At 66.5% G+C, this 44787-nt stretch carries 48 protein-coding genes, 2 tRNA genes and 4 pseudogenes (1 of these 54 only partly in view); 18 read left to right on the top strand and 36 right to left on the bottom strand.

Going from position 1 to position 44787, the window contains the following annotated elements; genetic code table 11:
- Window positions 1-833 (bottom strand): DUF222 domain-containing protein (locus JWQ81_RS35625; RefSeq protein WP_297548523.1); only part of this gene is annotated, 833 nt, incomplete at its 3' end.
- A gap of 492 nt (window positions 834-1325) precedes the next feature.
- Between JWQ81_RS35625 and JWQ81_RS35620 the strand changes: the two genes are divergently transcribed.
- Complete coding sequence (locus tag JWQ81_RS35620) at window positions 1326-1772, top strand: nuclear transport factor 2 family protein (protein WP_297548521.1); 447 nt, start codon at window positions 1326-1328, stop codon at window positions 1770-1772.
- A gap of 46 nt (window positions 1773-1818) precedes the next feature.
- Window positions 1819-2784 carry an aldo/keto reductase gene (locus JWQ81_RS35615; RefSeq protein WP_297548519.1) on the top strand — a complete coding sequence of 322 codons (966 nt, stop codon included), beginning with the start codon at window positions 1819-1821 and terminating at the stop codon, window positions 2782-2784.
- On the opposite strand, the gene JWQ81_RS35610 is transcribed toward JWQ81_RS35615, so the two are convergent.
- The 7 genes and pseudogenes from JWQ81_RS35610 to JWQ81_RS35585 form a co-directional block, all read right to left on the bottom strand.
- Entirely contained in the window at window positions 2781-3062 is a 282-nt protein-coding gene (locus JWQ81_RS35610; RefSeq protein WP_297548517.1) for a hypothetical protein, read from the bottom strand. The two genes, JWQ81_RS35615 and JWQ81_RS35610, sit on opposite strands and share 4 nt — an antisense overlap.
- Window positions 3052-3276, bottom strand: coding sequence for a hypothetical protein (locus JWQ81_RS35605; RefSeq protein WP_297548515.1), 225 nt, complete (start codon window positions 3274-3276; stop codon window positions 3052-3054). Before JWQ81_RS35605 ends, JWQ81_RS35610 begins: the two co-directional genes overlap by 11 nt.
- A 198-nt stretch (window positions 3277-3474) precedes the next feature.
- Window positions 3475-3930 carry an alpha/beta fold hydrolase gene (locus tag JWQ81_RS35600; RefSeq protein WP_297548513.1) on the bottom strand — a complete coding sequence of 152 codons (456 nt, stop codon included), beginning with the start codon at window positions 3928-3930 and terminating at the stop codon, window positions 3475-3477.
- Window positions 3931-3976: 46 nt separating this feature from the next.
- Window positions 3977-4216 (bottom strand): annotated as a pseudogene (locus JWQ81_RS45170) (alpha/beta hydrolase); the annotation flags it as partial.
- 85 nt (window positions 4217-4301) lie between these two features.
- The gene (locus JWQ81_RS35595; protein ID WP_297548511.1) at window positions 4302-5186 is read right to left on the bottom strand and encodes an amidohydrolase family protein; all 885 of its coding nucleotides are present in this window, start codon (window positions 5184-5186) and stop codon (window positions 4302-4304) included.
- Window positions 5187-5193: 7 nt separating this feature from the next.
- Window positions 5194-5940, bottom strand: coding sequence for an aldolase/citrate lyase family protein (locus JWQ81_RS35590; protein WP_297548510.1), 747 nt, complete (start codon window positions 5938-5940; stop codon window positions 5194-5196).
- Window positions 5909-6373: a DUF5624 domain-containing protein gene (locus JWQ81_RS35585; RefSeq protein WP_297548508.1), complete on the bottom strand. Its 465-nt coding sequence runs from the start codon at window positions 6371-6373 to the stop codon at window positions 5909-5911. Before JWQ81_RS35585 ends, JWQ81_RS35590 begins: the two co-directional genes overlap by 32 nt.
- Before the next feature lie 254 nt (window positions 6374-6627).
- Between JWQ81_RS35585 and JWQ81_RS35580 the strand changes: the two genes are divergently transcribed.
- Genes JWQ81_RS35580 through JWQ81_RS35570 form a run of 3 tightly spaced genes read left to right on the top strand, consistent with a single transcriptional unit; the run spans window position 6628 to window position 9103 of the window.
- Window positions 6628-7287, top strand: coding sequence for a GntR family transcriptional regulator (locus JWQ81_RS35580; protein WP_297548506.1), 660 nt, complete (start codon window positions 6628-6630; stop codon window positions 7285-7287).
- 25 nt (window positions 7288-7312) lie between these two features.
- Window positions 7313-8401, top strand: coding sequence for a hypothetical protein (locus JWQ81_RS35575; protein ID WP_297548504.1), 1089 nt, complete (start codon window positions 7313-7315; stop codon window positions 8399-8401).
- 60 nt (window positions 8402-8461) lie between these two features.
- On the top strand, window positions 8462-9103 hold the full coding sequence (locus JWQ81_RS35570) for an isochorismatase family protein (RefSeq protein ID WP_297548502.1): 642 nt from the start codon (window positions 8462-8464) through the stop codon (window positions 9101-9103).
- Between the two features lie 21 nt (window positions 9104-9124).
- Here the strand turns inward: JWQ81_RS35570 and JWQ81_RS35565 are convergent, their stop codons facing one another.
- Window positions 9125-10045 (bottom strand): NADP-dependent oxidoreductase, encoded by a 921-nt coding sequence (locus JWQ81_RS35565; RefSeq protein ID WP_297548500.1) that lies wholly within the window; start codon window positions 10043-10045, stop codon window positions 9125-9127.
- A gap of 735 nt (window positions 10046-10780) precedes the next feature.
- Between JWQ81_RS35565 and JWQ81_RS35560 the strand changes: the two genes are divergently transcribed.
- Window positions 10781-11305: a hypothetical protein gene (locus tag JWQ81_RS35560; protein ID WP_297548498.1), complete on the top strand. Its 525-nt coding sequence runs from the start codon at window positions 10781-10783 to the stop codon at window positions 11303-11305.
- Window positions 11306-11785: 480 nt separating this feature from the next.
- On the opposite strand, the gene JWQ81_RS35555 is transcribed toward JWQ81_RS35560, so the two are convergent.
- From JWQ81_RS35555 to JWQ81_RS35545, 3 genes are read right to left on the bottom strand one after another with little or no spacing between them, the layout of a single operon-like run.
- The gene (locus tag JWQ81_RS35555; RefSeq protein ID WP_297548496.1) at window positions 11786-12952 is read right to left on the bottom strand and encodes a Gfo/Idh/MocA family oxidoreductase; all 1167 of its coding nucleotides are present in this window, start codon (window positions 12950-12952) and stop codon (window positions 11786-11788) included.
- Complete coding sequence (locus JWQ81_RS35550; RefSeq protein ID WP_297548494.1) at window positions 12949-13797, bottom strand: sugar phosphate isomerase/epimerase; 849 nt, start codon at window positions 13795-13797, stop codon at window positions 12949-12951. The genes JWQ81_RS35555 and JWQ81_RS35550 overlap by 4 nt, the downstream gene beginning before the upstream one ends.
- Window positions 13798-13818: 21 nt before the next feature.
- Complete coding sequence (locus tag JWQ81_RS35545) at window positions 13819-13947, bottom strand: hypothetical protein (RefSeq protein ID WP_297548492.1); 129 nt, start codon at window positions 13945-13947, stop codon at window positions 13819-13821.
- A 316-nt stretch (window positions 13948-14263) separates the two neighbouring features.
- Here JWQ81_RS35545 and JWQ81_RS35540 point away from each other — a divergent pair, with 316 nt between their 5' ends.
- Together JWQ81_RS35540 and JWQ81_RS35535 are read left to right on the top strand one after the other, a co-directional pair.
- On the top strand, window positions 14264-14515 hold the full coding sequence (locus JWQ81_RS35540; protein WP_297548544.1) for a hypothetical protein: 252 nt from the start codon (window positions 14264-14266) through the stop codon (window positions 14513-14515).
- Between the two features lie 119 nt (window positions 14516-14634).
- Complete coding sequence (locus JWQ81_RS35535; RefSeq protein ID WP_297548542.1) at window positions 14635-14793, top strand: hypothetical protein; 159 nt, start codon at window positions 14635-14637, stop codon at window positions 14791-14793.
- Window positions 14794-14844: 51 nt separating this feature from the next.
- On the opposite strand, the pseudogene JWQ81_RS35530 reads toward JWQ81_RS35535, so the two are convergent.
- Window positions 14845-15279, bottom strand: a pseudogene (locus JWQ81_RS35530) (MsnO8 family LLM class oxidoreductase); the annotation flags it as partial.
- A 14-nt stretch (window positions 15280-15293) separates the two neighbouring features.
- Here JWQ81_RS35530 and JWQ81_RS35525 point away from each other — a divergent pair.
- Window positions 15294-15416 carry a hypothetical protein gene (locus JWQ81_RS35525; protein ID WP_297548490.1) on the top strand — a complete coding sequence of 41 codons (123 nt, stop codon included), beginning with the start codon at window positions 15294-15296 and terminating at the stop codon, window positions 15414-15416.
- Here JWQ81_RS35525 and JWQ81_RS35520 read toward each other — a convergent pair.
- Window positions 15359-15538, bottom strand: a pseudogene (locus tag JWQ81_RS35520) (LLM class flavin-dependent oxidoreductase); the annotation flags it as partial. The gene JWQ81_RS35525 and the pseudogene JWQ81_RS35520 overlap by 58 nt on opposite strands.
- Before the next feature lie 32 nt (window positions 15539-15570).
- Entirely contained in the window at window positions 15571-17025 is a 1455-nt protein-coding gene (locus JWQ81_RS35515) for a DHA2 family efflux MFS transporter permease subunit (RefSeq protein WP_297548488.1), read from the bottom strand.
- A gap of 103 nt (window positions 17026-17128) precedes the next feature.
- On the opposite strand from JWQ81_RS35515, the gene JWQ81_RS35510 reads away from it, so the two are divergent.
- Entirely contained in the window at window positions 17129-17767 is a 639-nt protein-coding gene (locus JWQ81_RS35510; protein WP_297548486.1) for a TetR/AcrR family transcriptional regulator, read from the top strand.
- A 151-nt stretch (window positions 17768-17918) separates the two neighbouring features.
- Here the strand turns inward: JWQ81_RS35510 and JWQ81_RS45165 are convergent.
- Window positions 17919-18770 (bottom strand): annotated as a pseudogene (locus tag JWQ81_RS45165) (acyltransferase domain-containing protein); the annotation flags it as partial.
- 62 nt (window positions 18771-18832) lie between these two features.
- On the opposite strand from JWQ81_RS45165, the gene JWQ81_RS35500 reads away from it, so the two are divergent.
- A complete protein-coding gene (locus JWQ81_RS35500) occupies window positions 18833-19555 on the top strand; it encodes a recombinase family protein (RefSeq protein WP_297548482.1) in 723 nt (240 codons plus the stop codon).
- 396 nt (window positions 19556-19951) lie between these two features.
- On the opposite strand, the gene JWQ81_RS35495 is transcribed toward JWQ81_RS35500, so the two are convergent.
- The 5 genes from JWQ81_RS35495 to gltX form a co-directional block, all read right to left on the bottom strand.
- Window positions 19952-20095, bottom strand: coding sequence for a hypothetical protein (locus JWQ81_RS35495; protein ID WP_297548480.1), 144 nt, complete (start codon window positions 20093-20095; stop codon window positions 19952-19954).
- Between the two features lie 395 nt (window positions 20096-20490).
- Window positions 20491-20563, bottom strand: a tRNA-Glu gene (locus tag JWQ81_RS35490).
- A 59-nt stretch (window positions 20564-20622) separates the two neighbouring features.
- Window positions 20623-20694, bottom strand: a tRNA-Gln gene (locus tag JWQ81_RS35485).
- A 68-nt stretch (window positions 20695-20762) separates the two neighbouring features.
- Window positions 20763-21497: an HAD family hydrolase gene (locus JWQ81_RS35480; RefSeq protein WP_297548540.1), complete on the bottom strand. Its 735-nt coding sequence runs from the start codon at window positions 21495-21497 to the stop codon at window positions 20763-20765.
- Between the two features lie 157 nt (window positions 21498-21654).
- Window positions 21655-23133 carry a glutamate--tRNA ligase gene (gene gltX, locus JWQ81_RS35475; RefSeq protein WP_297548478.1) on the bottom strand — a complete coding sequence of 493 codons (1479 nt, stop codon included), beginning with the start codon at window positions 23131-23133 and terminating at the stop codon, window positions 21655-21657.
- Between the two features lie 151 nt (window positions 23134-23284).
- On the opposite strand from gltX, the gene JWQ81_RS35470 reads away from it, so the two are divergent.
- Entirely contained in the window at window positions 23285-24523 is a 1239-nt protein-coding gene (locus tag JWQ81_RS35470; RefSeq protein ID WP_297548476.1) for an FAD-dependent oxidoreductase, read from the top strand.
- A gap of 50 nt (window positions 24524-24573) precedes the next feature.
- Here JWQ81_RS35470 and trxA read toward each other — a convergent pair whose 3' ends face one another.
- The 4 genes from trxA to JWQ81_RS35450 are packed head-to-tail and all read right to left on the bottom strand — an operon-like array spanning window position 24574 to window position 26386.
- The gene (trxA, locus tag JWQ81_RS35465; RefSeq protein WP_297548474.1) at window positions 24574-24918 is read right to left on the bottom strand and encodes a thioredoxin; all 345 of its coding nucleotides are present in this window, start codon (window positions 24916-24918) and stop codon (window positions 24574-24576) included.
- The gene (locus JWQ81_RS35460) at window positions 24919-25344 is read right to left on the bottom strand and encodes a MerR family transcriptional regulator (protein ID WP_297548472.1); all 426 of its coding nucleotides are present in this window, start codon (window positions 25342-25344) and stop codon (window positions 24919-24921) included.
- 41 nt (window positions 25345-25385) lie between these two features.
- On the bottom strand, window positions 25386-26159 hold the full coding sequence (locus JWQ81_RS35455) for a fumarylacetoacetate hydrolase family protein (protein ID WP_297548470.1): 774 nt from the start codon (window positions 26157-26159) through the stop codon (window positions 25386-25388).
- 26 nt (window positions 26160-26185) lie between these two features.
- Window positions 26186-26386: a hypothetical protein gene (locus JWQ81_RS35450; RefSeq protein WP_297548468.1), complete on the bottom strand. Its 201-nt coding sequence runs from the start codon at window positions 26384-26386 to the stop codon at window positions 26186-26188.
- Between the two features lie 111 nt (window positions 26387-26497).
- Between JWQ81_RS35450 and JWQ81_RS35445 the strand changes: the two genes are divergently transcribed.
- Entirely contained in the window at window positions 26498-27343 is an 846-nt protein-coding gene (locus JWQ81_RS35445; protein ID WP_297548466.1) for a helix-turn-helix transcriptional regulator, read from the top strand.
- Between the two features lie 14 nt (window positions 27344-27357).
- A complete protein-coding gene (locus tag JWQ81_RS35440; RefSeq protein WP_297548464.1) occupies window positions 27358-27540 on the top strand; it encodes a DUF397 domain-containing protein in 183 nt (60 codons plus the stop codon).
- A 119-nt stretch (window positions 27541-27659) separates the two neighbouring features.
- On the opposite strand, the gene JWQ81_RS35435 is transcribed toward JWQ81_RS35440, so the two are convergent.
- From JWQ81_RS35435 to serA, 4 genes are all read right to left on the bottom strand, one after another.
- The gene (locus JWQ81_RS35435) at window positions 27660-28790 is read right to left on the bottom strand and encodes a methyltransferase domain-containing protein (protein ID WP_297548462.1); all 1131 of its coding nucleotides are present in this window, start codon (window positions 28788-28790) and stop codon (window positions 27660-27662) included.
- 94 nt (window positions 28791-28884) lie between these two features.
- Window positions 28885-30516 (bottom strand): citramalate synthase, encoded by a 1632-nt coding sequence (cimA, locus tag JWQ81_RS35430; RefSeq protein WP_297548460.1) that lies wholly within the window; start codon window positions 30514-30516, stop codon window positions 28885-28887.
- Between the two features lie 303 nt (window positions 30517-30819).
- Window positions 30820-31857, bottom strand: coding sequence for a 3-isopropylmalate dehydrogenase (locus JWQ81_RS35425; RefSeq protein ID WP_297548458.1), 1038 nt, complete (start codon window positions 31855-31857; stop codon window positions 30820-30822).
- A gap of 224 nt (window positions 31858-32081) precedes the next feature.
- Window positions 32082-33680 (bottom strand): phosphoglycerate dehydrogenase, encoded by a 1599-nt coding sequence (serA, locus tag JWQ81_RS35420; protein WP_297548456.1) that lies wholly within the window; start codon window positions 33678-33680, stop codon window positions 32082-32084.
- 297 nt (window positions 33681-33977) lie between these two features.
- On the opposite strand from serA, the gene JWQ81_RS35415 reads away from it, so the two are divergent.
- Entirely contained in the window at window positions 33978-35309 is a 1332-nt protein-coding gene (locus JWQ81_RS35415; protein ID WP_297548454.1) for an ankyrin repeat domain-containing protein, read from the top strand.
- A gap of 110 nt (window positions 35310-35419) precedes the next feature.
- Here JWQ81_RS35415 and JWQ81_RS35410 read toward each other — a convergent pair whose 3' ends face one another.
- Complete coding sequence (locus JWQ81_RS35410) at window positions 35420-35566, bottom strand: hypothetical protein (RefSeq protein ID WP_297548452.1); 147 nt, start codon at window positions 35564-35566, stop codon at window positions 35420-35422.
- A gap of 210 nt (window positions 35567-35776) precedes the next feature.
- Between JWQ81_RS35410 and JWQ81_RS35405 the strand changes: the two genes are divergently transcribed.
- A complete protein-coding gene (locus JWQ81_RS35405; RefSeq protein ID WP_297548450.1) occupies window positions 35777-37111 on the top strand; it encodes an ankyrin repeat domain-containing protein in 1335 nt (444 codons plus the stop codon).
- On the opposite strand, the gene JWQ81_RS35400 is transcribed toward JWQ81_RS35405, so the two are convergent.
- The 4 genes from JWQ81_RS35400 to JWQ81_RS35385 form a co-directional block, all read right to left on the bottom strand.
- Window positions 37108-37410 carry a DUF397 domain-containing protein gene (locus tag JWQ81_RS35400; RefSeq protein ID WP_297548448.1) on the bottom strand — a complete coding sequence of 101 codons (303 nt, stop codon included), beginning with the start codon at window positions 37408-37410 and terminating at the stop codon, window positions 37108-37110. The genes JWQ81_RS35405 and JWQ81_RS35400 overlap by 4 nt on opposite strands.
- Before the next feature lie 91 nt (window positions 37411-37501).
- The gene (ilvC, locus tag JWQ81_RS35395) at window positions 37502-38515 is read right to left on the bottom strand and encodes a ketol-acid reductoisomerase (protein ID WP_297548446.1); all 1014 of its coding nucleotides are present in this window, start codon (window positions 38513-38515) and stop codon (window positions 37502-37504) included.
- A gap of 28 nt (window positions 38516-38543) precedes the next feature.
- Entirely contained in the window at window positions 38544-39050 is a 507-nt protein-coding gene (gene ilvN, locus JWQ81_RS35390; protein WP_297548444.1) for an acetolactate synthase small subunit, read from the bottom strand.
- Window positions 39047-40936, bottom strand: a complete 1890-nt coding sequence (locus tag JWQ81_RS35385; protein WP_297548442.1) for an acetolactate synthase large subunit — start codon at window positions 40934-40936, stop codon at window positions 39047-39049. The genes ilvN and JWQ81_RS35385 overlap by 4 nt, the downstream gene beginning before the upstream one ends.
- 384 nt (window positions 40937-41320) lie before the next feature.
- On the opposite strand from JWQ81_RS35385, the gene JWQ81_RS35380 reads away from it, so the two are divergent.
- Window positions 41321-41776, top strand: a complete 456-nt coding sequence (locus JWQ81_RS35380; RefSeq protein WP_297548537.1) for a PH domain-containing protein — start codon at window positions 41321-41323, stop codon at window positions 41774-41776.
- A gap of 112 nt (window positions 41777-41888) precedes the next feature.
- On the top strand, window positions 41889-43733 hold the full coding sequence (gene ilvD / locus JWQ81_RS35375; protein ID WP_297548440.1) for a dihydroxy-acid dehydratase: 1845 nt from the start codon (window positions 41889-41891) through the stop codon (window positions 43731-43733).
- Window positions 43734-43786: 53 nt separating this feature from the next.
- Here the strand turns inward: ilvD and JWQ81_RS35370 are convergent, their stop codons facing one another.
- The gene (locus tag JWQ81_RS35370) at window positions 43787-44335 is read right to left on the bottom strand and encodes a DoxX family protein (RefSeq protein WP_297548535.1); all 549 of its coding nucleotides are present in this window, start codon (window positions 44333-44335) and stop codon (window positions 43787-43789) included.
- A gap of 59 nt (window positions 44336-44394) precedes the next feature.
- A protein-coding gene (locus tag JWQ81_RS35365; RefSeq protein ID WP_297548438.1) for an NAD(P)-dependent oxidoreductase crosses the window boundary here: on the bottom strand, window positions 44395-44787 show its final stretch. It continues 516 nt past the right edge of the window; the window shows 393 of its 909 coding nt (coding positions 517-909); the start codon falls outside the window, past its right edge; it ends in the stop codon at window positions 44395-44397.

Below are 44787 nucleotides of genomic sequence, written 5' to 3'. Positions count from 1 at the left end.
GTCCCGATCCCGGACTTCAGCGTTTCGTAGTCCACGGTGACCGCCACATGGACCCGGTCACCACCGTGAGTCGGGATCTCGTCCACGGTCATCGCGAGGCGGACCAGGTCGACCAGCGCGTCGGCGTGGCGTTCCCATTGGCTGCGGGTGTCGCGGCCTTCCTCTTTCGTCGAGTGCGGCTTCGCCAACGGGTCGAGGGCTGCCCGCAACTGGGCGTAGGCCAGGTTGTCGAGCTTGCCTTTGAGCGTGGCGGACCCGTCGCGGTGTTCCTGGAACGACAGCTCCCGCTGCGGTCTCTCCGGCGGATCCTTCGGCTCCGGCCCATCCGGATCCAACGTGTCCAGGATCCGGTCACCGGCCTTCTTCACCTCGACCGGGGACGCGTTAACGGCGAGGTTGACCAGGATCTTCTCCGCCGCCGTCCGGTCTTCGTCCGACACCGTCGCGGGCATCGCCGTCATCGTTTTCACGATGACGTCGACATGCGCGGGGGTGAGGGCACCGGCCAATGCGGCGAGACCGGTCAGCGGCGCGACACCGGGGATCTCTGTCCCGTCGATGGCGTACAAGGAGTTGGTGCCGCGGGCACGGACCACGATCTGACGTGCCGCGGGCTCGGACATCCCCGTCGTATGCATCAGCCACTGCACCGCGGAGGTGTACTGATGAGTCGCCTTGATGCCATCGGTCTCGGTCTTGGTGACCACCAGACCCAGCAGCGCGGTGTACCGGTTCATCTCCCGGGTGATCGCCCGGGCGTAGTCGACCAGCGTCGCCGGATCGGCACGCCGGATATCGGCGGGATCGGGGAGGGTGGTCGTTACGCTGGGCACTCCTTTATTCTACTACGGATCGAACGTACAATCGGAACATGTTCAGGTGATACACATTATCGCGGAACGTGTTCATCGATTATTCAGAAACACCGCCATAGCAACGAATTACGCCCGCTCACCTCATGCAACTGCTTGCCGTGTCACTCACGCATACACCAGACAAACGAGGCCGGTCGCTTACCGTGATTGCCGAAGTACGAACGGCCCTATACGTGCCTTCACTGCAAGGAAAGCCCTTTCTGCCACTCCTGAAACGCAGCCACCAGCACAACGAAACAGGCCCCCCGGGCCCGTACCGCGCCCCCATTCGCCCCGGCCCTTGCTGCAGTAAACGGGAACCCACGGCCTCAGCTGTCCCACTGGAGGAATCATGAGCACCATCCGCCGCACCGTCACCACCGTCCTCACGGCCGCCGTCCTCGGCGCCGCCGCAACATCCACCGCGGCCGCGAGCACCCCCACCCCCAGACCGGCACCACGGCAACCTCCGTGGCGGCCGCCCAGCAAACCGACACCGCGAACCAGGCCGGCCGACGCAGACTGCCCGCCATCGCCATCGCCTGGGAAGCCGCCTGGGCCAGCAGCGACACGCAGCGCCTCGCCACCCTGTTCACCACGACCGGTGCCCGCTACACCGACCACGCCTTCGACCGCACCAACACCGGCCGCGACGGCATCGCCGGCTGGTCGAGCAGCACCAAGTACTTCGTCCACAACGCCAGCCTCAAAGTCACCAACGCATTCGCCGGCGGCGACCAGGTCGAGATCAGCTGGACCTTCAGCGGACAACTCCGAGACGCACCCACCCTGTTCTCCGTCCCCGCCGTCGCCGTCCTTCACCTGTGCGGCAACAAAATCCTCACCGACGACGACTTCTACAACATGAAAGACGTCCTCGCCCAGTCCGGCCTCCCCGCCGAGACCGTCTTCAACTGACGTTGCTACCGCGCGGCACCTTCGCGATCTTGAGTAGACTCGGCTTATGGACAAGCGGCAACTGGGCAGGACCGGAATCGAGATAACCGAGTTCGTCTACGGCGCGGGCTCGATCGGCGGCATCGGCGGTGCTGAATCAACGCGCGGCCTGGGCATCGACGCCGAGCAGGGGCTCGACCGGTTGAGCGAAGCCCATGCGTTGGGCATCCGCGTCGTCGACACCGCGGACAGCTACGGCGGCGGCGAAAGCGAGCGCACCGTCGGTCGCTGGCTGGCGGAGCGGCTACCCGAGGACATCCTTGTCGAGACCAAGGTGGGCACTTCCGTACAGGCCGGGCAGCCACGCATCGACCTGTCCGGCCCGCACATCGAACGGCAGCTCGCCCAGAGCATCAGCCGCCTGGGCAGAGTCGACCTCTACCTGTCGCACGCACCAGACCCGAACACCCCGCTCGAAGAAACACTCACCGCGTTCACTGCCGCCCAGGAAACAGGACTGATCAGGGCGTACGGGGTCTGCAATGTCGACGCGGAATTGCTGGAAGCCCTCCTGAGCACCGCCGCGAAACTCGGACTGCCGCGTCCCGAGTGGATTCAGAACGGATTCAACCTGCTCGACCGCGAGGACGAGAAGGAGCTGCTGCCGCTGGTCGAGGCGGAGGGTCTCGGGTACATGGCCTTTTCGCCGCTGGCCGGCGGGATGTTGTCCGATCGGTATCTCGACGGCGCCCCACCGGCCGCGGGCAGCCGAATCGCGGTGGCCGGTGATCGGTACTACCCGGGTGTCTACTCTGCCGAGAACCTCGCCCGAGTCGCCCGACTTCGAGATGTCGCGCGGGACAAAGGCGTCAGCGTGGCGGGGTTGGCATTGGCCTGGCTGCGGGCGCATCCGGTGGTTACCGCACCGGTCATCTCGCCCAGCACCAACGCACAATGGCAGGCTGTTCACGAAGCCATCGAGGTCGAACTCGACGAGGATGCCTTCGCCACTGTGTCGGAGATCTTCAGCTAGATAACCCCGGCACGCAAGGCGAAGGCGACAGCGTGCGCACGGCTGTTGAGACCGTAACGGGCCATCAGTCCGGAGAACACGTTCTTCACCGTGCTCGTCGAATACGCGAGCATCGACACACCGGACAACGTGAACCCGTTGGGTTCCAACACGTCGTGCCGCACCCGATCCAGCTCGTTCAGCAGGCCTCCCTGCAGCCAAGGCGGCAGGTGCGCCTCACCCCGGCTGACGGCGAGAACCGTCCCCGCCAACTCCTCGGGGGCGGCATCACGCGGCACGGACCTCGCGCAGGAACGCGAAAACTTCACCATTGATGAGCTGTTCCGCCACCACGATCACCTCGGCGAGCGCGAAGTCGCCATCGGCGAGCACCGTCAACCGCCGATCCGCGCCGAGAATGGTCGCCACGCCGAGCTCGGTCATCGGATCCGACGCGCGGACGGCAACAACTGCCGCCTGCGCACCGGGCGCCGACAAACGCTTCGGCTTCATAGTGGAAATCTCCAAGACGTTCCGATGCCTTTGCCTTTGGCGATCGCGCGTCCACTGGTGGTGATCGTGTGTCCGCGCTCTGTGGACGACATCCCCGTCAACCACCGCAACTCGCCGTCGAGTTGCGGTCCTTGTGCGCGCCGGTTACGCGCGTGTGCAACGAGGGCACTTGTGGACAGGAGTGCCCTGGTTGAGACTTCAACGAGGGCACAAAAGTACAAAAGTGCCCCTGGTTGGCAGACCCGTTTGGGAGACTCCGGCGATCACGTCCGCGAGGGTGGCCGGCTGAGACAGGAACGGCGAGTGCGAGCTGTCGAACTCGGCGACCTGAGTCGGAGTGTTCGACACGGCGTCGATCTCGCGGACGAATCGTCGCTGCAAGGCCGGTGGAACGGCATTGTCCTTCGTGCAGAGGACGTAGGTGTGCGGCACAGTGCCGTACCGGTCGGCCGTCACGGTGATGGCTTCGGTGGGGATTCCGGCCGGGGCGTCGCGGTCACCGGTGTCGATGCACAGGGCTCCGACGACGGCCGGGTCGGCACTGAGCAGGCCGAGCACCTGCTCGCCCTCGCCCTCGGGGCTGGTGATGTATTCCGCGGTGGACGAACCTGAGACGGGAGCGAACGCGCACACGTAGACGAGATGGGCGAACACCGAGGGCTCCAGCTCGGCGGCGGCGCCGGCGCCGGGCCATGCTGTGCGCCACCACGACGCAGGGTTCGCCGCCGCCGATCGTCTTGATCTGCCGGATGAGCGTCGCGGCGGCCGATGAGGCCGTGACGGCGGCTACGCCGGATGGCTCAGTGGCGAAGGCAGCTGGATCGAACGGACGATCCCACCGCGCAGCCGCGGATCGGTTGTTGAGCCTGTGGCCGGCAAGGTCGACAGCCACCGACGGGACACCGCGTGCGGCGAGCTGTTCGGTGACGAGGCTCCAGCACCAGCTTCCGTGCTAGAAGCCGTGTACGAGAATGACTTTGCGCCTTGCCAAGGAACTGCTCATGGTTGAATCCTAGCCCCACCTTTCAGGCGTTGAAGAACAGTGTTTCCGGTCCGTCGACGAGAATCTTCCGGCGATCCTGTTCGTCAGGAGCCCAGTCCGCCAGAAGATTGAGTAGCTCACCCGTGTCGAGTTCCGGGAAGGACAGGTGAGGCCAGTCCGAACCCCAGATCAGTCGGTCGGGGCGAGCCTGCACCAGCGCCTTGCCGAGGGGTTCCACCGAGGACAGCGGCTTCTTCTTCGCGATCCGGTACGGGCCGGAGAGTTTGATCCAGCAGTAGCCGGTGTCGAGTACGGTCAGCAGCCGCCCGAAGTCCTCCTGGGTCAGCCCTTCGGATTCGAGCATGTATCCCATGTGGTCGATCACGAAGGTGTCTTCCAGCTCCGCGAGGAACGGCAGCAGATTCCGGACAACCGTTCCCGGTGTGTAGAACTGCAAGTGCCATCCTCGCGGCCGGGTACGGGCGGCCATGCCGCGGATGTAGGCGATGAGGTCCTCAGTGGACCATGACCGGCGGGCGAACAGGTCGAGTCGGATCGCTCGCGCTCCGGCCTCGTGGTAGGTATCGAGCTCGGCATCGGTTGTGTCGTCGTCAATTCGGATGACCGCGCGGCACCGCGAGCCGACCTTGCGCAGGACTTCGAGGGTGAGGCTGTTGTCGTTGCCGTAGTACGTGGGCGCGACGAGCACCATCCGCTCGATCCCGAGTACGTCCATCGAGCTGAGATACTGATCCAACGTTGCCTGCGGGAACGGATAAAGGGCGTTCGGCACATGCCGGTAGCCCTCCTCGAACACATGGAAATGTGAGTCGCAGCTGCCTTCGGGCAGCACGAAGCTCGGCTTGGTCAGGGTTTCCGGCGTCAGAACGGTCGTCACGTGGGGATCACTGTGCTGGTCGATACGCATGGTCGGGTTATGCCTCGTTTCGGTTTTCGTGCCAGGAAACGAACTTCTCGGCCCTGGCAGCGGCGCTGGAAAACAGCAGGTCGGCGTCCGTGCCGGTCAGGTACAGCGGGCAGATGCCCAAGGGCATGAGTTTCTCGACGATCGAGAGGTCACCGATGCCACCCAGTTGCAGCAGCTTGCCGTGCCGCCGGCACGCTGCCGCGACCGTGGCAACGGCTTCGGCGAAGCGAGGATCGCGGTAGTCCCCGGGGACGCCGAGTTCGGCGGTCAGATCGTTCGCCCCGATCGCGAGCACATCCACTCCGTCGAGGGCCGCGATCTGATCTGCGTTCGCGATCCCGGTGGGAGTCTCGATCAGAATCTGGACCACGGTCAGCTCGTCCAGCGCCGGGTTCAACTGGGCGGCCGGCGTCGGTTTCATGCCCAGCTGCGGAACCATGGCGGTCTGCGAACGTTGCCCGTACGGCGGGAACCGGCAGGCACGAGCGGCGGTGAGCGCCTCCTGAACGGTTTCGATCCTCGGGAAGACGAGGCCGTGCGCACCGCCGTCCAAGAGCCGGCCGATTGCCCCGTACTCACGCTCGGCGACCCGCACCAGCGGCGTCAGGCCGAGGTCGGCCGCGGAGGCGCACAGCGTGGCCGCCTGGTCGATCGACATCGTCGAATGCTCGAGGTCGATCATGACGGCGTGGTGTCCGGTCGAGTGAGCGATGCGGAGGATGTCAGCGGTGCGGCTGATTCTGATCCCCATCATCAGGGTCGGCTCGCCGGCCCAGAGCCGATCGAGGAACCGATTGTGGCGGGTGGGTACCGGTGTGGTCATTTCGTTGTCTTCTCTCGGTCTCTCGCGGCAGGCCGACGCCGTGGTCGCCCGGGTCGCGGTACAGGAAGTCGCTGCGGAGTGTCTCAGCGCTCAAGTAGCCCGGCCGAGCCAGTGCCCGGCGAAGATAGTCGATCGTCACCCCGCGCGAGTAGTCATACATCTCGACGATCTTCGTTTCGCGCCCCTGAAAGGCTTCCACCGCGATGACGTCCCGCCACAGCGCGGCGTTGTTCGCGGCGCGGGCTTTCTCGGTGGCCAGCAGGAGACGTTCGGCTTCCGGACGCCAGGAACCGTCGCGGGTGTGATTGTCGATGCTGACGAGCGAGGCCCAGCACCGGCCCAATCGCGTCCGGGCTACCGGCATAGCTGGTGAACAGGTCGACCATCTCGGGGCTGTGGTAGCTGAAAAGCGACGTCATCGTGCGCAGGTCCTCTCACTGCCGACACTGGAAGTCACGGCGGGACGAGTCCAAGCGGTTCGCGAAGATCGCTCCGTCACGGCGTCGGCTACGGCATCATAAGCACGTCAGCGGAATCTTGACAACTATCGTGCTAGAAATCGTTAACGATTTCGTCGACACGTGTTAGGGTTGGTCCACCCGGCAGTTGAGGAGCGAGATGACGGCCATGACCGGCGATCCCGGCAAACGATTCGCACTGAGCGCGCTGCGCAAAGCCGTGCTGGACGGCGACCTGGTCCCCGGCCAGCGGCTGGTCGAGCCGGAACTGGCCGAGCGGTTCGGCGTCAGCCGGTCGGCGATTCGCGCGGCCCTGATCGATCTGGCCACCGACGACGGCATCGTGGAGCGCATTCCCAACAAGGGCGCCAGGCTACGGGCGATTTCGACGGACGAGGCCGTTGCCGTCGTCGAGTGCCGCATGGCGCTGGACGGGATCTGCGCTGCTCGCGCCGCCGTCGCGGCCAACGATGAGCAGATCTTGGAACTGAGCGACCTCGGCAGGCAGACCGCCCAGGCGGTCAGCGACGGTGAGCCGCTGAAGTACTCGGACCTCAATCTCCAGCTGTACCGCCGAATCCGCAGCATCTCCGGTCAGGTCGTCGCGGAGCGACTACTGGATCGGTTGCAGGACCAGCTGGTCCGGTTCCAGTTCCGGCTCATGCTGCGGCCCGGCAAGCTGCAACTCTGGCTGCCCGAGCAACTGGCCATCATCGACGCCATCGCCCGTCATGAACCGGACGAAGCCGAGGCCGCCACACGCACGCACTTCCGCAGCATCATCACGGCCCTGCGCGAAGTCGACGAACCGTCTCGATGACCTTCGAAGAAAGCAGGTTCAGCTCGTGACCGGTCAGCACCTGCGGGAAAAACTCCGCATCGCCACCTCCGGTGCCCGCGCGGTATTGCCGTTCGACGTGGACGGACACGCATTCCTGGCGATTCCGCAACTGTCATCGGACGCCGAGGGCACCCCACCTGGGATGAACGGTGGAAACAGCAACACCGACCTCCTGCTGCTTCGTCGCGACGGCGAGTCCTACACCGAATACCAACGCCTGCCGGTACCTGGCGGCGAGGACGCCGAGTTCTTCCGGATCGGCGGACAGGCTTTTCTGGCCACAGCTAGCATCCGCGCCGGCAACGGCCCCTACGACTATCAGCTCGATTCGCAGATTTTCGCCTGGGACGGCAGTGCTTTTGTCCCGTTCCAGACCATCCCCACTTTCGCGGCCAAGCAATGGCGGCACTTCACTATCGGCGAGCGCCATTTTCTCGCTCTCGCCCAAGGCGTGTTCCTGCCGCAGGCCAAGGACGACAACCGCCCGTCGATCATTTTCGAATGGGATGGCGCCCGCTTCCAGCCGTTCCAGGAGATTCCCTCGCTGTGGGCCTATAACTGGCACTTCTTCCAGATCGACGGGCAGCATTACCTCGCACATGCCGACAACAGCGACGAATCACGGCTCTACCGATGGAACGGCGACAAGTTCGTCCCGCACCAGACGTTGGTGAAGTCCGCGGGCCGCGCGTTCGCGAACTTCACCAACGGCGGAGAGACCTATCTGGCCTGCGCGGTGATCGACGCGGACTCGATCCTCTACCGGTGGAACGGGACGAAGTTCGTCCACCACCAGACGTTGGCCGGAGCGGGCGGGCGGGAACTGGCGGTGATCGACACCGACGCTGGCTTGTACGTGGTCCGGGTCAACTTCATCATCGGCGACCGACTGAACCCCACCACCAGATTGGCCTCCCAGCTCTACCGCTGGGAGCAGGGTCAGTTGGTTGTCGTCGAAGAGTTCACCACCTCGGGCGGCACTGACGTCGCCGTCTTCGCCGACGACACCGACACCCTTGTCGCGGTCTCGAACTGCCTGACCGAGGACGTCCGGTTCAGCACCGATTCAGTGATCTACACCTTTACGCCGTAACGAAAAGGCCGCGGACGCAGCCCGGTCGAGAACCGCATGGCCTTCCTTCAGGAGAAACCGATGGAGATTGAACGGCGCACCGCCGGCAACACGGCAATCGTGCTGATCGACTATGTGACCGGCTTCGGCGGCATGATCGGATCGCAGACGATCGCCCAGAACGTCGCGGGCGCCCGCGCGCTCGCCCAGACCGCCCTGGCCTTCAAGGTTCCTCTCGTCGTCACCATGGGGCCCGAGCTGGACCCGCGCGGAGTGATCTACCCAGAGCTGGCCGAACAGTTGGGTGATCATCCGATCGTCTACCGCGCCGGGTCGTTCGACGCGTTCGCGTTCGACGGCTTCGAGCAGGCCATCGCCGCGACCGGGGTCAAGCACCTGGTCATCGGCGGTCTGATGACCGACGGCTGCGTCATGCAGACGAGCCTCAGCGCGCTCCGGCGTGACTACGACGTGTCCCTGGTCGTCGACGCCTCCGCCTCCCAGACTGAGATCGGCCAGCAGACCGCCATCCAGCGGCTGACCAAGTACGGGGTGAACCTGACAACCTGGCTGTCCTTCGCCTCTGAGCTGCAGGTCAGCTACGACAACGTCCAGACGGTGGCAGCGTTCCGCAAGATCCAAGCGAACTCCCCCGCCTACGCGATGCTCCAGTCCACAATGGCCGGCACGATGCGCTTCGCCGAGTCACTACGTCAGGCCTGATCCGACGGTCGCCCAGTGGCTCTAGCTGATCCGCAGCACCACCTTGCCGTGCGCCTGTTGTGACTGGCTCAGTTCGAGGGCGGTCCGCCAGTCCTCCAGCGGGAACGTGCGGGCCACCGGAACCGAGAAGCGACCCTCGGACGCGAGTTGCGCGAATTCACCAAGCACGTCGTAACACGGCCCGACGCCCGCGCCGATGGCAGAACGGACCCCCAATTCGTTGTCTGCCTCGAGGATGCCGAGCGTCAGCACGCGCTCGGGCTCTTTGACCGTGCGCACCAGTTCCGGCAACGCGTTACTGAACGGCGCCGCGTCGAGGACGAGTTCGACCGGCCCAGCGGCCAGTTCCCTCACCCGCTCGGCCATGCCGTCGCCGTAGCTGGTGACCTCGGCGCCGGCGGCGCGCAGGGCGTCGGCGTACGTCTGGCCCGCGGTGGCGATCACGCGCGCCCCGCGCTGGATCGCGATCTGCGCCGCGGCATACCCGGTGGTGGTGCCGGCGCCGTGCACGAGCACGGTGTTGCCGGCGCCGGCGCCGAGTGCGTCCAACGCCGCGTAGGCCGTTCCCACGGCCATCGGCAGCGCCGCGGCGCCGGCCGGGTCGAGCCCGGACGGGCGCGGGAACCACAGGTCGAGCAGGGCCTGCTCGGACGCGCCGGCGGACGGGCCGGTGAAGGGCGCGGAGCCGAACACCGGGCCGCCGATGTCGACGCCGGTGACTCCGTCGCCGACCGCGTCGACAGTGCCGGACACCTCGAGCCCGATCCCGCGCGGCAGGTCGCCGGGAAACAGGCCACCGCACAGCGCCCAGTCGGCCGGGTTCAAGCCGCACGCTTCAACGGCGACGCGGATCTGGCCCGGGCCAGGACTGAGGGACTCCGCATCCTCGACTCGCAGCACGTCGGCCGGTTCTCCGTAGTTGTGAAAGCGAAGAGTGCGCATCGGATCTCCTCCAGAGTGACGACAACATCTGTCGTCACTCACCCTGCCAGAGTGATGACAGCATCTGCTGTCGCTACCGTCCCGCTGCAGCGTGACTGGGACCGGGAGAGGTCATCACCCCCGCGGGCACCCGCCGAGCACCGCGGACGATCTTGACTTGACTGAGTAACACCGAGGCGTCGGGGCCATTACCAGGCGTCGGAGCGATCCGCTTAACACGGCGAGCGGCCTGGTAACGACTTCGCGTTCTGGATGAAACAGTTTGGAAATAGAATAATAGTCCAATTGGTGCAGTGCCAGCATAGGGAGGAGTCCATAACGCCCGAGGAGATAGTTCTTGCGCACGTTTCGCAGAATCGCACAGGCAGCCGCACCGGCCGGCCTGCGTGGAATTCACGCTGCGCCCAGTTGACAGACTGTACCCAATTGAAGAGACGTGCGGTGCGATCCTATTTCACCACACCCGAAAGGGTGCGACTTTCCATTCGACCTACCCATGGTGACGCTCACGCGCGCACCTTCCCCAACGTGAGCTGCCGTCCACTGGACCTGATCCGTCCGTTGTAGCCGGCAGCTCACGTCGTGTGTAACAACCACTCTCCGAGCTGTGCCCGCGCAAATCACTACTTCCCAGCACCTGCGCCGGGCACGAAGCGTGGCCACGACAGACTCTACTCTACCAGTGTGGAAGGGTCGGAATGGCTGCGCTGACTACCTACCGTGAAAGGGTAACAAGTGCCGCCAATTACCGTAATCTTCGTCGTGTCAGGCTTGGCTGTATGGCTTAACGGCCTTGCTTTTCTGGGCATCGGAGCCAAGGCCGCGGACGACGGGCCCGACCCGCTCAAAACCGTCGGCTGGGTGACCTTGCTCGCCGGCATTGTCGACTCCGTGCAAGCCGCCTTGATCATCGCGACGAAACCCGAGGCAGCCGGAATCCCGCTTGCGGGAATTGTCACGTTCTATGCCACGTTCTTCGTCGCCTTGGGCCTGGTCCTGATCAAAGGGCTCGATCTCAGGCCCGTCGGAAACCTCGCGATAGCGGTCGCGATCGTGCCGCTGTTCTGGTGGAAGTTCTTCGACGGCAGCTGGATGCTGCAGTCGATCCTCGTGGTCTGGCTGGTGGCCTTCCTGTCTGTTGCGGCGACGACATACGGGCGACTTCCGGGAAAGGTGCTCGGCGCGATTCTGACGCTCACCTCGCTGTATACCTTCCTTACGCCGGCGGCTCTGCTCGCATTGGGTAAGTCGATCCCCTGATCGGACGACCCTCCCGTATCGAAGTGAAGGGGTATCGAAGTGAAGGGGTGAGGACCGGACGGCCTTCACCCCTTCACCTAGCTATCGCCGACGCATTGCCCGACCCACACGTTGACCCGGACTGTCATCCAGCCATCGCGCTTGCGCAGACCGTCATCCAACCGTCGGACGTCGGGAGCTTGCGTCGATGGTGCCCGGCGGTTCGTAAGAGGTTCTGTACAGAAACTTGAATCCCTGGTCAAAGGGGATGAACACCGACTCGCGCGGGATGTGACCGGCAACCATGAAGCGCACGACTTGTGAGCCGCCGTAGCGTCCGATCGGTTGGTCGAGCGGGTCTGGGGGCACCGATGCCACGCCCCGAACGCGGACCACCTTGCACGCCTACATCTCCAGGGCCGAATGGTGCTGCACGACCGACAGCATTGCCGACAACGCGTCACCGCAACGACGCACCAGCGTCGCCGTCGAACTGTTCGCTTACTTGCCGCGGGTGCCCCGGAGCACGTCCAGGTGGACGTCTGAGTACTTGCCGTCGAGCACCTCCCCCACCGAGATCCGTTCACCGACTGCCGCGGAGACGTAGATCGACCGGACCAACGCGAGGGAAAGCAGTGCGTCGTCGACCGTCACCCCTGGTTCGGTGCCGGTGGTGATCGCCCGTGCGATGTCGTCGTACTGACGTCGATGGCCGAGCACGAAGTCCTGGTCGCCGTGTGGCCCGGCAGGGGTGTTGACGAAGCCGACCTCGGCTTCTGCCTGGTTTCCGGTGACGGCGCCGCCCGTGACACTGCCGGCTCCGCCCGGCCGGTGGTGGTCGGCGGACTTTGCCGAGTGGAAGTACTCAAGGCGGTCGTTGTCGATGACGGCGGAGCCCTCGGTGCCGTGGATTTGGAGGCGTGCGGTCAGTCCCGGGTAGGCGGCTGTGGTGGCGAGCAGGACCGCGATGGCGCCGGACTCGAAGCGGATCGTGGTTGCGACCGTGTCCTCCACCTCGATGCGCTCGTGGGCAAGCAGGCTCGCGGTTGCCTGCACCTCGACCGGGCGGCCGAGAAACCAGCAGAGCAGGTCCGAGGTGTGCACACCCTGGTTCATCAGGGCACCACCGCCGTCGAGGCGCCAGGTGCCGCGCCAATCACCGCCGTCGTAGTAGCTCTGATCACGCCACCAGGCGACCGACGCCACCGCTGAAGTCGGCCTGCCGAACGAGCCGTCGTGCACAGCACGGGCCACCGCGACACTGGCCGGGTCGAACCGGTGCTGGCTGATCACGGTGACCACTTTGCCGGTGTTCGCCGCCCGCCGGGCGAACGCGGCCGCTCGGGTGACGCTGACATCCAGCGGCTTCTCGATCACGACGTGCGTACCGGCGTCGACCGCCTGCTGCGCGAGGTCCAGGTGTGTGCCACTGGGGGTGCAGATCACCACCAGGTCGATGCGACATTCGCGCAGCGCGTCCGGCAGCGTCGAGTAGGCCGCCGGCTCGGGTGAGGTCGGCGCGTGGTCGGCGAGCAACGCCGCCGAATACGCCTCTACCGGATCCACCGCCGCGACCAGGGCGAACGCGGGATGTTGTTCGACGGCAAGGGCGTGCTTGCGGCCGATGGCGCCGCAACCGACGAGGGCGACACGAATCGGGCCGGTCATGACAGCGTCACTCCCAGGTCGTCGGTAATCAGCCGGAGAGCACGAGCGGCCCGGCCGAAGGCGGCAGGCCCGGAGAAGCCACCAAGCGCGTGTGCCGCGGACAGGTGGGGTTCTAGCGAAACAAAGCCCTGATAGCCATCGTCCCGAAGGGCGGTCAGGGTCTCGAGCAGCTCGCCGTCTCCCTCCCCTGCTGCGACGACATGGCCGGTTGCGGCGACGGCGTCCTTGATCTGCACGTACTCCAAGTACGGCCGCAGGCTGGCATAGGCATCGGTGAACGGGCGGTTGCCGACCTGGACGAAGTTCGCGCTGTCCCAAGCGATGCGCAGATGATCGGAGCCGACGGACTCGATGAGATCGAGGACCCGCTCAGGGATGTCACCGTAGATGTCCTTCTCGTTCTCGTGCAGGAGAACGAGATCCTCGCGCTCGGCGACGTCCGCCATGGCGCGCAGCCGTACCAGCACGCCGTCACGCATGGCAGCGGGGTCGCGGCCCTCTTGGTAGAAGGAGAACATCCGAATATAGCGAGTGGAGAACGTACGGGCGACGTCGATCGCGGTGGCCAGTCGCTCCACCTCGGCCTCCACCGGAAGGTCGAGCGAGACCTTGCCCAGCGGAGAGGCGATGGCGGACACCTCGAACCCGCGTTCGTCGAGCAGCTGCCGCAGCACGCCTCGTTGCCGGGCATCGAGGTCGAGTACGCCGGTGTCCCAGGCGCCCCGCAGCTCGAGGTGACGTGCGCCCAGCGCTTCGAGCACGGACAGCTGGACGACCGGATCCGCGTCGATCTCGTCGCCGAAACCGGACAGAGCCCAGCTGAGAGTCGAGGTGGCTACGGTCACGGAATTCCTCCTACGGTCAGGTCAGTCGCGCTCCGCTTCATCATGCCCCGCCTCGGCCAACCTCTGGCGTCCTCCGGCCAACGCCTCGGCCAATCCTTCCCACCAAGCGAAAAACAGTGCCTTCAAGGGCAGCACGATCGGCATTGGCATGGCTGAATGCTCAACTCGGTCGTGTCTCGCGATGGCACCGTAATCGGCTTCGAGAGTCTCGGAGAAGGCCCGCCGCTGGTCTTCGTGCTCACGGATCGGTGCCCACCGCGTCCGGTCTGAGGTGGCGCCGTGGACTCAACCGGCCGATCGCGTCCGTGAGAAGAGCCGCTTCCAGTGAGCAGGCCCGGAAGGCTTCGAGACACTCAAAGCGGCCACTGGGCCGGAAGAGGCGCTGGAGACGTTCTACCGTGAGGTCCTCGAGCTCCCTCAGGCTGCCATCGACGCGCTGAAAGGCACTCCGATCTGGCTTGCCCGGTTGGCTCCGGCGCATACGCTGGTCAGGGAACTGGACGAGGTCCGGCGGTTCTGGGCCACCGATCGCCTGGCGAAGATCACCGTCGGAGTGCGGCTGCTCCTCGGCACCGAGAGCCCGGCGTACCTCCGCGAGGCGACCAAAGCAGTCGCCACGCAAATCGGCGGCGCCACGATCGTCGACCTGCACGGCCAGGCCCACCAGGCGATGGACTTCGACCCGGACCAGTTCGTCACCGCGATCCTCGCGGAGTAACCGCCCCACTCATTCGCAAGGCTGAGGGAACAGTGGAAGTTCGTACTCCAGGCTGATCGTTTCCGCTCGCGCGCCCGTGAGACTCCACTCGATCTGTTCACGGGCGAAAGGAAATTTCGGTGCGAACATCCAGAGCAGGGCTGGTCATGGCCATCGCAGTACTCGCGGCCGCCGCAGTACCCACCGCCGCGGCTGCGGCGGACGACCCGCTCGCACACGGCCTGGTCGGGGAAGGAATCGAGCCTCCCGATGGTCCGCTGCAAGATCCGGCCCAGTAGATACGGAGCGGCCAGTCGGTGCGCGTCCGCGTCCGTGTCTGCTGCGACAACCAGTGCGGAGATGAGCGTCTGGGGCCGGTCGAGCTGGGCGGAAGGAGTGAAGCAGTCGCGGTAGCGGGCCAGTGCCGCAGCCGTCCCACTCGGATTGATCTGGTTCGCGAAGGCGTACGGAAGACCAAGCGAACCCGCGAGTTCGGCACTGGAGAGGCTGGATCCGAGGATCCAGAACGGCGGCTTGTACTGATCGGCGGGCACGACGGTGAGCGCGGTGCGCCCGCCCCGCTCGGCCAGCGGGCGGAAATAGCTGGCGAGCTCGTCCAGCTGACTGGGGAAATCCTCGCTCGCGCTGGTCCGGCGTAGCGCTGCGGCGGTCACCGGGTCCGTGCCAGGGGCCCGGCCCAGGCCTAGGTCGATCCGGCCCGGGCAGAACGCCTCTAGGGTACCGAACTGCTCGGCCAGCACCAGCGGGGCATGGTTTGGCAGCATGGTTTGGCAGCAGGATGCCACCGGAGCCGGCGCGCAGCGTCGTCGTCGCGGCGGCGACCTGGCCGACCAGGACGGCCGTGGCCGCGGTGGCCAAGCACGGGGTGGCATGGTGCTCGGCCACCCAGAATCGGTGGTAACCCAGCGTTTCGACTGCAGTGGCCGACTCCAGGGTGTGGCGAAGCGACTCCGCCGCGGACGAGCCGTGCCAGACCGGGCCCACCTCCAGTACCGAAACCGGGATCGGCAGTTGTTCAGCCATGCTGTTGCCTCCTGTCGTGTACCGGGTCGAGGTCAGGCGTGGTCGGACACGTTCGCCGAGACGTCCTCGTCGACAGCCTCGACAGGGGAAGTCGCTGGGGCAGGTTCGGGCTTGCCCGGGAGCAGGAACCCGGCGACGAGCACCACGATCGCGGCGGCGAAAGACCACCAGAACGCGTTGGCGAAGGCGGTCGCGGTTGGTTTGCCGTCCACCGAGCCGCTTTGCAGGATCAGCGCGACAATCGCGATGCCTAGCGACGCACCGAGCTGGTTAAGGATGAAGACAGCACCGGTCGCGGTGGCGGCCTGTTCCATCGGCACTGTGCGGTAAACAGCGCCCATGGTCGGAGCACCGACCAGACCCATGCCGAAACCGACAAGTACCTGGAACGCGGTGAGCAGCATCTGCGAGGTGCCGCTGTCAGCCTGGGTGTACATCAGCGACCCGATCGCGATTAGCGCGGCACCAGCCGGGACCAACCTCTTGGCACCGAGCTTGTCGGCGAGATTGCCGGCGATCGGCATGCCGATCAACGTGCCCAGGCCGAGCGGCATAAGCAGCAGCCCAGCTTCGAGCACGCTGTGCCCACGCGCCTGCTGGTAGTACAGCGGGAGCACAAACAGTAGGCTGAAGAGCGCGCCGCCAAGCAGTGTCATAGTCGTCACGCTGGCGGTGAACCCGCGGCTGGCGAACAGTCGGATGTCCAGCAGCGGAGTGAGCTTGGTGCGCAGCGCATGCCTGATGTACCCGGCGAAGAGCACGACGCCCGCGCCGAGGCTCACGAGCACCCTGGCGCTGCCAAAGCCCACCACGCCCGCCTGCGAGAGCGCGTAGACCAGAGCCGCGAAACCCGGGCAGAGGAGGGCGATGCCAAGCAAGTCGATCGGTGTGGTCTTGGCGGCGGACTCGTCCTTGGGCACATACTTGATCGCGACCAGGATTGCGGCCAGCGCCACCGGGACGTTGACCAGGAACATCCATTGCCAGGTCAGGTTGTCGAGAATCAACCCGCCGATGATCGGGCCCAGCACCGGGCCGAGGGTGATCGGCATCGAGATCAGGCCCATCACGCGGCCCATCCGGTTCGGCCCGGCCGCACGGGCGACCACGGTCATCATGATCGGGTCGACCATGCCGCCGCCGAGGCCCTGCAGGACCCGGAAGCCGATGAGGCTGCCGGCGTTCCAGGCAAAGGAGCACAGCACCGAGCCGAGCAGGAACAGACTGAGCCCTAGGAACCACATCCGCCGAGCCCCGAACCGGTCGATCGTCCAACCGGTGATCGGAATGGCCACGGCGACGGCAAGCAGGTAGCCGGTGCTCACCCAGCCGATAGTGGCGAGCGTGGTCTGGAACTTCCCGACCAGGGTATCGATTCCGACGTTGACGATGGTGGCATCGAGATAGGACATCATCCCGCCCAGCACCATCACACCCAACAGACGCAAGAGCGGCGCGTCCAGCCGTTCCTGAGGCGCTTCAGACATCCAGCTCTCCAGCTCTACTGGCTAGGTCAGAAAACTGTACCGTACAGTTTTCTATGATGGCGAGTAAGCTAGCATGACCGGAACAAGAAAGTCGAGGCCCCCTTTGACAGACGAAAGCCACCCCAACGGCAGAGTGGGCAAACGCCAAGCGATCCTCGAGGCCGCCCTGCGCGTGTTCGCCCGCGAGGGTTACGGCCAAGCCAGCGTCGACACGATCGCGTCCGAGGCGGGCGTGTCCAAGGCCACGATCTACAACCACCTCGGTGACAAGGAGACCCTGTTCCGGCACGCCCTCGCCGAGATTGCGTCCCGCTCCAACACCAAGACCATGGACGCGCTGGGCGCCTTCCCCACCCATCCCGAAGACCTTCGCGCGGGTCTGCTCGGGGTTGCGCACAAGCTCGCCGAATGCTTCGCCGATGACCAGTCCACCGCGCTGCGGCGGCTGCTCCAATCGGAGATAGTGCGGTTCCCCGACTTGTTCGAGACGATCCGGGACAGCGGCCCCAACCAGGCCACCGAGGCGCTGGCCGGACAACTCGCCCGGCTGGCCAACGCCGGGTATCTCGAACTTGCGGACCCGCTGCGGGCAGCGAATCAGTTCGTCGCCCTGATCGTCGACGAGCTGCCGACGCTGTCCGCACTCGGCACCCGCAAGATCGACGATGCCGACCTGACCAAAGCCGTCGCCGCCGGGGTGGATACCTTCCTGCGGGCGTTCGGCAACCGCGCCACGCTCTGAGCCGCCCCGAGCCCACGGCGACTCGGTCAAGCACATCGACACAGTGGTCAGGACGCCGCGGCGGCGAGCTCGTCGTGGATGTATCGCACGACACCGCGACCGGTGTCGGATGGTCGAACATCAGCACCGGCGACAACAGCAATCCGGTCACCTCGCACAGCCGGTTCCGCACCTCCAGCGCGCTGAACGAGGAGAACCCGATCTCAAGGAAGTTGTCCTCGGTACCGATGGCCTGAGGCGACGAGTAGCCGAGGACTTCTGCGGCTTGCTCCCGGACCACCTCCAGTAGCAGTTCCTCACTCTCGGACCGGGCTAGCCCGGCGAGTCGCCCGTCTAGCGACGGGATCACCGGCAGGTCCACCTGCCCGGATAGCTCCACAATCGCCGCAACGGCCGGAGCCGGCACCTGGGCTCCGGATACGACAGGCCGGAGCCAGAAACTCCTCCGCTGGAAGGCGTAGGTAGGCAATTCGGTCCGCCGAGCTCCGGGGAACAACGCAGCGGCACCGTGGATCCAAAGCCCGGCCAGCGCCCCGAGGAAGGTCGACAGTTCTGGGCGACCCCACACCAGCGCAGGGACCAGTACACCTGCCTCAGACACGGACTCACGCACCATCGGCAGCAGTACAGCGTCCGGGCCTAGCTCAAGGTAAGCGGTGACGCCGGCCTCGTGCAGTGTCCGAACGGCGTCAGCGAACCGGACTGCCCCGCGGACGTGCCGCACCCAATAGGCCGGGTCGGCCAGCTCAGCGGTGGTCGCCTGCCGGCCGGTGAGCGCGGAGACGATCGGGATCTTCGCCTCGTAGTATTCAAGTCCAGCCGCGACCTCGCCGAACCGCGCCAGCATCGGCTCGGTCAGTGGGGAGTGGAACGCGTGGCTTACCTTGAGGGCCTTGGTCTTCCGCCCGGAGGCCGTCAACCCAGCGACGAGGTCAGTGACCGCCGCCTCGGCACCCGAGACGACCACCGAAGCCGGGCCGTTGACCGCCGCGACGGCGAGCACTTCCGTCCGGTCGCCGATCACGGCCAGCACCTCTTCCGATCCCGCTCGGCGCTCCCGGCGGCGTGGGTGATCGTCGCGCACTTCTACGACGTCGAGTCGGGCCGGCTCGCACTCGACAAGCGCGGGCAGGGCACGACTACGAGCGGTTCGACGTCCCCATCGCGCGCGACGGTGGCATCGCGGACCTACTGGAGCAGGCCGCGAGAGCCGACCGGAGCTTCGACGTCGTGGTCTGCGAGAGCATCGCGAGAGTCGCTCGCCGCACCTTCGAAGGACTCTCGATCGAGCGAGCTCTCGACGAGACACAGGTCCCGATCTTCGCGTCGAACGAGTCGATCACACTCTCGGGTAGTCGCGCTCAGCGTGTTCTGCAACGCCGGATCAACCAGTCCGTCGCGGAGTACGAGGTTCTCAACACTCTGGAGCAGTCCTGGGGTGGTCTGTGCGCGCATGTTCGCGAGGGATGGAACATCGGGATGCCGCCGTACGGCTACCGGGCCAAGGCGCATCGCCATCCGAACCCGATGAAGGCCGCCATGGGACAGACAAAGTCGCGGCTCGAGCCAGATGGCATCAAGGCGGAGACCGTCACCCAGATTGCGGCCTGGCGCTACCACGAGAAGATCGGCTACGACACCATCGCCGACCGCCTCAACGCCGACCTGGCGCGCTACCCACCGCCGGAGCCGCCCTGCAAAGCCCGAGCGCGCAACGCCTGGAGCAAGTCCACGGTTGCCAGCATCCTGCGTAACCCGAAAATACACCGGCTACCAGGTCTTCAATAGGCGCGCCACGAGATCGCGCCATGGTGAGCTCAACGATCCGGTCAAGTGGGTGTGGTCACCCGAACCATCGCACGAACCGATCATCCCGAAGTGGATGTTCGACGAACTCAACGCCCGCCGACGCGCACGTCAAGGCTCCCGCGAGGGCGGCGAGCCCAACTCCCATCCGCAGACGATCCGGACTTACTTGTTCCGCGGGATGCTGTTCTGCCCCTGCAGACGACGCATGGTCGGCACCGCGAGACGCGGTGTTCTCTATTACCAGTGTTACCCACGTCGGAACAACCGCGGTCGGCTGGACAGGTTCCTAGAGAGTCAGCACTCCTCGATGCCATTGCCGGGTTCTACGAGACCCGTGTGTTCGGGCCCGACCGACGGAAGATCCTCACCGCGGAGTTAGCCGGAGTGGACGACCACGACACGGCGAAGCAGCAGGCAGACAAAGCCCGCCTCGAACACCGCCTGACCGAGATCGAATGCGAGCAGGCCATCGTCCTTCGGCAGGCACGAAGTGGCGACCCTGATGACCCGTTCAGCCAAGGACTCCGACAGACCTACAACGACCTGCACAACCAACTGGAGGCTCTACGGTCCGAACTGGTCGAACTGGAGATGACCGAGCGCGTGATTCCCGAAACACCCACCATGGCCGACCAGGAGCTACTCGACGCGCTCCCCCACCTGGCCGCCGACCTGACACGGGCACCGGCTGAACTACTCCGGCAGTTGTTCGAAACGACCCAACTCACCGTTCGCCTCAGCAGCACGGACGACGTCGACGTCACCATCACCCTGCCCGCCGCCGACCTAACGCAGGTCGCTGACACAGCAACCGCAATCACCAACCAGGAGGACACTGTGACCATGCATGACACGCAAAAACAGCGATCCCAGCCTGGTAAACAGGCCGGGATCGCTGTTGTAGATCTGAAACGTACCCCCGATGGGATTCGAACCCACGCTACCGCCGTGAGAGGGCGGCGTCCTAGGCCGCTAGACGACGGGGGCCTTGAACTTTTCTCTTGTTGCGAGGAAGAACTTACCAGAGGCTTGTTCACTCTTCGCAGCTGGGGTACCAGGACTCGAACCTAGAACGACTGGACCAGAACCAGCTGTGTTGCCAATTACACCATACCCCACTGTGACTCTGAGTTAACCTGAACCGCTTTCACGGCCCTTGTTGGCTCAGCTCCACCGAGAAGAAATACTAGCTTACCCTGTCGCGCGCTCGGACAAGGGGGTCGCGCTGGGTGCGCGGGGCCGGGACGCCGATCGTGGCGAATTCGGAAACCAGCAGCTCAGGCAGCTCGGCGAGGCCGCTGATGAGGTGGACGCCGTCGGGGGTGGCGAGTCCGGTGTCGTCGCGGTCGAGCCAGACGGCGCCGAGGCCGGCATCGCGGGCGCCGACTGCGTCGGTGTCGAGTTTGTCGCCGACGTGGACGGTGGCCGTCAGGGCGCAGTCGAGGGCGAGACAAACCGAGGTGAAGATCACCGGATCGGGTTTGGCTACGCCGAGTTCGCCGGCGATGGCGACGTGGTCGAAGTAGGGCGCCAGGCCGAGGTCGGCGATCTTCGCGCGCTGGTGGGCGCCGGAGGCGTTGGTGATGGCCGCGAGGAGGACACCGGCGGCCCGTAGCCAGTCCAGGCAGGGCAGGACGTCGTCGAAGAGCCGCCACGATCGTGAGAGCAGCTCACGGCGACGACGTTCGAAGCTGAGCACCTCGGCCGCGTCGACGACGACGCCGAGCTCGGCCAGGAAGCACTCAGTCCGGCGTTCGTGCATCGACGCGTACTCGATCTTGCCTGCGACGACGAGTGCGACATGTTCCTCGGTGATGAGGTCCCACAGCGGCCACATGTCCCCGCGGCCGGTCAGCGCGTGCAGCGTGCGGCGCAGCGCCGCCGTGCAGTTGATCAGCGTGTCGTCGATGTCCAGACACACCAACCGGAGCGCGGGCGGGGACCAAGGGTCGAACGAGGATTCCACCTAGCGAGGTTAGGGCAACCAGCGCGCCACCGATTCGGCCAACGAGGTGATACCCATTGGTCTCTTTCGCCGAGCCTGCTCTACTCCGAGTCGGTGCGCCGTATCACTTCAGTTACTTGGGAAGTGCCCGGTTCAAGCGTCCCAATGAGACTTCGCGGCCCAGCAGCTCCATGGATTCGTACAGCGGCGGCGAAACTGTCCGGCCGGTGATCGCGACGCGAACGGGGGCAAAAGCCTTGCGGGGCTTGAGACCCAGCCCTTCGACGAGCGCGTCCTTGAGTGCCTGCTCGATGGCCGCGGTCTCCCACGCGGGCAGTGCCTCCAGCGCGCCGATCGCCGTGCGCAGTACAGGCTCGGCGTCCGGGTTGAGCACCTTCGTCGCGGCATCTTCTTCCGGGGCAAAGGTTTCCTCGTCGATGAAAAGGAACCTCAACATGTCCACGGAGTCCGACAGCACGATAATCCGCTCCTGGACGAGCGGAGCGATCGTGCGCAGCTTCGCGAGCTGCTCGTCACTCGGCGACGCCGGCAGCACACCGCCGGTGGCGAGATACGGGATCACGCGCGTGACGAAGTCCTCGGCGCCGAGCGCGCGGATGTGCTGGCCGTTGATCGCCTCGGCCTTCTTGACGTCGAAGCGCGCCGGGTTCGAACTGACTTTCGTGATGTCGAACGCGGCGACGAGCTCCTCCGTGCTGAACACGTCGCGGTCGTCGCCGATGGACCAGCCGAGCAGCGACAGGTAGTTCAGCAGGCCCTCGGGGATGAACCCGCGGTCCCGGTAGTGGAACAGGTTCGACGACGGATCCCGTTTGGACAGCTTCTTGTTGCCGTCACCCAGCACCGACGGCATGTGACCGAACTCGGGGGTGAAGTCGGTGACCCCGATGCGCCGCAGCGCCGCGTACAGCGCGATCTGGCGCGGCGTCGACGGCAGGAGGTCCTCACCGCGGAGGACGTGCGTGATGCGCATCAGCGCGTCGTCGACCGGGTTGGTCAGCGTGTACAGCGGGTCACCGGTGCCGCGCACGAGAACCGGGTCCGGGATCGTGCCGGCCGGGAAGGTGATCTCCCCGCGGACGAGGTCGGTCCACGTGATGTCCTCGGCCGGCATCGGCAGCCGCAGCACGGGCACCCGGCCCTCGGCGACGAACGCGGCGCGCTGCTCATCGGTGAGTTCGCGGTCGAAGTTGTCGTACCCGAGCTTTGGGTCCTGACCCGCGGCCTTACGGCGCGCCTCGACCTCTTCGTTCGTCGAGTACGCCTCGTACAGCTCGCCGGCTGCGAGGAGCCTCGCGGCGACGTCGGCGTAGATGTCGCGACGCTCGCTCTGGCGGTATGGCCCGTACTCGCCGCCCTTCTCAGGGCCCTCGTCCCAGTCGATACCCAGCCAGCGAAGGCCGTCGAGCAGCTGTTCGTAGGACTCCTGGGAGTCGCGCGCGGCGTCCGTGTCCTCGATCCGGAACACCAGGCTGCCGCCGTTATGGCGGGCGAAAGCCCAGTTGAACAGGGCCGTGCGGATCATCCCGACATGCGGGGTACCGGTCGGCGATGGGCAGAAGCGCGCGCGTACAGGCGTGGTGTCAGTCATAGCCCGATCAGCGTATCTGGGCCCAATGAGGCTGCGACGCGGAGCGTCACCTTAAAAGGGTGGTGGTGGGCGACGGGAGGGGTTGACGTACCGAGGACTCCGGGTGCATGGTGAGTTTATTCAACAAGTGATGAAAAAGGGGATGATGACCGTGAACAAGCCGACTGAACGCACGACCTGCGTAGTCGTCGGTGGCGGTCCCGCGGGGATGTTCCTGGGGCTGCTGCTCGCTAGGGCCGGGGTGGAGGTGACCGTGCTGGAGAAGCACAACGACTTCCTGCGCGATTTCCGCGGCGACACCGTGCACCCCACGACGTTGAAACTGCTCGACGAACTCGGGCTGGGCGAACGCTTCGCCGAGCTGCCGCAAAGCAAGCTCGACAAGGTCGGCTTCGCGATCGATGCGGAGACCAACCTGATCTTCGGCGACATGGCGCGGCTGAGGGTCGATCACCCGTACGTCGCGATGGTCCCGCAGTGGGACCTGCTCGACCTGCTGGCTGAGGCAGGCAAGGCCGAGTCGACGTTCACCCTGCGGATGAACACCGAGGTCACGGGCCTGCTTCGGGAATCTGGCCGGGTCACCGGTGTGCACTACCGGACCGCGGACGGCACCGACGGCGAGCTGCACGCCGACCTCACAGTCGGGACGGACGGCCGCTGGTCGATCGTCCGCCGGTTGGCGAACCTGAAGCCGAAGGAGCTCCCTGTCCGCTTCGACGCCTGGTGGTTCCGCCTGCCGAGGTACGAAGGAGACCAGGGATCGGCGCTCACCCCGCAGATGCGCAACGGCCATTTCGGCGTCCTGATCCCGCGCGAGGGCTACTACCAGATCGCCTACCTCGCGCCCAAGGGAACGGACGCGCGGTTGCGGGCCAAGGGGATCGAGTCGTTCCGGCGTGACATCGCCGACCTGGTGCCGTGGTTCGCCGGCCGCGTCGACACGCTCGAATCGATGGACGACGTCAAGTTCCTCGAAGTCCGGCTCAACCGCCTGCGCCGCTGGCACGACAAGGGAGTGCTGTGCATCGGCGACGCGGCGCACGCGATGTCGCCGATGGGCGGGGTCGGGATCAACCTCGCGGTCCAGGACGCGGTCGCGACGGCGCATCTGCTCGCCGGGCCGCTGCTGCGCGGGCAGGTGACGCCGAAGGACCTCGCGAAGGTCCGGCGTCGTCGCCTGACACCGACTTTCCTGGTCCAGGTACTGCAGCGCGGGTTGCAACACCTGGCGTTGATGCCGGTGCTCGCCGGCAAGCGCAACGGTCCGCCGCCGGGGATGGCCAGGCTGTTCACGCTCATCCCGCAGCTGTCGTTCTTCCCGGCGTACCTGATCGGCATCGGGTTCCGGCCGGAACACGCGCCCGACTTCGCGAAGCGGCAGGCCTAAGACTCGTGAGCGTTCCGGCCGCCTAGAACCGGCCGGAACACTCACGAACTCTAGACGGCCAGGGCGGCATCCAACTCGGCCAGGAGGCGGGTCTTCGGGCGGGCGCCGACGAAGGCCTGCACGGGCTTGCCGTCGAGGAACAGGATCAACGTCGGCAGCGACATCACCTGGTAGGTCCGCATGGTCTCGGAGTTCTCGTCGGCGTTGATCTTGCGGATGGTCAGCGAGTCGGCGCGCTCGGCGGCGATCTCGGCGAGGACGGGCGCGACCATGCGGCACGGCCCGCACCACGTCGCCCAGAAGTCCACGAGGACCGGCTGGCCGTGCTTCAGGACTTCTTCGGCGAAGGTGGCGTCGGTGACGGGCAGGACCTCACCGGAAACTGCAACGGACATTCAGTGCTCCTCAAGCGCGGGGAGCGGGTCCGCGACGACACACGGATCCGCTCGGTAAACAGGGACGTCTTGCCTGGTCAACGCCTCGGCGAGCTTCTCGTGGAGCCCCGTGCGCACAGCTGAAAGCCGACTGAGACACGCGTCGACTTCGGCCAGCTTGCGCCGGTAGACCTCGATCGAGTCGACGCAGGAATCCCCGGACTCGTTGCCCGCCCGCAGGCACGCAACGAAGGGGCGCGTGTCCTCGAGTGTGAAACCGACCGTCTGCAGGGTCAGGATTTCGTTGACGAGCCGCAAGTCCTCTTCGTCGTACTCGCGGTACCCGTTGGACGTGCGATGCGGCGCGTCGAGGAGGCCCTGCGATTCATAGAACCGCAGGGCCCGTGTCGTGGTCCCCGTGCGCTGCGCGAGCTCACCGATTCGCATGCCTTCGATCGTAAACTTTGACGTTCACGTCAAGGCAAGAATCAGGCGTGCTGTACCGGGTTGGTGAGCGTGCCGATGCCCTCGATGGTGATGGACACCTCGTCGCCGTCGGTGATCTCGCCGACGCCTTCGGGGGTGCCGGTGAGGATCACGTCGCCCGGCAGCAGCGTCATCACGCCGGAGATGAACTCGACGAGCTCCTCGATCGAGTGCACGAGGTCCGAGGTGCGGCCGTCCTGCTTGAGCTCGCCACTCACCTCGGTGCGCAGCGTCAGATCGGACGCGTCGAGGGACGTCTCGATCCACGGCCCGAGCGGGCAGAAGGTGTCGAAACCCTTCGCCCGGCCCCACTGGCCATCGGACTTCTGCAGGTCACGAGCGCTGACGTCGTTCGCGACGGTATACCCGAGGATCGCGGCGGCCGCCTTCGACGCCGGCACGTTCTTGACCGGCTGCCCGATGACGATGGCCAGCTCGCCCTCGAAATCCACCCGCGAGGACGCCTTCGGCAGCTTGATGGCCGCGTTGGGCCCGATCACCGAGGTCGACGGCTTGATGAACAGCATCGGGGCCGTCGGTACCTCGTTGCCGAACTCGGCCGCGTGCTTGGCGTAGTTGCGGCCGACCGCGATGACCTTCGACGGCAGGATCGGCGCGAGCACCCGGACGTCGGCCAGCGGCCAGCGGCGGCCGGTGAAGTTCGGCTGCCCGAACGGGTGTTCGGCGATCTCGAGGACCTGGGCGTCGTCTCCGTCACCTTCGACCGAAGCGAAGGCGACTCCACCGGACGGATGAGCAATTCGGGCTAAGCGCACGTCAACGAGTCTACGACCCCCGCCGATCAGCCCCCGGCCAGGTCGTAGTCCTCCTGCGCCGGCCGCTCCGGCTCGTACAGCCACACCAGCCGCGCGTCGGCGAACCGGGACCGACGGCGGAAGATGGCCTCAGCCGAGTCGGACACGCCGTAGAGCGCGAAGAGCTTGGGCGTCCGCTCCTGGACCTCGGCCTCCAGCACCGACAACATCAACTCACTGTACTCCACCACGTCCTCCTCGTAACACTGGCTAGCAAGACTCTAAGCTAGATATCTAGCGAGCGGATAGACTCCAACGAGTGAATGACGGGCACCGCGAGGTGAGAGAGGATCTCTACCATGGCGACCCGAAACGATCCCTCAGCGCTGCGCTGGCTGGTCGGCCTCGAACTGGCGCACTTCCGCAAGCAGACCAGCCTGACGATCGGTGACGCCTCGAAACGTTCCGGCATCACCCGGGCGAAAGTCGGTCACATGGAGACCGGTCGCTACCAGCAGCACCCGGATGACGTCGCGAAGCTCCTCGAGCTCTACGGTGCCTCAGCCCGTGACGTCGACCGCCTGAGTTCCCTAGCCGGAAGCACCGACGGCAAGTCCTGGTGGGCACCGTGGTCCCACATCGTCCCCGACTGGTTCAAGACCTTCGTCGGCCTCGAAGGACTGGCCGAATCCGAGTTCTCCTTCGAGCCGATGGTTCTGCCAGGCCTCTTGCAGACAGCTGACTACGCCCAGGCAACAACTGACGCAGCCGGTTTCGTCCGCCCAGATCACAGCGAACGATTTGTATCGTTCCGGGTGGCACGCGCACAACGGCTCACCGACGATGATCCACTTGAATTGCATGCTGTCATCGGCGAAGCAGCGCTCCGACTCAATGTCGGCACGCCGGAGGTACGACAAGCGCAGTTCAAGCATCTCCTCCGGATGGCGAAACAGCCCAACATCACGATCCAGGTGATACGCCCAGAAGACGGACAGCACGCCGCGACCAGCGGCTCCTTCGTCCTGCTTGACTTCGCCCACGCACAGTCCATCGCCTACTGCGAGCACTTGGAGGGCGCGGTCTATGTGCAAGACCAGGACAACGTGAACACGTATAGAATGGCCGCTGACAACCTACGGTCGGTCGCACTCGCACCGGCCAAGTCAGTCACGTTGATCAGATCGCTGATCGACGGGAGTTAGCCCGGAGGCCACCCGTGTCCGCCACCCGATGGATCAAGAGCAGCTACAGCTCAAACAATGGAAACTGCGTGGAAGTTGCGGTCGACGTCGACTCCGTTGCCACTCGCGACTCGAAGGACCCCGAAGGCGGCGTACTCACCCTCTCCCCTGCCGCCTTCCGCTCCTTCCTCACCGAGGTCACCCGGCTCGCGCCATAGTCGGCGCAACTCAGTGAAGAGTTCCTTTGCCGCGTCGGAATAGTTCACGGGGTCATGGGTCGCCGACCGCTCCGGCCTCGACTGGTGTTCGCAGGACTCGTCAACTCCCCTCCGAACAGCTACCACTCGTTGGCAGGATCGTCCAGCCACACCCGCGTTCCCTCCGGCGTGACCGAAAGGCCGAAGCGGGTGTACTCCGGTCGCCCTTCGCGTGCCCACCACTCGTAGACGGCCTCGATCTCGTCCCACAACTTTCGCGGGCCGAACTGGCGAACGGCATACCGGCCGATCGCGTGCGCTTCCGGAGTGACGTTGACGGTCGCCCACGACGTGTGGGCGGTGTCCCACACCAACAGCTCCAGCGCGGTGCGCTCATCGTTGAGGTACAACATGTCCTTTTCACAGTCGGACAGCTTGACGGACACCGCGAACGCGCCACGTGGATGGTCACCGGCGACGTACCAGGGGTGAAGCTCGCTCACGGACTCGACGGCATCGGGCTCGTCATCCGGCTGGGGGATGAAACCATCCTGCCGACGACCGCGGAGGTCCATGAAGCTGGCGGTGTTCACGAAATGACCTGACGCGACGCCCTCGGAGTTCACCACGAGCCGAGCCAGCCCCAATGCCAAGTACGACGTGGCCCACGGAATCACGAGGACAGCACCCGGGCCGGCTTGCGCGACCCAGGCGTAGGGCACTGCGTTGCGTACGCCAACCGTGGAAATTATTCGGTCATACGGCGCGCGTCCCGGCCAGCCTTGTTCGCCGTCCGCGCACACCAATGTCGGTGCATAGCCCTCATGGGCCAGTGCGGCTTGAGCATGCGCCGAGACGTCCGGGTCGATCTCGACCGAGGTTATCCGCTCATCACCAAGACGTTCACACAGCAACGCGGTGTTGTAGCCGGTCCCAGTTCCGATTTCCAGGACCTGGTGACCATCTTCGACGTCGAGTGCTTTGAGCATCGCCGCCATGACCCCGGGCATGGAGGACGAGGAAGTAGGAGAATGCCCGGTTCCGTTCGGCCCTAGCGGTACACCGTCATCGACCTGGGTAACGACAACTTCGTTGCGGTAGATAGGTTTCCGCCACGCCCGAAGATTTTCCGCTTTGCGCACCGGCAGGTAGCCGCCAGCGGGATTCCGGCGCCAGATCGTATCCGGAATGAACCGTGCACGGTCCACCGTGGCAAACGGGATTCGCCACTGATCAACGAGATAGCCATCCGCGCTGATCGCGTCGACCAAAGCGGACCACCGGCCGTGCTCACCCATGCCGTCAACAATACGGACGGTGACTCTCTCGGTAAACCCCGTGACGCTCCGTGGCCCGAGGGGTCCGTCAACCCACCGGCAGATGCAGGCGCAGGCTCTTGTGCACGAGGGCGTCGCAGAGGGCGAGCCAGCTTGCCTCGACGATGTTGCCGTGAACGCCGACGGTGGTCCATTCGCGCTCGCCGTCAGTGGTCTCGACCAGCACCCGGGTCACCGCGTCCGTGCCGGGGTGACCCTGCAGGATCCGGACCTTGTAGTCCGCCAGCTCGACGGTGTCGAGCCACGGCAGGTGCGGGCTGAGCGCCTGCCGCAGCGCCGCGTCGAGCGCGTGCACGGGGCCGTTTCCTTCGGCGGTGGCGATCACGCGGTGTCCGCCGACGTGCACCTTGACCGTCGCTTCCGACACGACGACGCCGTCCGCGCTATGGTCCAGCACGACGCGGTACGACTCGAGTTCGAACGGCGGCACGTCGAGGACGTCGCTCTGCGGACCGTCGACTTCCCGGCGCAGCAACAGTTCCAGCGACGCGTCCGCGGCTTCGAACGACCAGCCCTCCGACTCCAGGCTTTTCACCTTGCGGATGGCGTTGGTCAGGGCTTCAGGCTGACCGGCAAGGTCAACCCCGAGTTCACGTCCCTTGAGCTCGAGGCTGGCCCGGCCGGCCATTTCGGTGACCAGTACCCGCATGCCATTGCCGACAGAAGCTGGATCGATGTGGTTGTACAACAACGGATCCACCTTGATCGCGCTCGCGTGCAGACCGGCCTTGTGGGCAAAGGTCGACGCCCCTACGTAAGCCTGGTGGGCGTAGGGTGCGATGTTCGCGATTTCGGCAAGCGCATGGGAGACCCGGGTGAGCTCGGCGGCGCCTCCGGTCGGGAGCACCTCCATGCCGAGCTTGGCCACCAAATTTCCCGTTACGGCGAACAGGTCGGCATTACCGGCCCGCTCCCCGTAACCGTTCGCGGTGCACTGAACGTGCGTCACACCTGCTTGTACCGCGGCGATACTGTTCGCCACGGCGCACGCGGTGTCGTCCTGGCAATGGATTCCGAGCCGGAATCCGGTCTTCTCCTTGATGTCGCGGACGGTCTCGGCGAGCCCCAGCGGCAGCTGCCCGCCGTTGGTGTCGCACAGCACGAGAACGTCCGCGCCGCCGGCGGCTCCGGCGTCCAGTACCCGGAGCGCCGTGTCCGGGCTGTACGCGTAACCGTCGAAAAAGTGTTCCAGGTCAAGGAAAACCCGGCGTCCTTCGGCGACGAGGAAGGAGACGGTGTCACGCACCATTTCGCAGGCCTCCGCCACGTCGACGCGCAACGCTCGCTCGATGTGCCGCAGGTCCGACTTGGCGACGAGGGTCACCACCGGGGCTTGGGAATCCAGCAGCGCGCGAACCTGCTTGTCCTGTGCCGCAGTGGTTCCCGCCTTCCGCGTGGACCCGAACGCGACGAGCGCCGCGTGCTTGAGGATCAGCTCCCCGGAAGCCGCCTTGGCGAAGAACTCCGTGTCCTTCGGCATCGCCCCAGGCCAGCCACCCTCGATGAACCCCACGCCCAGCTCGTCGAGCAGGCGCGCGACCGCGAGCTTGTCCGTGACGGAGTAGGAAATCCCCTCGCGCTGGGCGCCGTCGCGCAACGTCGTGTCGTAAAGGTGGAATTCGTCACCGAGGGGCGTCCCGGCCGGCTCCGTGCGTGTCACGGTGGTTCTCCAAGGTAGGTAAGGAAAAGCGTTTGCCCAACAAAAAACCTCCCGCAACAGGATGCGAGAGGTTTGCGCGCCGGATGCTCTTGTGGAGCACCTATCCGGCGCGCTGCGCAATAATGATGGAGAGGGAAGCCATGGGTGGGACTATGCCACACGATCCGCGGAACATCCAGCGGCTGGACCCAAGATCCCACCATCTGGACACTGCCCGCGCAGCAAACGACTCGGGGGACGTTTCGTACAAATCAATTGTACGAAACGTCCCCCGAGTCAGCTTGAAAACGCCCAGGCCGGAGCTCAGCCGGTGCGGGTGTTCGAGGACACGAGCGCGGCGAGCCTGTCACCGATGGCGTGCGTGGCCCCCGGGGAGGCCTGGTCGCGGGTCGCGAGGTCGAACGCGACGGACGCCTCGATGCGGCGCGCCGACTCCTTCTGGCCCAGGTGATCGAGCAGCAGCGCGATCGACAGCACGGCGGCCGTCGGGTCGGCGAGACCCTGGCCGGCGATGTCCGGCGCACTGCCGTGTACCGGCTCGAACATGCTCGGGTTGCGGCGGGTGATGTCCAGGTTCCCGCTCGCCGCGAGCCCGATTCCACCGGTCACCGCGGCCGCGAGGTCCGTGATGATGTCGCCGAACAGGTTGTCGGTGACGATGACGTCGAACCGCGAAGGGTCGGTCACCAGGTGGATCGTCGCGGCATCCACATGGGAGTACGCGACCGTGATGTCCGGGTGCTCCAACGAGACCTCTTCGACGATGCGCGACCACAGGCCGCCGGCGTACTCGAGGACGTTGGTCTTGTGCACGAGCGTCAGGTGCTTGCGCGGCCTGGACTCGGCACGGTTGAACGCGTCCGAGACGACCCGGCGGATGCCGAACGCCGTGTTGATGCTGACCTCGGTCGCGATCTCGTGCTCGGTGTCCTTGCGCAGCAGGCCGCCGGTGCCCGCGTACGGGCCCTCGGTGCCTTCGCGAACGACGACCATGTCGATTTCGCTGGTGTCGGACAGCGGGCCGCGCACGCCCGGGTACAGCCGGGCCGGACGCAGGTTCACATGGTGGTCCATCTCGAACCGCAGCCGCAGCAGCAGGCCTCTTTCGAGGATTCCGCTGGGCACACTCGGATCGCCCACGGCACCAAGGAGGATCGCGTCATGCTGTCGGAGTTCGCCGAGCACGGACTCGGGCAGCAGCTCACCGGTGGAATGCCACCGGGCCGCGCCGAGGTCGTAGTTGGTGATCTCCGCAGCCGGAACGACCTCACCGAGCACCTTGAGCGCCTCGTTGACCACTTCGGGTCCGATCCCGTCACCTGGGATCACAGCGAGCCGCATTAACACACCTCCGTCGACCAGGCCCCCGGAGTTCCGGATGGCCCACCGCAAGAAAACGCCAGCAGCGGGAAGGTTACCGGCCGTAGGCAACAGGCTGTACCCGCACCACCCTTATGCCCGAACTTCCCGGCATACGAGACACTCGTACGGGTGCTTCCAGTTGATCTTAAGGCCACCTTCAGTGCGTCGGACGCACTGAAGGTGGCCTTTAAGTGAATCGATCGTCAGCCGAAGGCGACCGAGCGGACGGTCTTGGCGCCGACCGCGGCGCCGATGGGCTCGAGCAGGTGCGAGTCCACTCCGCGATCGACGCGCAGCAGCATCACGGCGTCGGCGCCATCGGTGGTCTGGCTGATCTGCGCGGCCTCGATGTTGACGCCTGCTTCGCCGAGCAGGGTGCCGACGCGGCCCATGATGCCGGGGCGGTCCGGGTACTCCAACAGCAGCAGGTCGCCCTCGGCGCGCAGGTCGAAGTGGCGGCCGTTGACCTCGACGAGCTTCTCGACCTCTCCCTTGCCGGTGACCGAACCGGACACCGAAAGCGTGGTGCCGTCGGTGTGCACCGCGCGCACCGTGACCAGGCTGCGGAACTTGGGGCTCTCCGACTCGCTGACGAGGTCGACCTGGACCCCGAGCTCCTCGGCGAGCCGGGCCGCGTTCACGAAGGTGACCTGGTCCTCGACGACGCTGGAGAACACGCCGCGCAGGGCCGCGAGACGCAGGATCGAGGTGTCCTCGCTGGACAGTTCGCCCTTGACGACGACGGTGACCGACGCGGGGGCCTTCGGGCTCAGCGCCGCGAGCACGAGGCCGAGCTTCTGCGTCAGCGACAGGTACGGGCGGACCTCCTCGCCGACCGTGCCGCCACCGGCGACGTTGACCGCGTCCGGCACGAAGTCTCCGCGCAGCGCGAGCAGCACCGAGCGGGCGACGTCGGTGCCCGCGCGGTCCTGCGCCTCGGCGGTGGACGCGCCCAGGTGCGGAGTGACGACGACGTTCGGCAGGTCGAACAGCGGGCTCTCGGTGGTCGGCTCGGTGACGAAGACATCGATGCCGGCACCGCCGACGTGACCGGAGCGGATGGCGTCGGCGAGGTCTTCCTCGACGATGAGGCCACCGCGCGCGGCGTTCACGATGATGACCCCGGGCTTGGTCTTCTTCAGCGCCTCGGCGTCGATCAGGCCCTTGGTCTCCGGGGTCTTCGGGAGGTGGATGGAGATCGCGTCGGCGCGGGCGAGCAGCTCGTCGAGGCTCAGCAGCTCGATGCCGAGCTGGGCGGCGCGGGCGGCGGAGACATAGGGGTCGTACGCGACGATCTTGGTGTCGAACGCGGCGAGCCGCTGCGCGAACAGCTGCCCGATCTTGCCGAGACCGACGACGCCGATGGTCTTGCCCTGGATCTCGACCCCGGAGAACGAGCTGCGCTTCCACTCGCCGGCGCGCAGGCTCTGCGACGCGGCGGGAACGCGGCGGGCGACCGAAAGGAGCAGCGCGACGGCGTGCTCGGCGGCCGAAACGATGTTGGACGTCGGCGCGTTGACGACCAGGACGCCGCGCTCGGTGGCCGCAGGAACCTCGACATTGTCCAGCCCGACGCCGGCGCGGGCGACCACCTTCAGGCGGCTCGTCGCGGCGAAGACCTCGGCGTCGACCTTGGTCGCGGAGCGCACGAGCAGTGCGTCGGCGCCCTTGACGGCTTCGAGAAGCGCGGGACGATCGGTGCCGTCCACATGCTGGACCTCCACCTCGTCCCCGAACACACTCAACACGGAAGGCGCGAGCTTTTCCGCGATGAGGACGACGGGCAGATTTGGCTTGGTCACGATACGGCTCCCACTTATTTGGTCACGAAATCGAGGACGCTCTCATCGGCGCACGACGTTGTGCCCGGATGACCGGTGAGTTTAGTCCCGACGGGCGCGGTCGCGCAGCCAAGGTGTTAACTCCGTCGCAACACGTCCGCAAAGAAAGATCGAAAACCCGATCAGGGCCGGATTCGTCCCCTTACCGGCCGCGCACGACCTGCCCTTTCGTCCACCTGATGGGATCGGGCGACGCGAATTTGTCGGTCCACGGCGTTAGGCTGACCGAATCGGATCAAGAGTGGGGGTTGGCAGAGCATGGCGCGGCCGTCGAAAACGAGCCTCGAAGAGCTGAGCAAACGCGTCGCGAGGGTGTCCCGCTCAGAGGGAGTCACAGCGCGCGAGGCGCAGGCCGCCGTCGCGGGCGAGTACGGCTTCCCCGACTGGCAGAAGCTGAAGGCGTACGTCCAGCGCATCACCAGGAACGGGCCGAAGCTCCAGCACACCTATCGCGCCGACACCAGCTACTACGAGGACCGCGTGCGCGGTCTGCTGACCGCCGCCCAAAACGGCGAGCGTGGGGTGGCCGCCGCCTTCGAGCGTTGGAACGCCGACCTGGACGGAGTGGGCGCGCGGACCGTGATCGCGAGGGAACACGGGTTCGGCAGCTGGACGGCCCTGCTCGCGCACGTCGTCGCGCTGGCCGAGAACGGCGAGCCGTTCGCACGGGCGTACCAAGCGGTGGAAGCGCACGACGAGGATCGGCTCGCGGCGCTGCTCACGCAGTTCCCCGAGCTGGCGAAAGCCCGCGGTACCAACGGAAACGACCTTCTCAGCATGGCGGTCGCGGCCGGCGACGAGTCACTCACCCGGCTGCTGCTCACCGACGGCGGCTCGCCGTCGCGGGCGAACACGCATGGCTGGACAGCGCTGCACCAGGCCGCCTACATCGGGCGGCCGTCGCTCGCGAAGCTGCTGCTCGATGCCGGCGCGCGGACAGATGTCTCCGGGCGGGGCGATGGCGGCACGCCACTGGTCGTCGCGCTGTACTGGGGACATAGGGAGACGGCCGCGCTCCTCGCGCGTCATGACCTCGCACCCGGCAACCTGCGGGTCGCGGCCGGGCTGGGGCGCGACAGCCTGGTCCGCACGCTGCTGGCCAAGGACGGCGAACCCACCGCCGAAGCGGGCGCGCATCGCGCGTTCTACCGGCCGAACGGCGGGTTCCCGGACTGGCGGCCGTCCAAAGGCGCAGCCGAAATCCGGGACGAGGCGCTCGCCTGGGCAGCCCGCAACGACCGCGTCAGAACGCTGGAGCTGCTGGTCAGGCGCGGGGCCGACGTCAACGCTGACGTCTACCGCGGCACCGCGCTGGCCTGGGCCGCCGCCACCGGCCGGGCCGAGTCCGTGCGCAAGCTGATCGAGCTGGGCGCCGACGTCAACCAGCTGGGCACCTTCGGCAGCACCGGCCACGGCTCCGGCATCACCGCGCTGCACCTCGCGGTGCAGGGCGACAACGTCGACGTGGTGCACGCGCTGCTCGACGCCGGAGCCGACCGCTCGATCCAGGACGAGCTGTACGGCGACACCCCGGCAGGCTGGGCCGAACAGGCCGGCAGCACCGCCGTGCTGGAGCTGCTGCAGGGCTGAGGCAGGTGCGGCGTTGTGACGTGAAGGCCACCTTCACGGCGTAAGGCGTACTCAACTAGGCCTTCACCACGTCCCTGCCCTACCGAAACTGCCTTCAGGAGCCCCAACAGTCACATCGCCACCACCAGCGCCACCCGCACGACGCAACAGGCCCACAGTTCCGCTACCAGCACCCACTCGCCCCGGTCCTTGCTGCTCTGGACAGAACCGACCACCCCAACCCGCCTGAAGTTCCAGGCAATGGCGTTGAACGCCAATGCGGCGGCCTTCGATCACATGGCCCCGAGGCCCGCCTTCACGACGCGCGACGAAGGCAGGCACTCGGGTAAGCTCCGGGGCAGCGCGGCGGGGGCCGCGTCCTGTCCGCGGAAAGGGCCAAGCCCGCCCCTGCACACCTGAACAACGAGCACCCACCTTCTTTCCTTTCCGGTGCCGGCGGACCACGGACGTCAAGGGAAGGAAGTGCCATGGAGGTATTGCCGCCGAACCCGAATCTCGAGCAGCTCCGCAAACGCGCGAAGAACCACGCGCGGGCAAGCGGCGTCAAGCTTGCGGACGCGCAGTTCGCGATAGCGCGTGAGCACGGGTTTCCTAGCTGGCCGAGGCTGCGCGCGTATGTCCAGCGCGTCGAGGAGCACGGCCCTGAAATCGAACACGCCTACCACGCGGACATCCAGTACTACGCCGATCGAGCGACAGGGCTTCTCGCGTCCGCCGAGGACGGCACGCCGGACGCGGTCGCGTCATTCGAAAGCCGGCAGCAGCTGCTCACCCGCGACGGCGCTCGTGTCGTGGTCGCCCGCGCGCACGGATTTCCGTCGTGGCGCACACTTCGCGAGCATGTCCGGTCGTTGGCGGACAGCGGTGAGCCGTTCGCGCGCGCGTACCGATACGTCGAAGAACGCGACCTCGACGGGCTCACCCGGATCGTCGCGGAGTTCCCGAGTCTGGTGCACGCGCGGGGCACCAACGGAAACGACCTGCTCGGCATGGCGGGCGCGACCTGCGACGAGCGCTTGAGCCGGGTCCTGCTCGACGCCGGCGCCGACCCGGCCCGCGGCAACGCGCACGGCTGGACACCGCTGCACCAAGCCGCGTACAGCAACCTGCCGCTGCTGCTCGAAATGCTGCTCGCCGCGGGCGCGCCAGTCGACGTCTCGGCACGGGGCGACGGCGGAACACCACTGGTCGTCGCGCTGTTCTGGGGGCACCGCGAGGCAGCCGAGGCCCTTGCTGTGCACAGCCTCGCGCCGGGCAACCTGCGCGTCGCCGCCGGACTGGGACATCTCGACCTGATCGACGAACTCGTTACCAGCAAAGGAAAATTGGCCGCCGAAGCCGGTGCGCATCGCGAGTTCTACCGACCCCACAGCGGTTTCGGCTCTTGGCGTCCTTCGGACGACCCTGCCGAGATCCGCAATGAGGCACTCGCCTGGGCCGCCCGCAACGACCGCACCGACGCCGTCGAAGCACTCGTCGAACGCGGCGCGGAGCTGGACGCGGACGTCTACGCCGGGACACCGCTGCTCTGGGCGTCCGCGCAAGGCAAGCCCGACGCCGTGCGGAAACTCGTCGAACTCGGCGCCGACGTCAACCGCCGGTCCACCTTCGGCGGGCCTGGCCACGGCTCCGGGGTCACGGCCCTGCACCTCGCCGCGCAGAACAACCGCGTCGACGTGCTCAGGATCCTGCTCGACGCCGGCGCCGACACAACCGTCCGCGACAACCTGTACAACGGCACGCCCGAAGGCTGGGCCGAACACTTCGACCGGAAGCAGGCGCTGAAGGTATTCCGGGGCTAGCTCTCTTCGACGTCTTCGGGCAGGTCGAACTCGCCATCCTTGACGCCCAGCACGAACGCGTCCCACTCCGACGGGGTGAACACGAGGATCACGCCGTCCGGCTTCGAGGACTGGCGCATCGCGACGTAGGTGACCCCGTCGGTGTGCGGCACGAAGGCGTACTCGACGGCGTCGTCGAGCGTCACGCCCTCCGGCTCCGCGCGGATCCAGGGCGCGTTGCTCAGGTCCAGCTCGTGGCGGATGTGGGCCTTGTCGTCCACGGGCTGCTCCGCGGCTTGGTCCGCCGCTTGTTCACTCATGTCACCCACGATATCGGCCGGGTCCAGAAACGCGTGAAGGCCACCTTCACAGCGTATTGCGCTGTGAAGGTGGCCTTCACGAACAACCGACTTACGCGGTCTCGGTGATGGGGCGGTCGACCCAGGACATCAGGTCGCGCAGCTTCTTGCCGGTCTTCTCGATCGGGTGCTGGTTGCCGGCTTCCTCGAGCTTGATGAAGTTCGGCCGGCCGGCCTCGTCCTCGGCGACCCATTCGCGGGCGAACGTGCCGTCCTGGATCTCAGTGAGGATCTTCTTCATCTCTTCCTTGACCGCGGGCGAGATGACGCGCGGGCCGCGGGTCAGGTCGCCGTACTCGGCGGTGTCGGAGATGGAGTAGCGCTGACGGGCGATACCGCCTTCGTACATGAGGTCGACGATGAGCTTGAGCTCGTGCAGCACCTCGAAGTAGGCGATCTCCGGGGCGTAACCGGCCTCCGTGAGCACCTCGAACCCGGTCTGCACCAGCGCGGACGCACCGCCGCAGAGGACGGCCTGCTCACCGAAGAGGTCGGTCTCGGTTTCCTCGGTGAAGGTCGTCTTGATGACTCCCGCGCGCGCCGCGCCGATGGCCGCCGCGTACGAGAGCGCGAGTGCCTGGGCGCCGCCCGTGGCGTCCTGCTCGACCGCGATCAGGGCCGGGACGCCCTTGCCGTCGACGAACTGGCGGCGGACGAGGTGACCGGGGCCCTTCGGGGCGACCATGGCGACGTCGATGTTGGACGGCGGCTTGATCAGGTCGAAGCGGATGTTGAAGCCGTGCCCGAAGAAGATCGCGTCGCCGTCTTTGAGGTTCGGCTCGATGTCTTCGGCGTAGATGAAGCGCTGCTTGGTATCCGGCGCCAGGATCATGATCAGGTCGGCTTCCTTGGAAGCCTCGGCCGGCGTCAGTACGCGCAGGCCCTGGTCCTCGGCCTTCGCGCGGGACTTGGAGCCCTCCGGCAGGCCGATGCGGACGTCGACACCGGAGTCGCGCAGGCTCAGCGCGTGGGCGTGGCCCTGGCTGCCATATCCGATAACGGCGACCTTGCGGCCCTGGATGATGCTGAGGTCGGCATCGTCGTCGTAGAAGATTTCAACGGACATGAGCGAAGACATTCCTTTCGAAAACTGACTAACGGGAAGCTGTTGCGGTGATCGAACGGGCCCCGCGGCCCACCGCGACCATGCCGGACTGCACGAGCTCGCGGATACCGTACGGTTCCAGCATCCGGAGCAGGGCGCCGATCTTGTCCGACGTGCCGGTGGCCTCAACGGTGACCGCTTCGGGCGACACGTCCACCACCTTCGCACGGAAGAGCTGCACTGTCTCCAGTACTTGACTACGGACCGTATTGTCTGCCCTGACCTTGACAAGCAGCAGTTCGCGCTGTACGGCCGTGGACTTCTCGAGCTCCACGATCTTGATGACGTTGATCAGCTTGTTGAGCTGCTTGGTCACCTGTTCGAGCGGTAGCTCGTCGACAGCGACCACGATCGTCATCCTGGACACCTCGGGGTTCTCCGTGGGTCCGACGGCGAGGGACTCGATGTTGAAACCGCGCCGGGAGAACAGGCCGGCGACGCGCGCGAGCACACCGGGTTTGTTCTCGACCAAAACGCTCAGGGTGTGGCTGGTCATCGCGGGTCTCCCTCGGCGGCGGCTGCCTCGGCGGCCACCTCGTCGTCGTCGAACAGCGGGCGGATGCCGCGGACGGCCATGATCTCGTCGTTGCCGGTGCCGGCCGCGACCATCGGCCAGACCTGCGCGTCCTTGCCGACGACGAAGTCGATCACCACCGGGCGGTCGTTGATCTCCATCGCGCGGCGGATGGTCGCATCGACGTCTTCCTTCGACTCGCACCGCAGCCCGGCGCACCCGAGCGCCTCGGCCAGCAGCGTGAAGTCGGGGATGCGGTGCTTGTGCGTACCGAGATCGGTGTGCGAGTACCGCTCCGAGTAGAACAGGTTCTGCCACTGCCGGACCATGCCGAGGTTGCCGTTGTTGATCACGGCGACCTTGATCGGCGCACCCTCGATCGCACAGGTGGCGAGTTCCTGGTTGGTCATCTGGAAGCAGCCGTCGCCATCGATCGCCCAGACCTGCGTGTCCGGCAGGCCGAACTTGGCGCCCATCGCGGCCGGAACGGCGAAGCCCATCGTGCCGAGCCCGCCGGAGTTGATCCACGAGCGCGGTTTCTCGTACTTGACGAACTGCGCGGCCCACATCTGGTGCTGCCCGACGCCCGCGGTGTAGACGGCGTCCGGGCCGACCAGCTGGCCGATGCGCTCGATGACGTACTGGGGCGACAACGCGCCGTCGGCGGGCCATTCGTACCCGGCCGGGTAGTTCTGGCGCAGCGAGTTGAGCTGCGTCCACCAAGCTTCGAGGTCCGGCGTGCCGGAGTGCTCGAACTCGCCGCGGACCGCGATGCTCAGCTCGGTGATGATCTCGGCGCAGTCACCGACGATGGGGACGTCGGCCTTGCGGTTCTTCGAGATCTCCGCCGGGTCGATGTCGGCGTGCACCACCGCCGCGTCCGGCGCGAACGACGAAAGCTGGCCGGTCACCCGGTCGTCGAACCGCGCGCCGAGGGTGATCAACAGGTCGGAGCGCTGCATCGCGGCGACCGCGGCGACTGTGCCGTGCATGCCCGGCATGCCGAGGTGCTGCGGGTGCGAGTCGGGGAACGCCCCCCGGGCCATCAGCGTGGTGACCACCGGAATGCCGGTGTACTCCGCCAGCTCCAGCAGCTGCTTCGACGCGTTCGCCTTGATCACGCCGCCACCGACGTAGAGCACCGGGCGACGCGCGGACGCGATGAGCCGCGCGGCTTCGCGGACCTGCTTGCCGTGCGGACGCAGCGTCGGCCGGTAGCCGGGCAGGCGCATCTCGGTGGGCCAGGAGAACGACGTCATCTCCTGCAGGACGTCCTTCGGGATGTCGACGAGCACCGGCCCAGGACGTCCCGTCGACGCGAGGTGGAACGCCTCTGCGATGGTGCGGGGGATGTCGATCGGGTCGGTCACCAGGAAGTTGTGCTTGGTGATCGGCAGCGTGATGCCACAGATGTCGGCTTCCTGGAAGGCGTCCGTGCCGATCAGCGCGCGGCTCTGCTGACCGGTGATCGCGACGATCGGCACCGAGTCCATGTTCGCGTCGGCCAGCGGGGTGACCAGGTTGGTCGCGCCGGGGCCGGAAGTGGCGATGCAGACGCCGACCTTGCCGGTGGCCTGTGCGTAGCCAGTGGCCGCGTGGCCGGCGCCCTGCTCGTGGCGGACCAGGATGTGACGGACCTTCGTGGAGTCGAGCAGCGCGTCGTAGGCGGGCATGATCGTGCCGCCGGGAATGCCGAAGACGACCTCGACGCCAACCGCCTCGAGCGAGCGGACGAGCGACTGCGCGCCCGTGACCCTTACCGGCGTGCCAGCCGGCGGGGCCGGCTTCGGGCGGGAGCCAATCTGGCTGGGCGACGCGGGAGGCGTCGCACCGGCGTTCGTTTCCGATCGCGAGGTGGCGCTTGTCATCGGTTCTGCCTCGAGGGTCTCGGTGTTCGGGATCACGGTGTTCGGGGTAACTCGTTCGGGTAAATCTTGCGGCCAAGGTCAATCCAGGCAACAAAAAACCCCCGCCGACCGTTAGGTCGCACGAGGGTCGCGCGTCGACGCAGCGGAAACTTCCTAAGCGTCGACGCGCTGGGGAAGTACGAGGCCGGTCAGCTTGAGCACGGGAGAGACGTTAATCGGTTACGTCAAGGAGTGTCAACTCTGCGGGATGGTGATCCCGGATACTGGACACTCCGACTATCGGACGGCCCCGCTTTCCCGGCCTTCAGCGCTGCGGTGCACCATCTATGAGTGGCTGAAAACGAGCAGCAGACCAGCACCGATGCCGTCACCGGCGCCCCGGAGATCCCGCCGAACCCGAAGGCGGTGTTCCGGATCCCGCGCACGGCGTATTTCGTGATCGGGTTCCTGATCTTCTGCATGACCCCGGCGGCACTCGGCGAGATCCACTGGCTCGCGGTGCTCTACCTGATCCCGCTCGCGCTGATCGTGTTCGTCCGGCGCATGCGCACGACGGCCGACGCCCAGGGCCTCAAGGTCCGCACCATGTTCGGTCACCGCGACCTGGCCTGGTCGGAGCTCAAGGGACTTGCACTGAACAAGAAATCCAAGGTCAGCGCCGTACTCGCCGACGAAAGCCAGGTCCGGCTGCCCACCGTGCGCACCCGGCACCTGCCGGTGCTCTCGCTGGTCAGCGACGGCCGCCTGCACGATCCGTCCGGGCTGATCGCCGAACCGGCGGTAACCGCACCCGAGCCCGCCGTCGCCACCTCCGACTCAGTGGCTTCCGCCCAGGAGTAGGATTGGTAGGACCAGTTGGCGCGCGCACCTATCCGGGCGCCGTCTCCGCGCCGGTCACCACCGGTTGCCGAACGACCCGAGCACGACCCAGAACGAGGACATTGGAGTAGCCATGCCTCCGCTGCGCTCCCGCATCACCACCCACGGCCGCAACGCGGCGGGCGCTCGCTCGCTCTGGCGCGCCACGGGAATGACCGACAGCGACTTCGGCAAGCCCATCGTCGCCATCGCCAACTCCTACACCCAGTTCGTCCCCGGCCACGTGCACCTCAAGGACATGGGCGACATCGTCGCCGAGGGCGTGCGGGCCGCCGGCGGGGTGTCCCGCGAGTTCCACACCATCGCCGTCGACGACGGCATCGCCATGGGCCACAGCGGAATGCTCTACTCACTGCCTTCGCGCGAGATCATCGCCGACGCGGTGGAGTACATGGTCAACGGCCACCAGGCCGACGCGCTGGTGTGCATCTCCAACTGCGACAAGATCACCCCGGGCATGCTCAACGCCGCGATGCGGCTCAACATCCCGGTCGTGTTCGTCTCCGGCGGGCCGATGGAAGCAGGCAAGGCCGTGGTCGTCGGCGACGTCGTCCACCCGGCGAGCGACCTGATCACCACGATCTCCGCCTCGGCCAACAACTCGGTCGACGAAGCGGGCCTGGCCGAAGTCGAGCGCTCAGCGTGTCCGACCTGCGGCTCGTGCTCGGGCATGTTCACCGCGAACTCGATGAACTGCCTGACCGAAGCACTCGGACTTTCCTTGCCGGGCAACGGTTCCACACTCGCCACGCACGCGGCGCGGCGCGAGCTGTTCGTCAACGCCGGACGTACGGTCGTCGAACTGGCCAAGCGCTGGTACGAGAACGACGACGAGTCCGTGCTCCCGCGGTCGATCGCGACGAAGGCCGCGTTCGAGAACGCGATGGCGCTCGACATGGCCATGGGCGGTTCGACGAACACCGTGCTGCACATCCTCGCCGCCGCGCGGGAGGGCGAGGTCGACTTCACCATCGCCGACATCGACGCCATCGGCCGCAAGGTGCCGTGCCTGTCGAAGGTCGCGCCGAACTCGGACTACCACATGGAAGACGTCCATCGGGCCGGCGGCATCCCCGCCATCCTCGGTGAGCTCTACCGTGGCGGGCTGCTGAACGAAGAGGTCACCTCGGTACACACGCCGACGCTGAAGGAGTGGCTGTCCACTTGGGACATCCGCGCCGAGTCGCCGTCGGCCGAAGCGGTCGAGCTGTTCCACGCAGCGCCCGGCGGGGTCCGGACCATCGAGGCCTTCTCGACGTCGAACCGCTGGACCTCGCTCGACACCGACGCGGCTGACGGCTGCATCCACGACGTCGCGCACGCGCACACCGTCGACGGCGGCCTCGCGATCCTGCGCGGCAATCTCGCCGAGAACGGCGCCGTGATCAAGGCGGCCGGGATCGACGAGGACCTGTGGCATTTCCAGGGCCCCGCGCGGGTGCTGGAAAGCCAGGAAGAAGCCGTCTCGGCGATCCTCGGCAAGAAGATCCAGCCGGGCGAAGTCCTCGTCATCCGCTACGAAGGCCCCGCGGGTGGTCCGGGCATGCAGGAAATGTTGCACCCCACGGCGTTCCTCAAGGGCTCGGGACTCGGCAAGAAGTGCGCGCTGATCACCGACGGCCGGTTCTCGGGCGGCTCGTCGGGCATCTCCGTCGGGCACATCTCGCCCGAAGCCGCGGCCGGCGGCCTCATCGGGCTCGTCGAGGACGGCGACCAGATCCTGCTCGACATCCACGAGCGGCGGCTGGAACTCCTCGTCGACCCGGAGATCCTGGCCGAGCGGCGCGACAAGATGGAGTCCAGCGAGCGTCCGTGGCAGCCGAAGGACCGAGTGCGGCCGATCACCGCCGCCCTGCGCGCCTACGCCCGCATGGCGACCTCCGCCGACACCGGCGCCGTCCGCGACCCGGACAAGTAGCGAACTGGTGAGTGTTTAGGCCGGTTCTAAGCGGCCTAAACACTCACCAGCAGCTAGCGGAACAGCACGATCACGGCGACCGAAACGGCGGCCGCGAGCAGGACGCCGAGCAGCCCGAGCGGCACCGGACGTCGGCGCCACGGCGTGTTGGCGTCGAGGGAGAACCGGCCCGCGCCGGTGAACAGCAACGTCAACGCGACGACACCGAGCAGCAGCTCGAACTCGAACCCGCCGCCCTGGCCCTCGAAGAACCCGCCGTGCCACTTGGCGTAGACGATGTTCACCGCGACCCCGAGCAGCGCGGTGGCACCGAGCGGGGTGAACAGGCCGACGATCACCAGCGCGCCGCCACCGACCTCGCTGATCCCGGTGAGCCACGACAGCAACGTCGTCTGGCTCGTGAAACCGAAACTGCCGAGGAACCGCGCGAACCCCGCGATACCCGGCCCCCCGAACAGGCCGAACAGGTGCTGCAGCCCGTGCGCCCCCATGGTGACCCCGAGCGCGACCCGCATGATCAGCAGACCGAAGTCGAGCCCGCCGTGCCATTTCGTCTCGAGTGCCCTCGAACCGGAGGAGGTGTCCTCGACCCCGGAAAGCACGCTCGTGTCATAGGTGTCGTCGTGAGTGCTCACGCACGCACAGTAACCCAGGCCACAGCTCAATACTCGCCATGGACGAGATTGTTCGGCAGTTCACCTCCGGCGTACCGGGCGATCTCCGCGGCGGCGACGGCGTAGGACCGGCGCCGGGTCCCGTGCACCGCGCTGCCGACGTGTGGGTTCAGGATCAGGCCGGGCGCGGTCCACAACGGGTGCCCGGGTGGCGGCGGTTCCGGGTCGGTGACGTCGAGAGCCGCGCGCAACCGGCCGGACCGCAGCTCGGCGACCAGCGCGGCGGTATCCACCACCGGCCCGCGCGACGCGTTGACGAGCACGGCGTGCGCTGGCATCGCGGCGAGGAAGGCGGCATCCACCATCCCGTGGGTTTTCGACGTCAGCGGCACCATCAGCGCCGTCACATCGTGGGCCCCGAGCAGCCCGGGGAGCTCGCG

This window comes from Amycolatopsis sp. (genome assembly GCF_025464955.1).
Taxonomy (GTDB): domain Bacteria; phylum Actinomycetota; class Actinomycetes; order Mycobacteriales; family Pseudonocardiaceae; genus Amycolatopsis.
This window is presented reverse-complemented; position numbering and strand designations above follow the sequence as displayed.

Coding starts and splice junctions, on each gene's coding strand:
- JWQ81_RS35445 (WP_297548466.1), top strand. CDS start 26,498: ATGGCGACCCGAAACGATCCCTCAGCGCTGCGCTGGCTGGTCGGCCTC.
- gltX (WP_297548478.1), bottom strand. CDS start 23,133: ATGACTGACACCACGCCTGTACGCGCGCGCTTCTGCCCATCGCCGACC.
- JWQ81_RS35460 (WP_297548472.1), bottom strand. CDS start 25,344: ATGCGAATCGGTGAGCTCGCGCAGCGCACGGGGACCACGACACGGGCC.
- JWQ81_RS35425 (WP_297548458.1), bottom strand. CDS start 31,857: ATGCGGCTCGCTGTGATCCCAGGTGACGGGATCGGACCCGAAGTGGTC.
- JWQ81_RS35405 (WP_297548450.1), top strand. CDS start 35,777: ATGGAGGTATTGCCGCCGAACCCGAATCTCGAGCAGCTCCGCAAACGC.
- trxA (WP_297548474.1), bottom strand. CDS start 24,918: ATGTCCGTTGCAGTTTCCGGTGAGGTCCTGCCCGTCACCGACGCCACC.
- ilvN (WP_297548444.1), bottom strand. CDS start 39,050: ATGACCAGCCACACCCTGAGCGTTTTGGTCGAGAACAAACCCGGTGTG.
- ilvD (WP_297548440.1), top strand. CDS start 41,889: ATGCCTCCGCTGCGCTCCCGCATCACCACCCACGGCCGCAACGCGGCG.
- JWQ81_RS35525 (WP_297548490.1), top strand. CDS start 15,294: ATGCCACCGGAGCCGGCGCGCAGCGTCGTCGTCGCGGCGGCGACCTGG.
- JWQ81_RS35565 (WP_297548500.1), bottom strand. CDS start 10,045: ATGCGCACTCTTCGCTTTCACAACTACGGAGAACCGGCCGACGTGCTG.
- JWQ81_RS35515 (WP_297548488.1), bottom strand. CDS start 17,025: ATGTCTGAAGCGCCTCAGGAACGGCTGGACGCGCCGCTCTTGCGTCTG.
- JWQ81_RS35570 (WP_297548502.1), top strand. CDS start 8,462: ATGGAGATTGAACGGCGCACCGCCGGCAACACGGCAATCGTGCTGATC.
- JWQ81_RS35595 (WP_297548511.1), bottom strand. CDS start 5,186: ATGCGTATCGACCAGCACAGTGATCCCCACGTGACGACCGTTCTGACG.
- JWQ81_RS35385 (WP_297548442.1), bottom strand. CDS start 40,936: ATGACAAGCGCCACCTCGCGATCGGAAACGAACGCCGGTGCGACGCCT.
- JWQ81_RS35545 (WP_297548492.1), bottom strand. CDS start 13,947: ATGCCAATGCCGATCGTGCTGCCCTTGAAGGCACTGTTTTTCGCTTGG.
- JWQ81_RS35400 (WP_297548448.1), bottom strand. CDS start 37,410: ATGAGTGAACAAGCGGCGGACCAAGCCGCGGAGCAGCCCGTGGACGAC.
- JWQ81_RS35585 (WP_297548508.1), bottom strand. CDS start 6,373: ATGCCGGTAGCCCGGACGCGATTGGGCCGGTGCTGGGCCTCGCTCGTC.
- JWQ81_RS35580 (WP_297548506.1), top strand. CDS start 6,628: ATGACGGCCATGACCGGCGATCCCGGCAAACGATTCGCACTGAGCGCG.
- JWQ81_RS35615 (WP_297548519.1), top strand. CDS start 1,819: ATGGACAAGCGGCAACTGGGCAGGACCGGAATCGAGATAACCGAGTTC.
- ilvC (WP_297548446.1), bottom strand. CDS start 38,515: ATGTCCGTTGAAATCTTCTACGACGACGATGCCGACCTCAGCATCATC.
- JWQ81_RS35415 (WP_297548454.1), top strand. CDS start 33,978: ATGGCGCGGCCGTCGAAAACGAGCCTCGAAGAGCTGAGCAAACGCGTC.
- JWQ81_RS35605 (WP_297548515.1), bottom strand. CDS start 3,276: ATGAAGCCGAAGCGTTTGTCGGCGCCCGGTGCGCAGGCGGCAGTTGTT.
- JWQ81_RS35590 (WP_297548510.1), bottom strand. CDS start 5,940: ATGATGGGGATCAGAATCAGCCGCACCGCTGACATCCTCCGCATCGCT.
- JWQ81_RS35555 (WP_297548496.1), bottom strand. CDS start 12,952: ATGACCGGCCCGATTCGTGTCGCCCTCGTCGGTTGCGGCGCCATCGGC.